Genomic DNA, 57,671 nt, shown 5'->3' with positions numbered 1-57,671 from the left:
TGAAGTCGCTGGCCTTAGTGTTTAAGTAATCTGGATTGATTTTTTCACTCCACATTATAACCTCTTCAAAGTCATTGTTCTTGTTTAATGATTCAAGCACTTTCAAAACCGCTAAGGTATATGGACATGGATATTTACTGTTTTGAGTTTGATTTTCCTGTTGTTTGACTTCAGTAATCAAATCTGCAGCATCAAGCATCTCCTCATTGTATTCATTATTTTTAATGTATTTGTTGTATAAAATCCAACTAAAAGTAGTTTTATCAAACTGATTGAAACTTTCAGGTGTTTTTTGCCAAAATTCCCTGTAAATGTCTTCAGCTTCATCAATTTTTTTTGAATCTTTGAGCCAATTTCAATTTTTCTTTAGTAACCGTATCCATAATTAACACGACTTAAATAGTATATATTTTGTTATTAACTTAATACTATTTATATGTCGTTTTCAAGTTCTTTTATAACTCTTGCAGGAACACCGACTGCTAATGAATCATCTGGTATGTCTCTTGTTACAACGGCTCCCGCACCGATTACAACATTGTTTCCTATTCTGACTCCTGGAAGAATTGTTACATTAGCTCCAATCCATACATCATCACCAATATGGATTTCACTGGCTTGTGCCAAGTGCTGGCGTCTACCTTTCGGAGTTAAAGGATGACCAACAGTTGTTATTGTTGTATTAGGTCCAATCATTACATTGTCTCCAATGTAAACTTCTTTTACATCTAAAATGGTTAAATTAAAGTTTCCTGTAAAATTGTCTCCAATGAAAATGTTTTTTCCATTATCGCAGTTAAATGTTTTTGCAATCCAAACATTATCACCTACGGATCCTAACATTTCACATAAAAAGTCATATTGTGCCTGTTTATCCTCATCACTGATTGAATTGTAGATTCTGCAGTTTTTAATTGCATTTTGCTTTAGACTATCTACTTCTTCATCATCATAACAGTATTCAAGGCCAGCTTTTAATTTTTCAATTTCTTCATAGATAATTATTTATTGAGTTTAGTTAAAAAATATGGTGATATTATTAATTAAATGATTTTTTATCTTCTTGTTCTTTGTTTCTTTTTAACTACCTCAAACTTAAATATTTTATAAAAATAATATATTATTATGACTTTTAGGAATAATGGTGCAAATATAAAACAGTTTCAATTGATTAAATTTGTAAATGAAAATTGTGATGATGATCATGTAATCTCAAAAATTTCAATTGTACTACGTAGAGATAAAATAGAAGCCCCTTATTATATGACTGCAAATATAAGATTGTCTTCTTGTATTGATAATGAAGATGGTGGGATTATTCATGCAATGGATGTATTAAATCATAATAGAATGTATAATTTAACTGAAAATGCATATAATGAAATTAAATTATTAATTGATGATGCATCTCATAATACTCTTGAATCTAATCAAGTAAAAATCTTTCATGATGATAAAAAGTTAAAAATAGTTTTAATGTCTAAAAATGATGAGGAGTATCAATGTCTTTTTAATAACTATCATGAACTTTTTGATAAAATAGATAATCTTGTTGATTAGAAAATATTATTTCAATTAAAATAATAGTATTTTCCAAAAATTTAATTAAGTATCTTGTTTAAATCTTATATTAGAAAAGTTATGGGATATTAGTATGTTTAATATCTTTTTTTGGTCGATAAAATGATTCTTAAGGTAAAAAATATTTCAAATATTGGTGGTGAGGTTAAGGCACCTCCATCTAAAAGTTATTCTCACAGAGCAGTTATTCTTGCTAGTTTAGCTAAAGGAACATCTAAACTTTATGATATGTTGTATTCTGAGGATACTTTGGCATCTATTAGAGTATGTAAAGCATTAGGTGCACAAATAAATGAAAAAGATGATTATTTGGAAGTCGTAGGAACCAATGGTAAGCTCCATAATTCCAATGATGGTCCAATTGATCTTGCAAATTCAGGAACTACACTTAGATTGATGACATCTGTAGCAGCATTAAGTGATAATGAGGTTATTTTAACTGGTGATGAATCTCTTCAGACAAGACCAATGGGTCTTTTGATGGATGCTTTAAAACCCTTAGGAGTCGAAACAGAATCATTGAATGATAATGAAAAAGCACCAATATTGATTAAGCCAGGATATATGGGTGGTGAAACTAATATTATGGGTAATGTTAGTTCACAGTTCATTTCATCAATTTTAATCTCTGCACCATTGTCTAAATGTGGTGTTACTTTATATGTATTGCCTGAATTCAAATCAAAACCCTATGTCTATATGACATGGGATATTATGAGAAAATTTGGCGCCAAATCAATTAAAGCTTATTACTTAAAACATGATGATTGTACTCAGGATGTTCAAAGCTGCAGAATTGATGAGTTCAAAATCCCTAAACAGGAATATATTGCTTTTGATTATACTGTTGAAGGAGATTATTCATCTGCATCATATTTGCTTGCATTAATTGCTATTAACGGCGGTAGTGCTAGAATAAAAAACTTGTTTAGAACTTCAAAGCAGGGAGATAAGTTTATTTTAGACATTCTTCAGGATATGGGTGCAACTATTATTCGTGGTGAGGATTATGTTGAAATCACTTCTGATGGTAATCTAAAAGCAATTGATGTTGACCTTTCAAATGCTCCTGATTTATTGATTACTGTTGCCGTACTTGCTGCAATGGCTGAAGGAACAACTAATATTACTGGTGTTGCTCATGCAAGAGTAAAAGAAACTGATAGGATTGATACTACCTGTCGTGAACTTGAAAAGCTTGGATGTAAATTGGTTGAGCATGAAGATGGTATGAGTATTACAGGTGGTGTAACTTCTGGTGTAGTGGATTCACACGGAGATCACAGACTTGCAATGGCATTTTCACTTATTGGTCTTAAACATGATATTCAAATTACAAATGGAGCCGTATTTGACGTGTCATTCCCTAATTTCATTGAAACAATGGCAGAACTTGGATTTGAACTGGAGTTGGTTGAATGAGTAAAGAAGAAAGAGTAATCAAATTGGTTGAATATTTGGATGATACTTTTGAAATAAGGACTTTCCAGGACCATGACCCATATCGGGTATTGGTCAGAACCATTTTATCCCAAAGGACACGTGATGAAAATACTGATCAAGCAACCAACAATTTATTTTCAAAATATAAAGACATTTATGAAGTTGCAGAAGCTCCAATTGATGATGTAAAGGAATTAATAAGGCCTGCTGGTTTTTATAATGTAAAAGCTGCAAGAATTCAGGAAGTTTCACAGATTTTGATTGATCAATATGGTGGTGAAGTTCCAAATACTGTTGAAGAAATGCTAAAACTTCCAGGGGTGGGCAGAAAAACTGCAAATTGTGTAATGGTTTTTGCTTTTGAGCTTCCAGCAATTCCGGTAGATACTCATGTTCACAGAATTTCCAACAGGTTAGGTTTGGTTGATACTAAAGATCCTGAAGAAACTGAAGTTGAGCTTACAAAAATAGCTCCTAAGGATTTATGGATTAAATTAAATGATTTGATGGTTCAGTTTGGTCAAAATATTTGTAAACCGATGTCTCCTCAGTGTGAAATTTGTCCTTGCACTGATATTTGTGATTATTTTGAGGAAAATATATTATGATTGTTAAATTTTTATTACATTTTTCTTGATTTTTACAATTATTTTTAGTCACGCCAAAATTTTTCCAAAACATTTATATAATAAAACATTGTTATATAACAATAGTTATTATAACTATAGTTATATGACTTTTAAGATAACCCTTTTAATATACCATTTAAAACAAATAATTTATTAGGAGAATAAGAATATGGTAAATGTCCCAGAATTAAAAAGAGGAGTACTTGACAGTGTAGTTGATGCAATCGGAAACACCCCAATCATAAGATTGAACAACTTGACAAAAGATTTAGATGCAGAAGTCGATGTAAAAATGGAAGCATTCAACCCAACTGGTAGTGTAAAAGACCGTGTTGCTGTTGCAATGATTGAAGATGCGGAAGAAAAAGGATTACTCAAAGAAGGATCAACAATTATTGAACCAACTAGTGGAAATACTGGTATTGGAATTGGTTTTGCTGCAGCTGCAAAAGGTTACAAAGTAATCTTGACTATGCCTGATACTATGTCTATTGAAAGAAGAAAACTTTTAGCTATCTATGGTGCTGAAATTGTATTAACTCCAGGTTCTGAAGGAATGGGTGGGGCTATTGCAAAAGCTAAAGAATTAAATGAAGCTGATCCAAACTCAATCATTTTAGGTCAATTTGACAATGAAGCTAATGTTAAAATTCATTACGAAACTTCAGGTCAGGAAATTTTAAGAGACACTGATGGAAATGTCGATATTGTTGTTGCTGGAGTAGGTACTGGTGGAACTGTTACTGGTATTGGAAAAGCATTAAAAGAAGTAATTCCTGATGTTAAAATCGTTGCAGTAGAACCTGAAGAATCACAAACATTGGCTAAAGGTGTAAAAGGACCACACAAAATCCAAGGTATTGGTGCTGGATTTGTTCCATCTATTTATGACTCTGATGTCATTGATGAAATTTTCCCAGTTCCTAGTGAAGAAGCAGGAAAAACTTTAGTTGCACTTGCTAAAGAAGAAGGTATCTTTGCAGGTATTTCTTCTGGTGCTGCTACTTGGGCTGCTTTACAATTAGCTAAAAGGGAAGAAAACAAAGGTAAAAGAATAATTGCTATCTTACCGGATAATGGTGAAAGATATCTCTCTGTTGAATGGTTATTTGAATAAGACAACATTTATATACTATATGTTATATAATTTATATCATATGTTATATTTTTTTATATGATATATTAGATTATGTTGAGGTTTATTGAATGTTTGATAATTTGAAGGATGAAATTAAAGCTATTAAGGAAAAAGATCCTGCTGCTAGGTCAACATTAGAAATTTTCTTGTGTTATCCTGGCTTCTATGGATTATTGATGCATAGAATCAGTCATTGGCTTTGGACTCATTCTTTCAAACTTCTTGCTCGTATGAATTCCAATTTGGCCAGATTTATTACAGGTATTGAAATTCACCCCGGTGCAACATTCGGTAAACGTGTATTTATAGATCATGGTATGGGTGTTGTTGTTGGGGAAACTGCAATTATTGGTGATGATGTATTAATTTATCAAGGTGTAATTCTTGGAGGAACTAGTACTGAAAAAACTAAAAGACATCCTACAATCGAAAAAGGAGTTATTATAGGGGCTGGTGCTAAAGTAATGGGTAATATCACTGTTGGTGAATATTCCAAGATTGGTACTGGTGCAGTTGTCTTGAAAGATGTTCCTTCAGAATCAACTTGTGTTGGTGTTCCTGGACGTATTGTAAAACATAAAGGTGTACCTCATAAGAAAGTTGATTTGGATCACAACAAACTTCCTGACCCTGTTGCAGATGCAATTAAGACTATTAATAAGCATCTTCAAGAAAATGATAAGCACATTCAACTTTTATTTGATAAAAATGAAATTTGTTCGGCTGATGATATTAGAGATGAACAGGAAGCTCTCGAAGATTTATTTAAGAGATAGGAGGAATTAAATAATGAAACCGCCTTGTGAAATTGTAGTTTGGTATGTAATACCAGCTATTAGGTCAGAATTAGCAAAAGAACTTTTAAACTTGGGTATGAGACAAAAAGATGTTTCAGAACTTATGGATATTACCCAACCGGCTGTATCACAATATATTACTGACAAAAGAGGTAGTGGAATCAAGCTTGAAGACAGTGTAAGAAAAATGATTCAAGATTTTGCACGTCAATTATCTGAAGGTGAAGCTACTAAAGCTGATTTAATTTCAAGAACATGTCAAATATGTCATCATGTTAAAGTGGAAGATGTATTGGAACAGCTTAATATTGATAAATCTCACTTGGGTGAAGATTGTCAAGCCTGTTTAGGTTCTGAAGTAAATTAAGAAAATCTAGGAAAAATAGTAAAGTATTTATACCGTCAATTACTAATACTTTATTATCCTATTAATTTTAATGGCAAGTTTACCGAGTGGCTTAGGTGTGTGGCTGCAGACCATAATACGGGGGTTCAAATCCCTCACTTGCCTTTTTTAAATACTATTTTTTGAGGTTATTTTTTATGGACGTCTATTCAACATTAACCCGTAGTAAAGAGAATTTTGTAACTATTAATAAAAATAGAGTTAACTTATTTGTATGTGGTCCAACTGTTTATGATGATGCACATATTGGACATGGAAGGACATACATCTCTTTTGATACAATAAAAAGATATTTAGAGTACAGTGGTTATGCTGTATTTTATATTCAAAACATTACTGATATTGATGATAAAATCATTAACAGATCAAAAGAAAGTGGAATTCCTGCAAGCGAGTTAGCTCGTAAGTTTGAAAAAAGATACATTGAAGACATGCATAAGTTAAATGTCAAAGGCGTTAACTTATTTGCAAGAGCAACTGATCATGTTGATGAAATATTGGATCAAATTCAAAGATTAATTGATAAAGGATTTGCTTATGAAACTGAAGATGGGGTTTACTTTGAAATTGATAAATTCCATGAATTTGGAAAGCTTTCCAACAGAAATGTCGAAGAATTAGAATCACACAGGGATATTGCAGAAACCACTAAAAAGAATCCACAAGATTTTGCACTTTGGAAAAAACGTATTGGCGTAGTTGATGAACCGACCTGGCCATCTCCATGGGGAGAAGGAAGACCGGGATGGCATATTGAAGATACTGCAATTACTGAATACTACTTTGGACCACAGTATGATGCTCACGGTGGAGGTTTAGATTTAATTTTCCCACACCACGAAGCTGAGATTACTCAAATGGAAGCGGTTTCAGGTAAAGCTCCAATGGTAAAATTCTGGTTACACACTGGATTCTTGAATGTAAATGGAGAAAAAATGTCAAAATCATTAAACAACTTCATTACTATTCGTGAATTACTCAAAGATTATGAACCAGATACCTTCAGATTCTTTGTACTTTCAACTCATTACAGAAGTCCAATTGACTTTTCTAAGGATTCACTTCATCAATCTGAAAGAAGTTTGGATAGAATTAGAAAATATTATGAACTTTTAGATGTTGAAGTTGATGAAGGCAAATATGAATGTGATGCTTTAACTTCCCACAAAGAAGAATTCTTTAATAGTATGGATGATGACTTCAATACTCCAAAAGCTATTGCAGCTATATTTGGTTTAATTAATGATACTAAAAATGATTTATCTGATTATTCTGATGGAGATAAGAAAGCTATTAAAGCATTTTTAGATGATGCATCTCATATTTTTGGTGTTAGCTTTGAGGTTGAAGAAGTTAATGCAGGATCTGATGACTTGCTTAATTTAATTTCAGAAGTTAGGTCTGAATTAAGAGCTAATAAACAATATGATTTATCAGATAAAATTAGAGATGACCTTCAAGCATTAGGTTATGATATTAACGATTAAGAGAATTAATTTCTCTTACTTTTTTATATTTTTTTCAATTTTAGGTTTAATATATTGATTTGATTATTTTTAGTATAAAATTTATGTATTATATTTGATTATTTTTCAATTCTTTCTTTAAAAGTTTATTTTTATTCAATATAACCTATGGTATTGTTGTTGTATTTTTTAATTTTTAGAGAGTAATCTTTATATACTAATAATATCTTAATTTATATTATATAACAATAGTTATATTATTTCTAAATTTAAAAATTTAGGTTAACAAAAACTTTATATATTGGTGAATAACTGTGTTATATATAAAGATATGTTTCATGATTATTTTTTGACATTTTAAAATTTAGGTATGCCAAAAACTTTATATATTAATGAATAACATATGTTATATTATAACATGAGTTATAGTTATTTTTTTGGTATCTTAAAATTTAGGTATGCCAAAAACTTTATATATAAAAAATAACTATTGTTATATAGTGAATATAACGTGCGAAATATTTACAAAATTATTAAAATTAAATTAATTAAGGTGATTATTAATGACTAATAAAGATTATGGTTTAGCAACATTAGGTGTACGTGCAGGTCAACAACCAGATCCTGCTACTGGAGCTCAAGCAGTTCCTATTTATCAGACTACTTCATACGTATTTAAAGATGCAGGTGAAGCTGCTAGGAGATTCGCCCTTCAAGAGTTTGGTCAAATTTATTCCAGACTTACCAATCCTACCAGTGATGTATTTGAAGCAAGAATTGCAGCTATCGAAGGCGGTAATTCAGGTATTTCAACTGCAAGTGGTCTTGCAGCAATTTCATATGCAATTTTAAATGTAACCAGCCCTGGAGACAACATTGTTTCTGCGGATAACCTTTACGGTGGAACTTACCAATTATTCAATTACACATTCAAAGATTTAGCACGTGAAGTTAAATTCGTAAACTCTCAAGATTTACAAGCTTTCGAAGATGCTATTGATGAAAAAACCAAAGCAATCTATGTTGAATCCATAGGTAACCCAAAATTAGATGTACCTGACTTTGAAGCATTAGCAGAAATCGCACACTCTCATGACATTCCATTAATCGTGGACAACACTGTTGGTGTAGGTTTAGTAAGACCATTATTACACGGAGCTGATGTAATTGCAGCATCTGCAACCAAATATGTCGGTGGTCACGGAACTGCTGTTGGAGGATACATTGTAGACTCAGGTAAATTCAACTGGGGTAATGGTAAATTTGATAACTTCACAAAACCAGATCCAAGTTACCATGGATTAGTATTTTGGGATGCATTCGGAGATGTTCCAGAACTTGGAAACCTCGCTTTCACTGTAAGAATCAGAGCAAGATTATTAAGAGATTTAGGAGCAACCCAAGCACCTGTACACAGTTTCATATTCTTACAAGGACTTGAAAGCTTAGATGTACGTGTAAAAAGACATTCTGAAAATGCTCTTAAAGTAGCTAAATTCTTAGAATCACATCCTAAAGTTAATTGGGTAAACTATCCGGGATTAGAATCACACCCTACCTATGAAACTAACAAAAAATACTTAAAAGATCACTTTGCAGGTATCTTGGGATTTGGTGTTGAAGGTGGAGAAGAAGCAGGTAAAAAAGTTATTGAGAACTTAGAATTATTCTCAATCCTTGCAAACATTGGTGATGCAAAAAGTCTCGCAATTCACCCTGCAAGTACTACTCACCAACAATTAACTCCAGAAGAACAAGCAGCTACTGGAGTAACACCTGATTTCATCAGACTCTCTATTGGATTAGAAGATGCTGATGATTTAATCGCAGATTTAACTCAAGCTTTAGATAAAATATAAGTTTGGTTACTATTAACTCACATCAAGTTTATATAACTTGATGTATATTATATTTTAACATAAAATTTTTTAATATTGATACAATTGGGAGATAATGTATGTATTTAGATAACTCAGCTACTACACAAGTTAGCCAAGAAGTTTTTGAAGAAATGAAACCATATTTTGTTGATGTGTATGGAAATCCATCTACTCTTTACAAAATTGGTCGTGAATCCAAAAAAGCATTAGATTTAGCTCGTCAAAGAGTTGCTGATGCAATTAATGCAAAACCTGAAGAAATTTATTTCACCAGTGGTGGATCAGAGTCAGATAATTTAGCAATTAAAGGTATTGCTTTCAAATTAGCAAAAAAAGGTAAACATATAATCACAACTGAAATCGAACACCCTGCTGTTAAAAGAACTACTCAATTCTTAGAATCTTTAGATTTTAAAGTAACTTACTTACCAGTTTATGAAAATGGTATTATCAAAATTGAAGATTTGAAAGAAGCAATTACTGATGAAACAATTTTAATTAGTATTATGCACGGTAACAATGAACTTGGAACTATCCAACCAATTGAAGAAATTGGTAAAATCGCACGTGAAAAAGGAATTAAATTCCACACTGATGCGGTTCAAACTTTTGGTAAGATTGAAGTGGATGTTGAGAAATTAAATGTTGATTTACTTGCTTTATCTTCCCACAAAATTAATGGTCCAAAAGGTGTTGGAGCATTATATATTAGAAAAGGTACTCGTGTAGAACCTTTAATCCATGGTGGAGGTCAAGAAAAAGGAATCCGTTCAGGTACTGAAAATGTTCCTGGAATCGTCGGATTCGGAAAAGCATGCGAACTTGCAGCAACACAACTTGATGAACACTATGAAAAATTAATCTCAATCAGAAATGAAATTTCTGAAAAAATATTAAATACAATTCCTGAAGCTTACTTAAATGGTGATGCAGAAAAAAGATTACCTAACTTACTTAATTTCAGATTCAAAGCTATCGAAGGTGAATCTTTAATTTTATTACTTGATGCAAAAGGTTATCAAGCTTCAACTGGATCAGCATGTTCTTCTAATACATTAGAAGCATCCCCAGTTTTAACCGCATTAGGATTAGATCCTGTAGATGTTCATGGATCCCTTAGAATATCACTCGCTCCTGAAAGTGATAATTTTGATGTTGATGAATTTGTTAATACTGTTGCAGAAGCAGTTGCAAGATTAAGAGAAATGTCCCCACTTTGGAATCAAGAAATTGATTACGATGGTGTAATGTGTAAAAAAGGAAATAAAGATAGTTGTAAAAGGTGTTAAGTATGGATTATTCAGAAAAAGTAATGGATCATTTTGCAAATCCAAGAAACTGTAGGAAAATGGAAGATGCAAACGGAGTTGGAACAGTTGGAAACCCAACCTGTGGAGATTTAATGACAATTTATATCAAAGTTGAAGATAATGTTATTCAAGACATTTCATTCCAAACCTTCGGATGTGGTGCAGCAATTGCAACCAGTAGTATGATTACTGAAATTGCAGTTGGAAAAACTTTAGAAGAAGCATTAAAAATCTCAAGAAATGATGTTGCAGAAGAATTAGATGGTCTTCCACCAGTTAAAATGCACTGTTCAAACCTTGCTGCTGATGGTCTTCAAGCTGCTATTGCAAATTATTATGAAAACAATCCGCAATAAGCATAGTTATTTATATTATAATATAAAATATATTAAATAATCTATTTATTGGAGATGTTTATATATGGCAAATTTTGTAAAATGTGACAAATGCGGAAGTATCTTAGGAATGTTTGTTAAAGGTGAAGGAGAAGTTTGCAGCCCAGATATTCTCAAAATCCCTGTACAAACTGAAGGAGAAAAATCTCCTAAACACAAACCTGTAGTAGAAATTGATGGTGACAACTTAACTGTAAAAGTTGGAGAAGCTGCTCATCCTATGGATGATGATCATTACATCCAATTTGTCGCTGTTGAAGCAGGTTCAGAATTATATGCAAAATGCTTTAAACCTGGTGAAGCTGCAGAAGCAACTTTCACTGTTGGTGCAGACAAAGCTGCTGATGCAGTAGCATACGCATTCTGTAATTTACACGGACTTTGGTCCAGTGAATAAGTTTAAAAATAATTTTTAAACTTTCTTTTTTTATTTTTTTATAATAGTTTATTTTTTTTAAAAACTATGCTTTTTATGAAAAATTTTAATAATATCTTTTCATATATTTAATATCGTGTCTAGTTATAGTAAATTAATAATTTTTATTTCAGTTTTACTATTCATTTCTGCAGCTATTTTTTATATTGATAGTTCAATGGATAGTATCAATAAATCCATGCCAGATATCAGTGATGCTATTGTCAATGGAGATAATGATTATAATGAAGCTGTACTGTTAGTTAATGGTAAAAGCTTTAATGATGCAATGGATAAGGCTAATTCTGCAGGAGATAACTATAATAATAGTTTAAATAAACTAAAAAATATTCAAAATAAATTCTCTTCAGATATAAATGATATTCAGGAAGATTATATTGATATTGTTATTCGAGAATTGGAATTAAAAATAGATGCTGTTAATAATTTAAAAGAAGCTATTGATTGCTTTAAAGTTTATTCAAATTATACTGGTACAAATTATGCTTCACAAGCTAATGATTTGATGTATGAAGCTACACAATATCAAAATGAAAGTAATGCAATAGTTAATAATAATTCAGACTTATTCAAACAACAAAATTTTGTTATATAACAAGGGGTTTTTATAATGAAGACAAAATGTCCAAAATGTAAAGGAAGAGGTTCAGTAGTAGTGGACTATAAAGAATGTGATGCCTGTGGTGGAACAGGTTATGAAGATGATGCTTTTAATGTGGGTAAACACTTTAAAGGAGTAAACAGCAATGCAAAAGCAAAATTTGACTTAGGTGGCGATGAAGACGTCCCATGTGAAGTATGTAATGGAAAAGGTCAAGTGGAAGTTTTCGAAGAATGTCCTCATTGTCATGGAACAGGTCAAATTAATGTGTGCAGAGACTGTGGTAAGTCAATTAGCGATCAGCATGATTTATGTGCTAGCTGTGAAGAAAAAAGAAAATTGGAAAAAGCTAAGCATGATAAATTTGAAGCTCGCAGAAGTGCAACCCGTGATGTTTATGTCTTAGATTCATTATGCCAAATGAGGGATATGGATAAAGACAAGTTATATAAAGGAAGGATTACCAGAGTCGAAAAATATGGTGCCTTTGTAACTTTAAATAATAATGTTTGGGGATTAATGAGAGGAGACAACTTTGGATATAATGTTGGTGATGATGTAATTGTATATGTCACAGCAATCAAATCAAGAGAAAGAAAAATAGATTTGGCTCCTGCTCATGTGGAATCTTATAACCTTAAAAAATTAACTAAAACATTCCCTAGAACTTTGATTGGTGATCTTGAAGTTAGAAAAGGTAGAATGGTTAGAATTGATGGTGAAGTTCAACAAATTCAACAAACTTCTGGTCCTACAATTTTCATAGTCAGTGATGAGACTGCAACTATTGAAATTGCTGCTTTTGATAAGGCTGGTGAAAGATCATATCCTGAAATTGAACTTGGTGATGCAGTACAGGTTGTAGGTGAAGTCAACGAACATGGTGGTAAAAAACAAATTGAGTCATCTTCAATGGTAAAACTTAATGAAGAAAACACTGCCAAGTTACATAAATTAATTGATGATGCATTAAACAAGAAAGCCGAACCACAACATGTTGATTTCTTAGTCGAAAGTGATATTTTAAACAGACTTAAACCGAAGATGAGAGAAGCAGCACAAAAAATTAGAAGAGCTATTCTTGATGGTAGAACAATTTTACTCAGACATCATAATGATGCAGATGGTATATGTTCTGGTGTTGCAATGGAAAAAGCTATTATTCCATTAATCGAAAAATTAAATCCAAGCAATGATGCTCAATATTACTATTTCAAAAGGTCTCCAAGTAAGGCTCCTTTCTATGAGCTTGAAGATGTAGTTAAAGATTTGTCCTTTGCATTGGAAGACCAAGAAAGACATGGTCAGAAATTGCCTTTAATTGTTCTTTTAGATAACGGATCAACAGAAGAGGATATTGTTGCATTGATGCAAGCTAAAATTTATGATATTGAAGTTGTTGTAATAGACCACCACTCTCCAGGTGAATTGCTCACTAAAGATGAAAGAGATGGTGAAATTTATGGAGCTACTGTTGCAGTTGATGAATATGTTGACTGTCATGTAAATCCATATCTAGTTGGTGGAGATTCACAATTAACTGCAGGTGCCCTTGCAACAGAAGTTGCACATTTAATTAATCCGAATGTAACTGAAACAATTAAACATTTACCTGCTATTGCAGCATTAGGAGATAAGGCAGAATGTGGTGAAGTTGTCCAGTACTTGGAACTTGCAAGTCAAAAAGGATTTGAAAAGGAACATTTGGCTAAAATCGCTGAATGTGTCGACTTTGAAGCATACTTCTTAAGATTCATGAACGGTAGAGGAATAATGGACACTATTTTGGCTGTTGACAATATTGATAAGCATGAAAAAATGATTAATGCATTGTATAAAGAATATCAAAAAAGAGTTGATACTCAACTTAAAGCAGCACTTCCAAATATCAAAAGAACCCAACTTGAAAATGGAATCTACTTTAACCTTATTGATGTTGAAAAATATGCACATAAATTTACATTCCCTGCTCCAGGTAAAACATGTGGTTTTGTCCATGATAGTGTAAAACAGGAGTTAGGTGAAGACAAACCTATTGTGACTTTAGGCCACGGTCCTGATTTCGGAGTATTCAGAGCTACTGATGCAGTCAACGAACAGTATGGTTTCAATGTAAATGAAATTGTATCCAAAATGATAGAGTTAGTGCCTCAAGCAGGTATTGATGGTGGAGGTCACGAATGCGCTGGATCCATCAAATACATTGAAGGATTAGGCGAAGAAGTATTATCTAAAGTAGTTAAGGAAATTCAATCATTGTCTAAAAACTAAGATATAACATGACTTTAGAAAATTACTGTAAAAAATGCGGTCATAGGATTCTTCCAAATGATCCGTATTGTCCGGAATGCGGATGTAAAACATTTAACACAGAAAAAGAAGAATCTCATGTTTTTACACCCCCAATACATAATATTGGGTTTTTTAATTTTTCCATTGATTTTTCACCATATATTTTAAGCAAACGTGATGATTTTAAATATGAAATTTGCCACTGCGGATACATAAATGATGTAAGCAACGAATTTTGTTATATGTGTGGAACAAAAAGAGCACAAGGCAAATTAGCTAAAATTTTAAAGAACAAATCCAAACCAAAATTCAATTTGGAGAATGTTCTATGCGACTGCGGTGCAATCAATTCCAAGGAAAATATATTCTGTGAAATGTGTGGAAAGCAGTTGAACAAAAATATTGTATATGAAAATAGCAATTACAGTAATTTTAATTTGGAATTTAATGATTCTATTTTTTGTTTTTGTGGTGAAGAAAATGAAAGCAATGCTCAATTTTGCAGAAATTGTGGTTTACCTTTGAAAAATTATGGTAATCTACCCGATATGGCAGTATTGTGTGTCTGTTCTACTTTAAATGATATTAATGATTCTTTTTGTATTGAATGTGGAGCAAACATAAAAAAGGAAAATTCACAAATTGTTTGTGTTTGCGGGCATAAAAATCCCATTTCCGCTAAATTTTGCCAAGATTGCCAAAGACCATTGAACCCAAAGAGATTAATCATTTCAAAAATTATTTGCTCTTGTGGTGAGGTAAATGATTGGGATACTGAATTTTGTCCAAATTGTGGTAAAAATATCAAAAAGATGTTTTTAATGAAAAATTCTCTTAGAAACACAGTAAAAAGCCTTAAAAATAGATTTAGGTAGTGATTATTTTGAAAAATTGTGATGTTTGTGGAACCTTGAATTTTAAAGAAAATAATTACTGCACTCATTGTGGTAATAAATTTATTTTGGAACATGTTTGTCCTTATTGTGGTTCAGTTAATGAAAATTATACAGTTTATTGCGTTAATTGCAACAGGCAGATAAATCCAATTGAAATTGATGATTTTGACGTGTTATTCACTGAATATAATGAAAATTTACTATTAAATGCTCAAATAACTGATGAAGAGTATAATGAATTATTAAGAGATATATTTTTAAGAGCGGATTTCACTGAAATTCATGGTAGTACTATTAAAGATAAAATTTTAAATCTGGCAAGCATATTTGCTCCTTGTAAAACTAAAGCAAGAGGCTATGAAAGAGGATTCATATTTTTAGGTAATTATATTTTCTATGATGATAGGTTGGATGAATCTGTTCAGATTGCAACAATAATTCATGAATTAGCTCATTATCTTTTGTTTTCAATTATTGAAGAATTGCTGTGCTGTATACTTAATGTTAAAACATCTTCAACATTACAAAGCTTCATCTGGTATTTTTTAACACTTCCCGAATTCAAAATCATGAATGAATACTGTGCACATACTGTTGAAGGTAGATTTATCCCATATGGGTATCAGAATTATGGATCTTTTAAGCTATTAATTGAAAATACTCCTTTTGATGACGATTCAATAAGAACTATGGAAAAATTTGGTAATTCATTTGCAAACGAATTAATAGTATATCTCGAAAAGTACATTGATGATGATTTAAGACAGGAAATAAAATTACAATATAAGTTGGATTTGAAAAATCCAAATTATGATTCAATTGTAAATGAAACGGTTGATTGTTTCCCGTTGAATATTAAAAATAGTTTGTTAATAAAAATTTTGCATGATGTTTTAAAAGAATCTTCAAATCCTGAAGTTATTGAAGAGTTAAAAAATATTAAAGAGGGGATTGATTTTAATTAATCTTTATTTTCCTTATCCTCTTTCACTTTAATACTTTCTAAAACATCTTTTCCAGTATCGGTCAATCTGTATAATCTTCCCTTACGGGCTTCCTCGTTTATACATTCGACGATTTCTTTACTTTTTAATTCACTCAGAACCTTTGAAATATGATTAGTCCTAATTCCACTATCTTTCGCAATGTTGGTTGGTATTTTAACGTCATTACCAATGGATTTTAATGTTTTTTCTCTATACTTAGAAATTTGAACGTATGAAGTTAATTTCAAAAGTTCATCATTTTCATTTCCCATGTTGAATATTATGTGATTCGTACTATAAAATGTTTTATAACATATTACACACTAATTAAATTATTATACATATTCCAATCAATTTATTAGTGTATAATATTAAAATATTATATTAAATTATCTTTAGTGTATGATTTATATGAAATGTAAAGAATGTGGGTTTGAAAATAGAAAAGGTGCTAAATTTTGTACAAGTTGCGGTAGTTCACTTGAAGAAGTACCTCCTAAATCTGGAGGTAACTCTAAAGGTATAATAATTGCTTTAATTGTTATTATTGTGCTATTAGTTTGTGCTATTGGATTTTTTGCATTAAATAATAATTCTAATAGTCAAAGTAATGATGTTCCGCAGCAAAGCAATGAATCTCAGGAAATTGGGTCTGCAAGTAGTCAGGTTTCAAGTAGCGATGATGATGCTAAAACTCAAGAGGTATCTTCCCAAACAACTGAATCTAAGTCATGGGAGTCCATAGGTAGTTATTCGGGGTCTGGGTCTGGATCTAAAACAATTACTGTTCCTGAGGGTAAAATTAAAGTAAAACTTTCTGCATATCCTATTAAGAATTATGCAACCAATCATTTAACAGTTTCCGGTTCTAATGGTGAGTCTGGTGGTGTGGATTGGGGTTCAAAAAGTGCTGTTGAAACTAGATCTGATTCATTCACTTATACTTCCGATACCTCCGAGACATTTACTATTGATTATTATGAAACTGTAAGTTGGGAAGTTGAATTCTTAAGATATCAATAAAAAGTGATTTAATTTCACTTTTTTCTTTTTTTTAATAAATTATTTAATTGATAAAAATATAAATTATAATATGTTTTTTGATTTAAATATTAAGGGAAGCAGCCTGGAAAACAATATTAAATTGGCTAATGAAGCTTCTTTTTATGGTTGGAATCATATTAATTTTTCATATAATACAAATGACTTTTTAAATGCTGTTGATTTTAAGAATGATTTGGAAAATTCATTGGATGGAATTATCGAATTTAATTATACATTGGAAATAAAATCATCAAACATTAATGATATTCAGAAGTCTGTTAACAAATTCAGGAAGAAAGCTTCCTGCATTTCTGTTGTTGGTGGTGATTTAAAAGTCAACAGGTCAACATTGGAAAATATAAAAGTGGATGTTTTATCAAGACCCTATCTTAGGAGATATGATAGTGGTTTAAATCATGTACTTGCAAAAGAAGCTGTAAAAAACAATGTAGCTATTGAATTATGTTTTAAGGATGTTTTGAAAAGTTATTTGTCACATAGATCAAAAGTTATTTCTAATTTTAAAGATATCTATACTTTATATAGGAAATTTGATTTTCCTTTGGTGTTGTCTTCAAGAGCGGAATCGGTATTTGATATCAGAACCACTCATGATTTTGTTGCTTTTTTCAAGCAGACTGGTTTGACAGATGCAGAAATTAATAAGTCTTTTGAAACTTCATCTAATATCCTAGAATATAATAAAAATAGGGAAGATCTAATTTTAAAAGGTGTTAGGAGGGTTAGAGATGAAGCTTAAAGTATTGCCACCTACACTAAGAAAAAATAATAGGTATCTTACAGTTGATGTTAAAATCAATTCAAAGATTACAAAAGATGAATTGGTTACAATTATTTGGGATGCATGTGTTCGTTTTCAAGGAGAACTTAATACATCTAATTTTAATTTATGGGTTATGAGGTTCTTTGAAATTGAAAAATGTGATGGTTATTATAGATATAAATCAATTATAAGATGTCAAAGAGATTATGTTGATGAGGTAAGGTCATCTTTTGCTCTTACTAATAAATATAATGGGAATAGGATTGCCATTACAACTATTGGATTATCTGGCACTATCAAAGGGTCTGAAAAATACATTTAGTTACTTTTTGTTATTTTAAAATAGAAAACTATATAAATAATTTATTAATATAAATATCAATTGGATTTATGGAAAAAAGAATAAAAATATTTTAATTTTCTACAAAGTGGGAATTTAAAATGAAAATTTGCCTTTTCATGGAGATTTGGTTTTATTTTTTTATGTAGTTGAACTTAAAATTTATAAAATATTTATTAAAATGTGAGGTATTAAAATGCAACCTTTACAAAATGCCGGATATGATAGAGCAATTACTGTATTTAGCCCAGATGGAAGACTTTTCCAAGTAGAATATGCAAGAGAAGCTGTTAAAAGAGGAACTACATCTATTGGTGTAAAAAGTTCTGAAGGTATTGTTTTAGCTGTTGATAAAAGGACTACTTCTAAATTAGTTGAAGCATCATCCATTGAAAAAATATTCAAAATTGATGAACACATTGGTGCAGCTACATCAGGACTTGTTGCTGATGCAAGAGCTTTAATTGAAAGAGCAAGAGTTGAAGCACAAATAAATAAAATAACTTATAGTGAACCTATTCGTGTAACTAGCTTATCTAAAAAATTATGTGATATGTTACAATTATACACTCAAAACGGTGGAGTAAGACCTTTCGGTTCTGCTTTAATCATTGGTGGTGTATATGATGGTAAATGCAAATTATTCGAAACTGACCCAAGTGGAGCATTAATTGAATATAAAGCTACTGCTATTGGTTCAGGAAGATCTGCAGCTATGGAAATCTTTGAAGAAAAATACGAAGATGACTTAACATTAGAGGGTGCTATTGAATTGGCATTAACTGCTATCAATGAAGCAACTGATCATGATACTACTTCAAATAATGTTGAAATAGCTGTTATTAAAGTCGATGATGAAAAATACGTTAAACTTTCTCAAGATGAAGTACAAAAATACATTGATGAAATTCTTGTTGAAGAAGAGGAAGAAGAAGACGTAGAAGATGAAGTAGAAGAATCTGATGATTCTGATGAAGAGGAAGAATAATTCCTCTTTAATTAATATTAGTTAGGGGATACTTTAATGGTAAATGTTGATGAAGCTATTATCGCTAAATATGAATACTGTGGTGAACACTTTGAGATATTAGTTGACCCTGATTTAGCAGCTGATTTTAGAAATCCTGATGGCCCTGATGTTGCCATTGAAGACCTTTTAGCTGTTGAAGAAATTTTTAAAGACTCTAAAAAAGGAGATAAGGCTTCTGATGAAGCTATGAATAAAATATTTGAAACTACTGATCCTATCGAAGTTTCTAAAATTATACTTGAAAAAGGGACCGTACAATTAACTGCTGACCAAAAAAGGAAAATGCAAGAAGATAAGAGAAAATTGGTTATTAATAAGATAGCTAAAGAAGCAGTTAATCCTCAAAATGGTTTACCTCATCCTGTTCAAAGAATTGAAAATGCATGTGATGAGGCCAGAGTTAAATTTGATCCTTTCACTTCTGTTGACCAGCAAGTACAAACAGCACTAAAAGCAATCAAACCACTCATTCCAATTAGATTTGAAAGAGTTAAAGTCGCTGTTAGATTACCTGGAGCATCTGCTGGAAGTGCTTATTCTGTTATTCATGGTTTTGGTGAAATTATTAATGAAGAATGGCAGCAAGATGGTTCATGGATTGGTATTATTGATATGCCTGGTGGTCTTCAGGATAAGTTTTCTGCAAAAATGGCTGAGATTTCAGGTGGAGAAGCAGAAACCAGAACTATTAAATAATTTATGTTTATGGGATTATTATGATATATGTGGAAAATAAAGATTTAGTTATTCCTGGTCAGGTATTAGCTGACGATGAATACTATTCTGGAAGAGGTACCTTTAAAGAGAATGGTAAAGTTTGTTCTTCTTTAATGGGACTTGTTTCTTTGAGGAATAAAAAACTTAGAGTTATTCCTCTTAAAAGTAAATATGTTCCTAAAAAAGGAGATGTTGTAATAGGTAAGATTAGTGATGTTAGATTCTCAATGTGGAATGTTGACATTAACTCCCCTTATTCTGGAATTTTACCTGCTTTTGAAGTGTTTGGTCGTGAAAAAAAAGAACTCAATAAAGTTTATGATATTGGGGATGTTCTATTTTTAAGAGTTGTCGATGTTGATGAAATCAAAAAGGCAAAACTCGGTTTAAAAGGAAGGGGAATGGGTAAATTCAAAGGAGGAATTATCGTAGATATTGCTCCAACTAAAGTTCCTAGATTAATTGGTAAAAAAGGTTCTATGATCAACATGATTAAAGATAAAACCAATTGTAAAATTGTTGTTGGTCAAAACGGTCTTGTCTGGGTAAAAGGAGATAAAGACATGGAGCAACTTACCAAAAATATAATTCATTTAATTGAAGCTGAAGCTCATACTTCTGGTTTGACTAATAAAATTAAAAACAAATTATATTTAGCTATTGATGGGGAATTACCTCCTGAAGAAGTTGAAGAAGTTGAAGAGGAACAAGAATTTGTTTTAGAAAAACCTAAACTTCAAAATTTTAAAGAAGAATTAGAACAGGAAGAACGTGCAGAACGCGAAGCAGAAGAAAAGAAAGAAAAAGGAGATAAACCTAATATTGCTGAGGTTATCGAAGAATTAAAAAGAAAAAATAAAAGTAAAAAAGAGGGATTGTCCTATGGGGATAACTCAAATAACTCTTTTATATTAAATAATAAATAATTCTTCAAAGAGAGGTTGATATAATGTCAGAATTTATTAGAAAGGACGGTAGGAAATATAATGAATTACGTCCTATTAAAATTGAAGCAGGTGTACTTGAACGTGCAGATGGTTCAGCTTACTTGGAATTTGGTGGAAATAAAATTTTAGTAGCTGTTTATGGTCCTAGAGAATCCTATATTAGAAGATTACTTAAACCGAATACTGGAGTAATCAGATGCAGATACAATATGGCTCCGTTCTCAGTAGATGATAGAAAAAGACCAGGACCTGATAGAAGATCATCTGAAATATCTAAAATTACAGTTGATGCATTGAGACCAGCTTTAATGTTAGAAAATTATCCTCGTTCAATGATTGATATTTATATAGAAGTAATAGAAGCAGAGGGTGGAACTCGTTGTGCTGGAATTACAGCAGCTTCTGTTGCTCTTGTTGATGCAGGAATCCCTATGAAAGATATTGTTGTAGGTTGTGCTGCTGGTAAAGTTGATGATCAAGTAGTGCTCGATTTATCTGAATATGAAGATAAAGAAGGTCAAGCTGATGTCCCAATTGCTATAATGCCAAGAACTGGGGAAATTACTTTATTACAAAGTGATGGTGACTTAACTGAAGAAGAATTCCAAACTGCTATTGAATTAGCTATGGAAGGTTGTCTTAAAGTAAGTGAACTTCAAAAAGAAGCTTTAATGAAAAAGTATTCTACAGAAGAATAGTGAGGGGATAATATGGATATAGTACCAGAAATTACAAGACAAAGTATTGCTGACCTTATCAAAAACGATAAAAGAGAAGATGGTAGGGATTTAACTGAATATAGGGATATTACTATTGAAACAAATGTTGTCTCTAAAGCTGAAGGTTCCGCTCGTGTTAGACTTGGTGGAACTCAAGTTATTGTTGGTATTAAACCACAACTTGGAACTCCATTCCCAGATACTCCGGATTTAGGAGTTTTAATGACTAATTGTGAAATGTTACCAATGGCGGATCCTAGTTTTGAACCAGGACCACCTAGTGAAGATTCTATTGAACTTGCACGTGTAGTTGACAGAGGTATTCGTGAAAGTCAATTAATCGATTTAGACAAATTATGTGTTGAAGAAGGAAAACACGTTTGGATGTTATTTGTGGACTTACACATTATTGATAACTGTGGAAATCTCTTTGATGCATGTGAATTAGCAGTTATGGCTGCTTTAAAATCTACTAAATTGCCTGTTGCAAGTATTGTTGATGATGAAGTAGTTCTTAGTGAAGATGAAACTTTCGAGTTACCTATTAACAATGAATTAGCATTATGTACTTTTGTAAAAATAGCTGATAAGATGGTAATCGACCCAACCTTGGATGAACAAAGAGTTGCTAGTGCTCGTTTGAATGTTGGTGTTACTAAAGATGGTCACATTTGCTCAATGCAAAAAGGTGGCGAAGAACCTTTAACTAAGGATGAAATTTTCTATTGTGTAAATACTGCAATAGGAAAAGTTAAAGAATTAGTAGAATATCTTTAAATGTCCTCTGGACGATTAAGATTTCTAAATTCTTTTTTTTCTATTTTTTTATTATCAATTAAAACAAATTTTGTATCTATTTTTTCTATTAATCCCTTGATATGCAATATATCTTCATTTAATAATTCTTCAATTTCGTAAATGATGTCTTTTTTATATATTGAATGAAGAGGTTCTGATGTTTTTAATTTGTTGTCTTCATCATGATAAGGGACAATAGCTTGATAATCAGGATCTATCTGTGAAAAAATAGTTTTGATATAATTTTCTGAAACATATGGACTATCGCAGGGTAAGATTAAAGCATATTCACTTTTAATCTCTCCAAGTCCAGTCATAATTCCAGGCATAGGTCCTTTATTTTTAATTTTGTCTTCTAAAAATGTGATGGTGTAATCATAGTCTTCAGGATTGATAAATTTGTTATATTTGTCAACCCTACTTTGGTCATTTAAAACAATTATTGCTTCATCAATATGGTTGTTTAAAGTAGAAAGTATGTGTTTTATCATAGGTTTGTCTTGAATAATCATAGAACCTTTGTCTTGACCCATTCTTCTACTTTGTCCTCCACATAAAATGATGCAAGATTTAATATTTTCATTATTTTCAATTGTATTACTCATATTAAATCTCTCCATTATTTATTCTACGTATACGCTTGCATCTTCGTCAAATGGATTGGTACGGATTACTAATGCAATCATGTATGGGTGATGTTTATTGAGGTATCTTAAATAGTAAACCCATTCACGAACCAAAATAGTATAAACTCTATTCATGTCTCCATTCAAATGTCCGAAGTCCGCATCAGTCACTAAACTTAAATCTTTTCTATGTGCTAATTCTTCATCTAAGTGAAGAATTGCATTGGTTAAGCTAGTGAATTCTTCTTTATCTAGTAAATTAGGATTATTTAATAAGTTAATGATAAATTCTCTTTTATCAGCAAGTAAATTTCCTAATTCATTTAAGAATTCTTCTCTGTTTTCTGGTGCAACATCTGCTGAGAAATCAACAGGGGAAGTTTCAAGTTCTTCAAGTTTCTTTTCGTAGTCTTCATCGCTCCAACTTTTAATGGATTTTAAACTTGCAGTACTTGCTTTATATTTGTTAGCTGCACTTAATTGGCTGATTAAATCATTACCGATTTCAGAAAAGAAAGTACTCATAAGCATATCTAATTTTTCAAGTATAACTTCTTTTTCTTTTCTTTCAATGATTTCTTCAAGTATGAATGCTACAACAAGGATATCAACTGGGATAAAACCTAAGTGTGTCCACACATATGAAATAATATGTTCTCCATCTCCGAGTACGAGGTAATTTGATCCATAAATAATGATTATTAAAATAACCATTAAGATGGAAAATTTAATTTTCCATTTTTTATGTTCGTCCATTTTATAATCTCCTATAATTTTAATAATGATTTTTTATCTTTTTTTAGCAGTAATAATGGCTATTGGGTTTTCACTAATCATTAAAACTCCACGATCAAGGACTCTACCATTGGAAACGTTGACTTCCATTATTTTTGGATTATATCCTAAATCTTTGAGTTTATTGATTGCTTCAACTTTTGTGTCAACTAAAATAGCTGTAATTATTATTCTGCCTTTTGAATTTAAGTTTTCATGAACGATATCTAAGATATTTTCAAGTTGTCTACCACTGCCCCCAACAATAGCAATATCAATATCTTTAATATCTTTTAAGGCTTTTGAGCCATCATCATTAATTAATGTGACATTGTCTCCAAGACTAAACTTTTTAAGATTTTTTGATGTCACTTCAATCGCTTCAGGGTTTGTATCAATGGATATTACCTCTTTTGCTCTTTGTGAGAATTCGCAGGTAATTCCGCCGGTTCCACATCCGCAGTCAACAACTTTGTCTTGGGAAGTTACTCCTGATTTATATAATATTATAGCTCTGATAGCTTCTTTTGTAGGTCCTGGTACATCACAGGATTTGATAAAATCCTTATCTTCTAACATCTATTCCCACCTTTTAAATAAGTTATTTTCAATTTTTAATGAGTCTAAAATTTTTCCAACAATAAAATTAATTTGGTCATCAATTGTTTGAGGATTTGAGTAAAATCCCGGCATTGCAGGTAAAATAGTAGCTCCTTCTTGTGATAATGTTAGCATATTCTGTATGTGAATGCTTCTAAGTGGAGTTTCACGAGGAACAATAATAGTTGGCCTTTTTTCTTTCAAACTAACATCTGCCACTCTAGTTATTGTATTTGCACCATATCCGTTAGCTATTGAGGATAATGTCTTCATTGTACATGGAACTATAACTAAACCATCGGTTTTAAATGATCCACTATTTATAGAAGCGGTTAAGTCATGGAAATCATAATAGTTGTCTGCTAGATTTATTACATCTTCTGAGGAGTAGTCTGTTTCTGATTCAATAACAACTTTAGCCAAGTCACTCATTACTAAGGCACTTTCAATATTTAATTCTTTTAAAGCTTCGAGGAGTTTTATTCCATATATTACTCCACTTGCTCCTGTAATTCCAACAATTATCATAATTTTTCCTCTATATTAATTTAATTTGATCATAATGAATTCCATGGAACTTTTCTCTGTCAATTTCAGGTAATTCCAAGTAATTTTCTAATTTGAATTTTGTGAATTTGGATTTTTCCTCATTGTCTACATAAACACTAATGTCTGGTATGTTGAATCTTGCTTTACTCAATGCACCAATAATGTTTGAAATTTTGGTCAATGGGTATAATCTGCCATCTACATTGACTTGTGTTTTCATTTCGTCAAAACGAGGATATTCTGCAATATTTATGAATACATAATCTTTGTCAAGACCATAATCTTCAGCAATTTCCTCTTCAGCTTTTCTTAGGGTTTGTGGTTTGATTTTATACATTTTTTCAGGTGATTTGAAATTATCTAACCTGATTGTTTTAACCCTTTTCATTATGCGTCTTGTATCTAATCTGTTCATGATGTCATTTGCAAATTTATTGTCGCAATGTCTGAATAAGCTAATCATATCAGCATCATCATATTTGTAAATGTCATTTTCATTTATTATTTTTTCATCAATGATTCTTTTCATTGCTCTTCTAAACATTGAGTTAACTATTCTGGTAGTATGGTGTTGATAAACGCTTGGATACATGAAATATCTGGATACGAGAGCTCCTTCAGCTGCTTGAACTCCTTTGATATCTAATGTTAATCCATTTTCAAGTTTTAAATTTGATATGATTCTTTCATAATCTATAATACCATATGCAACACCGGTGTTATGTGAATCTCTTAAAAGATAATCCATTCTATCAACATCAAGTTCTCCGGAAACAATTGGACCTAGATATCCTTTACCATTGACGATATCTACTATTTCATTTACGTCAAATTTTTCTTCAAGTAAGTCTTTCATTGATGTTTTTGTAACAACAAATTTGGTTAATTCTTCATGAGGAACTGATAGAACTCCTTCTGATACATGTGAAAATGGACCATGGCCTATGTCATGTAATAGTGCAGAGGTTCTTATTAGTTCTATTTCGTCTTTTTTTAATTCAAGTTCTTCTGCGAGTTTTGATCCTAAATTCATTGTTCCAATTGAATGTTCAAATCGGGTATGGGTTGCGCCTGGATAAATTAAACTGATTAATCCTAACTGTTTAATTCTCCTCAAACGTTGGAATTGTGGCATGTCCATAATTTTTACTTCAAAATCGTTTAGGTTAATATCCCCATAGACACTATCTCTGATAAATTTTTTCTTTTCACTCATTTTATCAGTCCTCATTATCTTCGTATGTTTCAATCAAGTCTTGATTTGCATCATTCAATTTGGTTATATTTGTATAATCTGTTGTATTTTTTGTAATGTTTGTAGTGTTATTTGTTACAACTTTCGGTTTGATAGTTGGAACTTTATGAATGTAGTTTGGTTCAAATGAATCATCTTTAACTGGAATTAATTTGTATGAATCAGGTGAATCACTTATTGTTATACTCGCAAATATAGAACTAATACCGAATGCAATGAGTGCAATAAGTAAAAATACTATTAATTTTGCTTTAACTGAGTCTTTCATAATAACACTTTTTTCAATTTTAGTTAGTATTCTGTTTATACTAGTGTTATTTTTTTAAAAAGCTTATATTTAATATTTTCTTAAAATATTAATTTTTAAACTTATATTCCACTTAATTTTGGATTTTTGATTATTATTTCTAATTTTCATTGATTGTTCTGGCATTTTTTTCTATTGTTCTTTTTTGTACTTTGGTGTCTCATATGGTAAAAGTTTATATATGATGGGGTATAATAGTTGTATGTCGGAATAATGCTTCCGACACATCACTTCCGACAATGTTTATTGGAAAAACATGTTGGACAAAATTTATAATTTAATATAATTTAAGAGTTTGATAATATGGATGTTATGTTTAGTGGAGGTGACACTGCTTGGATCCTTGTTTGTACATTACTCGTACTTATCATGAGTATTCCCGCAGTGGCATTCTTTTATGGAGGATTAAGTAAAAGGAAAAATGTTTTAAACACAATTTTCTTAACCTTTATTGCATTTTCAATAATCAGTGTAATTTGGGTTATTTTCGGTTATCAATTTGCATTTGGTGCAGATATTAATGGATTAATAGGTTCACCAACTAATTTCTTCTTACAAGGAATTGGAATGGATGATTTAAGTGGATCAATTCCAACATTATTATTCGTCATGTTCCAATGTGCATTTGCAGGATTAACATGTGCAATTATGTCTGGAGCTTTAGTTGGAAGAATGAAAACAAAAGCTTGGGTAATTTTCACTATCTTATGGGTCTGTCTTGTTTATGTCCCTATCGCTCACTGGGTATGGGGTGGCGGATGGTTAATGCAAATGGGTGCTCTTGACTTTGCAGGAGGTACTGTTGTTCACATTAACTCAGGTATTTCAGCATTAGCTGTCGCATTAGTATTAGGTAGAAGAAAAAATATTTCAGTTCCTCACAACTTAGGATATGCTGTTTTAGGTGCAGCATTACTCTGGTTTGGATGGATGGGATTCAACGGAGGATCTGGTTTAGCAGCTAACGGACTTGCAGCAAACGCAATTATTGTATCAAATGTTGCAGCATCAATGGGTCTTATTGTTTGGACTATGATTGATACCAAAATTGTTGGAAAACCAACCGTATTAGGTGCAATCTCCGGTGCAGTTGCAGGACTTGTAGGTATTACTCCTGCAGCAGGATTTGTTGATGTATATGGTGCATTAGTTATTGGTGCTGTTGCATCAGTAGTATCATACTTCGCAGTCTATTACTTAAAACCAAAACTCGGTTACGACGATGCATTAGATGTATGGGGAATACACGGTATGTCTGGTGTATGGGGAGCAATTGCAACTGGTATCTTTGCAGTCCCAACAGTAAATGAAGCAGCTGGATTAATTGCAGGAAATGCAAACCAAGTTATAATCCAAGTAATAAGTGTTGTAGCTACTATTGTTTATGCATTTGTAATAAGTTACATCCTTGCTAAAGTATTAGATAAAGCACTTGGCGGAATCAGAGTTGAAGAAAGTGAAGAAGTGATTGGATTAGACACTAGTCTTCACCAAGAATCTGCATATAACTTTAACTAAGGTGGTTTAAATGAAACGTATTATTGCAATTATAAGACCTGAAAAATTTGAAGATGTTAAAAGAGAATTAGTCGAAGCAGGTTGTGACGGGATGACTGTTTCTGAAGTAAAAGGAAGAGGAAGCCAAAAAGGTATCAGAGAATCATACAGGGGTTCAAATTTTTGTATTGACCTAATTCCAAAAACACGTGTTGAAATTGTCGTCAACGATGACAAATTGGATTTATTCATCGATAGGATCATTAAAGGGGCTTATACAGGAAACATTGGGGATGGAAAAATTTTCATCCAACCTATTGAAAATGTAATAAGAATCAGAACACATGAAGAGGGGGATAGCGCAGTGTAGTCTCCCAATAAATTGAACTAAAAAATCTTTTATCTCCTTCCAAGGAAATAAATTAAGGGAATAATTTTTATAAATTATTCCTTTTTTTTATAAAATTAATAATCAATAACCACACCATTGATATCAGAAATGTCGACCCAGGTTGTTATCCCTTTGATTTCATATAAAACACCATTAATGTATTCGTATGAAATATTTTTATTGTCACTAATTAAATGAACTTCATTTCCCTCAATTTGGTCGACTCTTTTGATAATTCCACCATATTCATCAGATTCAGCAACAACAATGTCACCAACTTCAATGTCATGAGTCTTATTTAATAAAACTGTCTGTCCATCTTGCAACGTTGGCATCATGGATGTTCCATTAATATGAACAATAATTGGAATTTGATTAGGCTCCAAACTTGAATCAATATTTACCTCAGGATCTTCAAGCCCATAATTTCTGCAAATGCTGGTAACTCCATTTTTCAAAGTATCTACATTCGATTCTGTGTCATTCATTGCATTCAGCGTATAATTGCAGATGGCTTTGTTTAAGCTATTAGAATCAATATCATCAAAAGTTTTCGTTTCAACACTTACATTTTCACCATCTATGTAAATGTTTACTGTATTGTCATTGAGTAAAATTGTTCCAAGAGCAATTGTAATTAAAATAAGTAATATTAAAGCTAAAATAAATTTTTTAGCCATTAAAATCATTCATCCATTATGTTTAAATCCATATTGAGTAATGCCTTCATTGTTTCAATATCGATTTGACCAGGTGCTGTAACATCAGTTCCAGCAGCAAAAGTAATTGGTGAGTCAAATTTTGAAGCCATGACTCTTGTGTAACTTCCCAAATCACCCATGGAAATGGCAATTGTGTCTTCACAATGGGAAAGAACAGCCAATATAGTTAAAGTATCCTCAAGATTCTGTGGCATGAAAGCAACTTTAGCAATGTCACCTAATTCCTGTTCTTTTTCAACAATATATGTTACTTCACTTAATTTTGGTGTTTTTTCAAAATCATGATAAGAAATAATTGTTGTAGCACTGGTCTCATGAATTTTCTTAATGTATTCTTCGTTACTTTGAAGCTCAATATCAACATAATCAACTAAATCACAGCATTCATATAATATATTGAATCTTTCTTCCTCTGTTCCCTTAAAAGATCCACCTTCTGTGCTGATTCTATTAGTAGCAATCATTGGAAAATTAATTTCTTCAATTGTCTGTTTTATTTCATTAATATCTGGATTTTCAAGAGCATCAATTCTAAATTCCAATACATCCGCTCCTTTCCTAATACAATCATTAGCCACTTTAATTACGTTTTTACAATCCTTTTGAAAAATAGGAATTGCGATTTTTGTTTGAGAATACATTAATATAATGTTAGTTTTTTTCTATTAATTAAATTTTAGTATATTATATTGAAGATTAATTTTCCCGTATGTGATTTGATGAAAATTATATCTGAGTATTTTCATGAATTAAATAAAAATATTTATAAACTCATAATATTATAAACAAATATATTTATAATGATTAAACATGATTATTTGTGGATGGCGATTAGATGGGATATGAGGTTAATTTTGATAAAGAAAGTTCTTCTATTTTCATTTCAAAATATGCTGATTGTGAGTGGTTACTCCAAGTAGTATAACTTATGATGTTGTAGAATATAATGGATTTTTAAAAGAAACATCAGTTAACCTAGATATTCTAATACCTGTAAATGATTTTCAGGATTATGCATTTATTTATTCAAATGTTTTCATTAATGAATTTGGGATAAATACTAACAACAGCATTGTCGGAACAAGTTATGCTGATAGTTACAAATATCTAAAAGATATTCTATTTCCTATTTTTAAAGAAGTCTATCAAACAAAAGGGACTAGAGTTCTTCATATCTATTTTGAAAATGAAGAAGGATATGTGAAATATTTGTCCTTTGAAATTATTTATGAAAATGATAATCTGTTGGTATTTATTAACAATACTACAGATCAGTTACTTTTATCCCAACAGAAAAATTATTGATGCTGATGATATTGGGGAATCTTACGTTTATATTAAAGATATTTGTGGTAACTATTTCTGGACTTCTAAGATTTATGAATTATTGGAAAAAGAAAGAAATGCAACTGATTCTAAAAAAGATATTCTCCATAATCTAGTTGTTCCTGAAGATAAAATATTATATGAATTTTTAGTGGAAAGTGCTGCTGTCGATGAAGATAATATTATTCATATTAAAACTGAAAAAGGTACAAATAAAACTTTAAAAATTGATTCAGAACATTTACGCACTAGTGGTCCTATTTCACAAACAATAGTTTATATCAATGATATTACTGAAGTTAATAAACCTGACGATTTTCTGTCAAATAAACTATTAACCCAACTCGATGCAAAATTGGGTGCTGGCACATTAATCAGAAATACAAAAGGTGAATTTATAATAAGTAATGCATTTTATGATATTTTACACATTCCAAAAAAGGACATCACTGAGCTATTAAAAGATTTTAGAGGATATATTGTAAATAGGGATGATAGATTAATTGTTCAGAAATTTGAATTAATTGAAATGGACAATGTTGAAAAAGTAATAGAGTATAAATCTCCATTTTATCATAAAATCCAATATCTATTCATATATTTGGAAAATTATGATGACAATTTGAATAATATATCATTTATGGGTATTAAAGATGTAACTGGCGAATTGGAAAGAGAAAAAGAGTTGGAAGTTTCTCTCAATGGTCAAAAAGTTTTGCTTAAAGAGGTTCATCATAGAGTTAAAAATAACTTGCAGATTATATTAAGTCTGCTTAATCTTGAATTGAGATTCAATGATGGAGATTATGAATGGATCTTAAAGAAAACTAGAAACAGAATCTCCTCCATGGCTACAATCCATCATCAAGTTTTCAATTCTTCTGACTTTGCCTATGTAGATTCCTTGGAATATACTACTTTGACATTGGATTATTCAAAGCATATGAATCTAATATCAAATTAAATCTGGATGTTGAATCATGTAAAGTTCATATGGATAAAGCAATTCCAATCGGGTTAATTTTAAATGAACTTGCATTAAATTCACTTAATTTTGCTTTTGATGAGAATGAATGCGGTAATTTTCATGTCAAATTCAGATTAATGGATGGTATGTATGAAGTTGACGTATGGGATGATGGAGTGGGTCTACCTGATGAAATTGATATTAATAATCCAACTACATTAGGTTTTACAATTATTAAAAATCTCATTAATCAATTAGATGGTGAATATAATGCTTTGGATTTGCCTAAAGGTTTTGGAATTAACATGAAATTTAAAGATTGCATTTAATTAAAATTCACTCATTAAAATTATCATGCTAATTTCATTATTTATTTTAAAATATTATTCATTTAATCAACTTATTTTTATTAAAAAATTGAATAATGTCTATATGCTGAATTGTAAATTACTAATACTTAAATAAATTAAATAACAAATAATATATCAATAAAATTTAAAATTTTATTTATTTCAAAAATCAATTATTCAAGGTGTTAATTTGAAAATTACTGCTATAGGTGCAGATATATCAAAGAATGATGTATCCTGTAGTTCTATGCTAGTAGAAACTATTGAAAAAAACCTTTATAAAGTCAAGGAATTAGGTGCAAGGGATGTTGCTTTAACCAATGTCACTGGTGATGATGTTGTTGTAAGTGCATTCGTTGAAGATGATTTACTTGAAACTGTTAATGAAGGTCTTGTTAATGTTTTAAGAGAAAGTGCAGAAAATTTAGGAGATTTGTCTGGAATTTCATCAACTCCAGAAGGTGCTGGTGAAGGAATTTCATATGCTGAAGCAAGCATTAGAAAAGACAGGTATCCTGATGCAATCGTTTTAGGTTTTGATACTTATGGTGGAGAACCATTTGTTGCAGATGTTGCTAATTCTGCTATTGATGCTGCAAAAGGCATGAAAAATTTAACTGATGTTTCAGATTATATTGAACCTAAAATAAGAGAAATACCTGGTGTAGGTTATGTTTCACCAGAAACTGATGATCCTGTCGTTGTTGCAACTGTTGAAAATATAGAATCAGTTGGAGTAATAGCTAGTGCAATGATTGGAGCTGCACTTGGAAATAAAAATGTTTATTTAGTTAAAAGAGGAACAACTTGTAATGTATTACCTGGTAGCGTAATATTTTCCGCTACTGCATTTATGAATGGAAATATGATTGATTTAGCTGTTCCATTTGAAAATAAAACTAGGATATTAAGATAGGAGTTAATAGTTATGATTTTATTAAATAAAGATACAAAATGTTTAGTTCAAGGAATAACTGGTAAACAAGGTTCATTCCATACAGAACAAATGTTAAACTACAATACTAATATTGTTGCAGGAATTACCCCTGGAAAAGGCGGTCAAATGTTTTTAGACCAAGTTCCAATTTTCAATTCAATCGAAGAGGCAAAAGAAGAAACTGATATTAATGCTTCAATTATTTTTGTTCCTGCAAAATTCGCAAAAGATGCTGCATTCGAAGCAATAAGACATTTAGATTTAGTTGTTATTATTTCAGAACATATTCCAGTTCATGACAGTATGAAAATAATGGCATATGCAAAACAAATGGGAACAACTATTATTGGACCTAATACTCCTGGAATTATCTCCCCTGGTGTTGGTAAATTAGGTATTATGCCTACTCACATTTTCAAAGAAGGAAATGTTGGTCTTATTTCAAGAAGTGGTACCTTAACTTACGAAATCGCTAATGAACTTACCAATGAGGGTATTGGTCAAAGTACTGCAGTTGGTATTGGTGGAGATCCAGTAACTGGTGATAACTACGTTGATATATTAACAAGATTTGAAGATGATAAAGACACTGATGCTGTTGTTTTAATTGGTGAGATTGGTGGAACTGCAGAAGAAAGGGCTGGAAAATTCATTGCTGAAGAAATGACAAAACCTGTTGTATCTTACATTGCAGGAAGAACTGCACCACCTGGTAAAAGAATGGGACACGCTGGAGCTATTATTCAAGGAAGTTCCGGTACTGTTGCAAGTAAAACCAAAGCTTTAAATGAAGCTGGAGTTGAAGTAGCAGCAAAACCATCAGAAATTGTAGATTTACTTAAAAAGGTTATGTAATGTCAAATCAGAAAATTATTGATAAGTTATTGAATGGTGAAATGAAACTTTATCAAGTTGATAAAGAAGTTTCAGCAAAAGAAGCAACAGATATTAGAAGGGAATTTTTAGAACAAAAATATTCCATCAAATTAGATAATATCTCAAATTATACTCTTGATATGGAAAGAGCATCTGCCCGTAACATTGAAAACTCTATTGGAGTATTGCAACTTCCTATGGGTATAGCAGGACCATTAAAAATCAATGGTGAATACTGCAAACGTGAAGTATTTGTGCCTCTCGCTACATCTGAAGGAGCACTTGTAGCTTCAATTAATAGGGGTGCATCAACTATTACTGCATCCGGTGGAGCTAATGCAAGAGTAACTTCTGATATTATGACTCGTGCACCTGCTATCAAATGTGAAGGTGTAAGTGATGCATTGAAAATCAAACAGTGGTTTATTGATAATTTCGATGAGTTAAAAGTTATTGCAGAAAGTACAACCTCTCATGGTAAATTAATTAAAATTGATCCTATTTTAATAGTTGGAAGCTATGTATATCCAAGATTTGTATTCTCAACCGGAGACAGTATGGGAATGAATATGGTAACAATAGCTTCTGAAAAAATCTTAGACAAATTAGCACAAGATACCAGTGCACTTCATATTGCATTAAGCGGTAATGTTTGTGTTGATAAAAAACCTGCTGCTATTAACATTGTTGAAGGAAGAGGAAAAAGTGTTATAGCAGATATATTAGTTCCAAAGGATATTGTTTCAAAAAAACTTAAAACTACTGCAGATGCAATTGTTGAAGTAAACACTGCCAAAAACTTAATAGGTTCAGCAGCAGCTGGAAGTATGGCATTTAATGCTCATTATGCAAATATGGTTGCAGCTATATTTTTAGCAACAGGTCAAGACCCTGCTCATGTTGCAGAAGGTTCTTTAGGTATTACAACTGCAGAAAACAGAAATGGGGATTTATATTTCTCAGTTAATCTGCCTGATTTGCCAGTAGCTACTGTTGGTGGTGGAACAAGCCTTGAAGTTGCTCATGAAGGATTGGAAATTCTTGGTGTTGCGGGTTCAGGTAAAGCACGTGAATTTGCAGAGATTGTAGCATGTACTGTACTTGCAGGAGAATTATCTCTTGTCGGTGCACTGGCTGCAGGACACCTTGCAAGAGCTCATCAGGAACTTGGAAGAGGATAATATGGATGATTTTCTTGATGGATTATATGGTGTAACCACAACATTACTAAAAAACAAAAAACCAATGCTTAAAAGTAAATATAAAGCAACTTATTGGTGGCATTTCAAATCTGGAACTTGGAAAAATCTTAGTAAAACTAGAACAGTAACATATTATGATGTTAAAAATGTTGATAAAATAAAAGCAAAAATTACAATTAAGTAAAATGTGATTTGTTCATTTAATATTTATTATTTGGAGACTATTATGAATAAACAAAAAAGTATAATTGTTGTATTATCTGTGATTATCGTAATCCTCATCATTTGTGTTGCAATGTTTGCACTTCCCACATTTAAAGAAGAATCCAAATTAGCAATTGTAGATAAAACAATTGATGAAGGGGGTAAGTTAGTTGTTGTATTAACAGATACTCATGGTATTGGATTGCCCGATGCAACAATCAATATAAAACTCACTGATGAAGATGGAATTACAATTGAGGAGGATGTTACAACTAATGATAAAGGAAAAGCTAAATTAAAAGTTGAAGAAAAAGGAAAATACTCTGTTGAATGCACATTTGATGGTGAAGGCAAATATGCTGCTAGTTCTCTTTCAGATAATATTAAAGTTAAAAAGGTATCAACCAAAACTGTTAGTGAAAAGAAAACTAGTAATTTTGATTCAGTATCAGGTTTAAGCGAAGATGGATATTCATATTATCCGGAGTATGGGCCGGCAGTCGATTCATTGGGCACTACCCGTGAAGATGCAATAGCAAATAACTGGCATTATATTCCTCAAACAATTGATGGACAAAATGCAGGATTGTATGTTCCTTATGATTCAAATGCCGGATGTTATCATACTTAATGAGTGGTCGTTAAAATGGAAAACAAAAACATAATCATAATTTTAATAGCAATAATAGTGGTTTTAGCGGTTGTTGCGGGTGTAATGTTTATGCAACCTGCTGCTAAAGAGCCGACTAAAGTTAAAATAACAAGTGATAAGTCACAATATGAAGGTGGCAAAGTAACAATACAATTAACAGATTTGAATAAAACTGCAATTTCAAAAGAAAAAGTAAACATCACAATTACAAATAAAAAAGGTAAAGTTGTAATCAATGAAACAATTAAAACTAATTCCAAGGGTAAAGCTAAATTGGATTTGGATTTAAAGAAAGGTAACTATACTGTAAATGTGACTTATGGTGGAAATGAAAATTATACTGGAAATAACACAACACAAAAGTTAACTATTAAAGAGGAAATTAAACAGACAGTTAGTATACAATCCAGTTCCTCTTCGACAGAATACAATGGCAGAGATTTAAGTGGAGGATCTGGTGAAAGCGTTGTAGTTGAAAGTGTTGATGAGGATAGTGGTGTTATAGAAGGTTATAAAGGTGGTAGAAAAGGCGTTTGGACCCCAAGCGGTAATTTTATTGAAGAGGGTGGAGGTTATTAAACAAATTTTTAATTTAAAATTAAGTATATCTGAGGTATTCTTATGGAAAACAAAAATATAATCATAATACTGATTGTGATAATTGTTATTCTTGCTGCAGCTGTAGGTGTGATGTTTTCTCAGCAAATAGCAAAAGAAAAGTCAAATTTAAAAATTGCCGATAAAAAAATCAATGTCGGCGATTCATTGGTGGTTGTGTTGACTGACAGTCACGGAAATCCAATCGAAAATGAAACTATAAGCATTAAACTCACTGATAATGACGGAATAACAATTGATGAGAAAATAACAACCAACTCCAAAGGAAAAGCAAAATTCAAGATGGAAGAAAAGGGCAACTATTCTGCTGAATGTAAATTTGAGGGAAATGATAAATATGCACAGGTCTCCATTGCTGACAATATCACCGTTAAAAAGGCAACTACTGAATTAGTTAGTAATGATCAAACATCAACCACAACTCATGCAAGCAAATATGCTCCTGATGGTGGAATATATCCGGAATATGGGCCTGAAGTTGATGCTCAAGGCATAACCAAGGAGTATGCAATTGCAAATGATATGCATTATCTTGAAATTACAGTAGACGGTGACAGGCCTGGAGAGTATGTGACAGTTGGAGGGTACACAGCCCGTGATTCAAATACCGGAACATACCATACATGAGGTGATATGATGGAAAACAAAAACATAATTATAATACTAATTGTAATAATTGTTATTCTTGCAGCTGCAATAGGATTTGCCATGTTTAATCCGATGCATGCAAAGGAACCTACAAAAATTAAAATTACAAGTGATAAGGAACAATACGAAGGTGGAGAATTGTCAATAACATTAACAGATTTGAATAAGACTCCACTATCAAAAGAAGTAGTTAACATTACAATAACCAACAGCAAAGGTAAAGTTGTTGTTGATGATGTTGTAAAAACTAATTCCAAGGGTAAGGCAAAATTGGATCTTGATTTGAAAAAAGGCAAATATAATGTTACTGTTACTTATGGTGGAAATGAAAACTACACTGGCAACAACACAACACAGAAATTAACAATTAAAGAAGAAGTTGTCAAAGCCGAACCTGCCAGTTCAAGTACAACTTCAAATACTCAAGTTGTAATGGGTGAAGATGGATATTATGCTCTTATTGATGGAAATGGTAATTTTATAAAAAATTTAGGTCCAAGTAAGAAATATTATCCAAATGTTCCGAATGCTGTGGATTATCCTAATGCGGGACATTGGTATGTTGATAAATCTAAATAAAGTGTCCAATAAAAAAACATTTCAAATTTAAAAGTATTCTGCTTCGGCAGTTACTTAATTTTTTTATTTTATAGGTGATAAAAATGGAAAACAATAAAATTGTAATAATTGGATTGCTTGTGGTCATTATAATTCTTTTAGCTGGCATTCTTGTTTTAATGCCAAGTATGAATAAACAAGATGATGCTGATATAACTAATGACACAATCTCTGATGAAAAGAATTCTGTTACACCAGACACTATAACGGTAGAATTACCCGAATATGACAAGACCTATACGGAAACCGTTGGGGAATACACTGTAGAAGCAGAAAAGTGGATGGGTGGTTCAGTAGGTGGATTTGAGGTGCACCTATATAAAAACGGTGAATCAGTTTACAAAGACTCTTATATGTCCCGTGCCTATTTCTACATGGATGGTGAGTGGAAATGGAGTGAATGGGGCAATGGTGAAGATGGTTATGATGGGTATCACAGATATCCGGTAAGCCAAGGTGTTGAAATCCAAGAAGTTGAAGTTAAATTTTAGGTGGTGCAACTGCACCTTCAATTTATTTTAATTTATCATGACCTAGACCATTTCACACTTCAATGATTCCATATAGGTTTAAATTAACTATTCTTTTATTTAACTATTAACGCCTTCGCCCACTACTAAAAACGAATCTTCACGTATATATCAAACAACCTGTTTACATTAATTTTTATTTTATACAAATGCTGCAGAAGACCTTAAATAGCTGATTGGGCATATATTGTATCACACCAAGGATAAATTGCGGGATCGTCTTCGTGTCGTGGGATGATTCCTTCTTTTTATACTTTATCATTGTAATTATTAATTGTAGACATATCAATTCACTTGAGGAGTAAACGACAAGCTCTTCATCTCTTTTTTACAGATAATTTCATTGTTAAAAAATATTTTGAATATCAATTACAAATCCTATGTTGCCATTAGCTATGATTTAATCCGTTTGATGACTGATTATTTTGATAGGTTATTGTGTAAAGTAATCTTTGCTCAATCATTATCATGATATTTTGGGAGCATTATTTCCGGAAGAGGTTATTCTTTGCTTTGTAGATGTCAAGCAACATTTTATATCATATTGGCGATATATAGTATTGTAAGAGTTGATTTTGTTATGGATAAAGAAACGTTTGAATTCATTCAAAGGTCTTCGTACAGACAGAGGGTTTTAAAAGCTTTAGATGAGGATGTGCTGATGCCAACCGAAATTGCCGAGCGCAGCAACATCAAAACTAATCACGTGAGCAAGGTATTGTCAGAACTGAAAAGTAAAGATTTGATTGAGATAATCAATCCTGAAATGCGTAAAGGGAGACTTTATAGATTAACAAATAATGGTAAATAGATAACAGATTGTTTGAAATAAATAAAGTAATACTAAAACTACTTTGTATTACTCAAAAATTTCATACAACCTATTTTTTTCAATGATGCGATATTTTACTCCAACACGATCCATTATTTCTTCTACACCTGCAATTTTACCTTCATTTATTAATTGAAGATTTATATTTTCATATCTTTTTCTAATTTCTGCAGGAGTAAATGTCATGTTATTATTCGTCTTTTTCTCAGTCCTACTATCTGTTAAACTTGTTGAGTGTTCGTAAGTTTTTTCCCTAGTTATAGTATTATCAATATCTTCTGTTAAATTTATTGAGTGTTTATAAGGTTTCTTCTGAGTTATAGTATTGTCAACATTTTCTATTAAATCTGTGGGTCGTTCTTTAGCATTTCCTTGATTTAATTCAATAGTTCCATTTGTTTCTTTAATCGTTTTATCGAAAAGTAAATCTTGAATTGCAATTTCAAATTTTTCTTTGACATTTGCTCGTAGAGATTTAAAACCTAAATATGTTGAAGCAGATTTGATTAAATCAACTTCAGAAGAGGAATATTGCAGTTTTAATGTGTAAATAATTGATTTTTCAATTTCTTTTGGATGAATGCGATCAATTTTAGGAGAATCTCTCCTTCTAACTTTCATTCCATCAAAATCGAAATTATTTGGCATATAAAACTCATAGTCTCGTTCAATTAAATTACTTCTGATTGCATTTAGTAAATATCCATCGATTTCGGTTTTAAAACTTTTAGTTGCTTTTCTATTCATTTCAACTTTCATAAAGTCATAAATATCCTCTTTATGGATAGGGCCTTCAGTTTCTACCAATCCAACAACATTTGTTAAAGGATAAGGACTATACGCATAATAGTTTTCATATTCCTCAAAATACTTGTCTAATTCTTCTTGTTTTTTGTCTTCTTGTGTTTTAACAACAACATTTGGTTTGTAATTGCTTTCAAACTTTTCAGCAATCATTTTGTTATCTTTATTTTTCATTGCATCTTCTACTGCATTTAGCAATCTTTCTTTTGCAGTTTGATTGACATGATACCAATCGGTAGACCATATCCTATGGAATTTCCATCCTAGACCTTCAAGAACTTCTTGTCTTAGCCTGTCCCTGTCTCTTGCTAATGGTGATGAATGGTAGGTTGCACCATCACATTCAATTCCTAGGATATATCTGTTTGAGTCATCTTTATCAACAATGGCCAGGTCTATTTTGTATCCTGCACATCCGACTTGCTTTTCAACAGTGTATCCTTCATCAGTTAAGAAGTTGTATACTGCTTCTTCAAATGGTGAGTCGAAATCATCTCCTGTATGGTAGTTTTCTGGGAATTCTCCATTTTCAGCATAGTATAGGAAAGTTTTGAGTGCTTCTACACCTCTTGGTGTTTTTTCAGTTGTGTGCATTAATGAAGATTTGAAGTTACAAAATACAACGCATTGTTTTTTAGCTCTTGTAATCAATACATTTAGTCTTCTTTCACCACCTTCTTTATTTAAAGGTCCAAAGCTTAATGATAGTCTATTATTTTGGTCGATACCATAACCCACACTTATTAATATGATGTCTCTTTCGTCTCCTTGTATGTTTTCAAGGTTTTTAACAAAGAAACCGTCTTCACCATCTTCATTGAAGAAGTGTTCTAAGTCAGGATGGTCTTTTAGTTTCTTTTCTAATATGTCCATTATGGTATTTCTTTGTTTTAGGTTGAATGTTCCGATACCTAAACTTCTGGAGTTTCCCCATTTTCTAAAGCAATCAAATGCATATTCTACAACATTTTCTGCTTCTTTAATGTTGTTTGTTCCGCCGCCTCTGTCATAGACTGTTGTTGGATCATATACAAATTTAAGTCCAAGGTCTTCTGATTCTTTTGTAGGTGAAGGGAAAACATATAACTCATTGTTATAGAATTCTTGATTGGAAACAGATATTAATGACTCATGGCGACTTCTGTAGTGCCATTTAAGCATTTTTGTTTCAAATGTGTTTTTACATAAGTGTAAAATACTTTCAATGTTTTCTGTTAAGCTTTCTTCATCATCGTCTTCATCAATGTCTAATTCTTTTTCAAAGAATGTTGTTGGAGGCAATTGCTTTGTGTCTCCCATAACGATATATCTGTTACCTCTTAGCATAGCACCTATTGAATCTTCAATTTTTACTTGACTTGCTTCGTCAAAAATAACATAATCAAAGTAAGATTCATATATTTTAGGATCTAAGTATTGTGCAATTGACAGTGGAGACATCATAAAGCAAGGTTTTATATACGAGATGATGTCGCTTGTTTCTGTTAAAATTCTTCTGATTGGTTTGATTTTTCTTTTTTTACCCATTTCTCTTTTTAATATGCCTAAACTAGATGTTGGTCCTGCAGCAATTGACATGTTCGGTCTGTTCCTACCTAAAACTTCACGAACCCTATATTTATTGGATTCAATTATGTTTTTATCTAATTTCTTGAATTTGGATAATTTTTCCTCATGTAATCTGGAATTAAATTCATCCAATACAGAATCATTGGTGAATATATCTTTTAAAGCAATATTGGAGAAATTGTAGTAAAATAAACTAGTTACCATATTTGATTTTATCTTATCTGCTTTGATGTATTCGATTAATTGTTTTGCGTATTTATCAGCATATTCATTACAATACTTAGTAAATAACCTATAGTCATTTAAGTTTTCAATATGTTCCAATAGCATATCAGTATTGCTTTTCATTTCAGGGACATCTGCAACATCCATGCTAGTTACAGCAAGTTCATTTTTAAAATGTAATTTACTGTTAATGTCATTATATTGCTTTTGGATTTTAGTTTTAACATCAGAAAGTTCATTTAAATATGAATCTAATATGTCAAATTGATTGGATTCAATGAATTCTATTGTTGTGTCATTAAAATAGTTGGAATCATATTGTTTTTTGAATTCTTGAATATTGTTTAATTGTTCTTTGAGTTTTCGGACATTAGACTTATGAGATTTCCAATCATCATTGAAGTAGTATGCACCAATATCGTCCATACTTTCAATTTCTTGCAGTAGTGCTTTTAGTTCAATGAGGTTGTTGACTTTCTCTTTAATTGTGTTATTTTGTACTGAAATCTGATATGAAGATAAATTGGATTTGATTCTGTCTAATTCAGAAACCCATGACAATAGCTTTTCAGATTCTACAACAATTTTATCATCATTGTTAGTTTCTGATTTGGAATATGCTGATATCTTGTTTCTTAGTTTAGTTAAATCATTATTGGCAGTGATAACTTTTTCAAAATCACTTTCAATTTGATCATCACTTACATCTGTGGTGTAATAACTTTTAAAGTTGTTTTTGATTCTTTTGTAATTGCCGTCAATTAATCGTTTGAAGAAAGAGTTCCTTTTAGTTTTGAATTCATTGAATTCTGCTTCAAGATTTGGATTTGTAAGGGCTTGTTCTAAATTGGATTCCTCAATGATGTTTTTGTTTGATTTGAAATCATCACTTATTGTTTTGAAATCTTCTTTATCTACGATTTCCATGTTGATGTTTAAGCCATCAATATTCCCTAATAATGTGTCAATTTCATTTTTCATTTCATCTAAATCTAAATCCATTACATCCAAATCAGTATTGCCAATTTTATCTTGGAATGTGGCTATGTCATTAATTAGTTTTTCTAAATCGTCACTATCTCTTAGCAATTTTAAATTTGGTCGAAGTATTTTCGAGTTGGATATTAAAGGTTCGATATTTAGATTATTTATTTTATCAACACCAATTAATTCATGAATGTTTGTATCCAATTCATCAAATTGGGTTAATATATTGGATAATTCTTCTAACTTTTCAGCTAATTCTTTGACCTCTGGTGAACTTAAATTATCAGGTGAAGTATTTCTCCATACATTATCTGAAACAGGTGATATCAAATCATAATATTTGACGATTTCATCCAATTTTCTAACTATCTCTCCTCTTTTTTCTTTATCTAACTGTGAAACATCGTCAATATCTAATTTCAGTATCTCTTGGTCATTATTAATTAATTCTTGACTGCGATATTCATATATTCCAATTAACTGAAATGGAGTCAACTCAGTATCCTCATATATGGTATGCAATTTGTCAACATATTCGTCTAAATCATCTTTTATTTCATCTAAATGTCTGAAATCACTTTCATCTGAAAGTTCTACAGCATCAATCTTCAAGGTACGTTCTATTTCATTTAAGAACTCTTTTTTGTTGGAATTTTTACCATGAAGTTCTAAGCATCCTTCACCTAAGCCAACACTATCTAATCTTGTTTTTACAACATCTAATGCTGCTTTCTTTTCACTTACAAATAATACTGTTTGTCCTCTTGCCATTAATTCTGCAATCAAATTAACAATAGTTTGAGATTTACCAGTTCCAGGAGGCCCCTCTACAACAAGATTTTTACCTTTTTTTGCCTCTTCCAAAACGGCAAGCTGAGACGAATCAGCATCCACAACATTATATATTTCAGTTGAACTCATCGAATTTAAATCCAATTCATTATCTGAATCAAAATTATGTTCATCAACATAAAATAAACTTTTAATCGGATGATTCTCTATTCCTGCCCAATTGTCTAAATTCAAGTCTTTAAACATTACAAACTTTTTAAAATTAAAACTAGATAAAAAAATATCTTTAGATATTTTCCAACCAGGTTTATTGGCTATAATGGACTCTATCTCTTTAAAATAAGTTATCAAATCTTGTTCTGATTCAAATTCCTCAAAATCAGGTATTTCAACACCTTGCTCTTGAAGCTTGTATATCAATGATAAATTAGACCTTACCTCATCCCCATTCCAATTAACAGTAAATGGTTTTGAAATGGAAGTTCTTTCAATAGTCATTGGAACTAAAACCAATGGAGCTTTATGAATACCCTCTTCATAGTCAATTTCTTTCCATTCCAAGAAACCTAATGCCAAATAGAAATCATTGTAACCTTGTTCTTCAAGAACTGTTTTATTGTCACGGTAAAGATGGGTTAATTTTTTTTGTAATTCGTTTTCATCATATTTTGTTTGGAGAAATTTATCTACATGAGTATCTTTTAATTCAGCATTGGAATCCCAAGTATTATCTAACAATGCATCTTCATCAAGCGTCTCGTTAGATAGGAATTTCATCTTTTGTTCGTTAACAACAAGAATATTGTACAAAGAAGCAATGTCTTCATCAACGATTTCAATATTCTTTTTCCTAGGTCTAAAATTCAACAAGTTATTTCTCAAACTCATATCCAAAAGACTATCTCTTAAACCTTCAATCGTGTTTTGTAAATCCAAACTTGCGTAACTCATTTTCAAACTTCTCCTGGTCAAATTCAATGACAATTTCTATTCCTTCGCCGTTGTCATCTTCTTTTTCATATAAAAATGCTTCGATATCAATAATGATTTCTTCAATTTTATCTAAATTTATATCGTAAACTGTATATTTGACTGTTTTATGGCCAGTAAATTCAGGTTCAAACAGTCCACTATCAAAATAAAAACTAGTACTATCCATATGAATGGTAGAGAATTCTTCATCGTTAAATGTGTAATTTAAACAAATTTCTGAATTAGATTTATCATATTTTTTAAAATTATCAGAATTAGCATTGACATCACAAATAATTGTAAGATTATGCTTATCAGTATTACCTACTTCTTCAATATTCAAATCAAAATTAGACAAACTAATATTAATTTCATCTTCATCATACAGATTATATACTTCAATCAGACCCAATAATCTTTCCTTTTCATAATCTAAATCCATCAAAACCGCACCATTCATGTTTGTTCACCTGTTTCTTCATACACAAAATCCAACAAATCATTTTTCAATCTTTCTTTGAGTTCTGGATTGTTGTTAATCTTGTTGTAAAAAGTATCATTGCTTTCATAAATTGTTACAAGTTCATCTTCAAAGATATTGCCGAATATAGCTGCAACATTTTCGCGTGGATTACTTTTTACTTTAGTTATGAAACCCTCATCAGACATTATGTGATTAGCGATTTGTGTTACGAATAAACTGTCTTCATCTGTAAAGTCAGTAGCAAATGCTTCGTTTAATGCTTCCAATATCTGTGACAATCTTGTTTTTTCTTTATCATTAAACACACTTGGAATTCCGCCACTAATTCCAGTTAATTCTCCTTCACCATCATTAAGAATTATAGATCCGCCTTCGTCACGAGTATCAATCTTATAGGAATCCATGTCAACATCATCAAGTAATCCTCGAATTATGTCAGGCACCTGACCTGGCAGTAATCTGTTTAAGAATTTGATGTAAATGTAAAGTTTCTCCAAGCTTAAATCACTAAATGGCAATAACTGAGCCATAAAAGAATACAAACTTTGATATCGCCTAAGTAATTTTTTGAATAAGAGTTTGTCTTTGTCATCAGATATTCTTTTAAATCTTTTGACAGGTTCTTCCAAAAGGTTATGTAACTTGGATTGATGAACACCTTTTTGATATGCTTTTACAAACTCTTCAACTTCTTCTTCGTCAAATATCATTCCTTTGTAAATTTCTTCCATTAAATCATAAAGGATATGATAGTCTGTTTCTTTTTCAAGTGATGTTTGACCATAATATGGCTCAAATGATTCACGAATTGTGTCAGTATCATTAACGAAGTCCAAAATTAATGTATCGTCTTTGTGTGGTGCAATTCTATTTGCACGACTCAATGTTTGAACTGCTGCAACGCCTCTAAGCATCTTATTAATATACATTGTATGTAATAACGGTTGGTCAAAACCAGTTTGGAACTTGTTAGCAACAATGAGAATCTTGTATTCGTCACTTTTGAACGCTTCTTTTACAGATTTATTAGTATCGTTAATGTTGGCTTCAGTGTACTCTATTGTGTCCTGTTTGATTGTTCCTGTGAATGCTGCCAATGTTTTTATCGGCAAGTTTCTGGCTTTAATTTGTCTGTCAAATTCCAATTTATATAAAACCGCTTCTTTCCTACTGCCAGTAACAAGCATAGCTTTTGCTTTACCTTTGATTTTATGGATAGTTGAGTTCATAAAGTGATCCAACATTATTTCAGTTTTTTCTTTAATTGCATGAGGATGCAACTCAACAAATCTTCGCAGTACCCTTTTTGCTTTATCCTCATCGAATTCTGGATCATCTTCAACAGTTTTCACTAATTTGAAATAAGTAGGATACGTTAAGTAATTTTCCAACACGTCAAGGATGAAACCTTCTTTAATTGCTTGTTTCATGCTGTATAAATGATGAGGTCTAAAATCACCAAATTCAGCATCTTTTTCACCAAACATTTCCAAAGTTCTAGCTTTTGGAGTAGCAGTGAATGCAAAGAAAGATAGGTTAGGAGTGTTTCTTCTTTTTTCCATTTCATCTAAGAGTGCTTCATCGTATTCATCTTCAGCTTCATCTAAAGTATCTTTGTCTGCTTCAGCATTAGTTAAACCTTCACGTAAATGCTTTGCATGAGAACCTGATTGAGAAGAATGAGCTTCATCAACAATAATTGCATAATTGCGGTCTTCAACATCTTCAATCTTATCCAAAATATATGAAAACTTATGTAATGTAGTAACCACAATATTAGTTCCAGATTTAATAGCTTCAGCTAACTGCTTGGAGTCTTTGTCAATCTTTTCAACAACACCTTGCTTTCTTTCAATAGCTTTAACTTGGTCTTGTAATTGAGCATCAATAACTTTACGATCGGATATTACAATAACCATATCATAAATCCTTTTGTTGTTGTCATCGAATTTGTTTAGTAATCCATGTGCTAACCATGCAATTGTTTTGGTTTTACCTGATCCCGCACTATGCTGGATGAGATAGTTGTGGCCAGGTTCTGGCTTATCTAACAGCATGTTGACACAATCTAATTGATGGAAACGAGGAAAGATTACAGTTTCGTCTTCTTCAAATATAAAATTATTAATCAAACGTGATAATTGGTTCTTTTGAAGTATTTCCGTATATAAGTAAGAAGTATTATAATCATCTTTTACTTCAGGGTTTTCAATTCCTTTGTTAAATGGTAAAAATCTTGTTTTAGCGCCATTAAGTTTAGTGGTCATCTTTATTTCTTCATTGCTCATAGCAAAATGCACTAAACAATTCTTGAATAAGGGTTCACGAGGGTCACGAGTAAACTTATACTGGTTAACAGCATTGTCAACACTTTGGGTAAAAGTATTTTTCAATTCAATAGTTGATATGGGGATACCATTAATAAATATAACCAAATCCAAACGATTACCTTTATCCTTGTTTTGATATTCCAACTCATCAACAACAGAAAAAATATTTTTATTGAATTTGGCTTTCAATTCAGGGTTAAGAGTGCTGTTAGGTCTTGGATAAAACAAATCAAATTTAGCAATATCACGGAATCCTTCTCTCAAAACAGCAATAGTTCCTTTCTTCTTAATCTGTCTAACCAAAGACATGATAAATCTCACTTCAGCATTAGACTTATTATGCTTCGCAAACTTCTTCCATGCCTTAGGTTGAGTGGCATGAATAAAATTCAAAACCAATTCAACATCCAAACAAGAAGTAACATCATAATCATTAGTTGTTCTTTTCACATAACCTGTGCCAGTAAGATAAGCAATAATATCATTTTGGAAGCCTTTTTCAGAAGTGTCTGAACTCATATTTCCTCACCTCGAACATCAATTTTGCCAGTAACTACATGATGAATTAAAGAAGTTTTATACTCTTCAAGAAGATTAATGTTATCTTGAATTTTAGATGTGGTTTCATTAATTTTTGTAATTCTATTTTGCAAATACTTTGCAATTTCAATTTGAATTTCATATGGAGGTCTAATCACTAAACATTCTTTTATATCATTTAAGTAAACTCCTTTTTGTGCACTTTGTTTAGCTTTAACAAGTAATTGTGATTGGAATATTTGTGATTTAATAAAATAATTATAATAATAGGGATTGTCATAAGTAAGTCTTATGAATGACACACTTCTTTGAAATGCTAAGGGGAATTCTTTATCATAAACACATGATCTTCCTATTGTTCCAACTATTGTCATTAATAAATCATCTTTTTTAGGGAATCCATTAGAAACAATAGATAGAAAATTATCTTTACTTATGCAACTTTCAGTTTTCGATATGTTGATTTTGTCATTAAAGATATTCTTAGCACTTAGCAAAGGTTCTCCATCATCTACACGTTCAAAAGACCCATGAGTTCCATCTTTAATAAGATTAAAAAGTCTTTTGAATAAAACAACATCCCAGTTTTCAGGAATTTCACCAATCCATTCAACACCAGAATCTTTCATAGGCACATCAGAATCTAAACCTTTAGTAACTACTTGATTAATTAAAGCAACTCTTTTTTCCTCAAGTAATTCGATAAGTTCTTCATTTTTAGCAATAGTTGCATCAATTTTAGCAGTTTTTTTGTCTAAGTAGTTAGCTATTTGTTGTTTTAATCCATTATCAATGTCAAATATTTCAAAATTGCCAATATCTTCATTACTTATGTTCTCTTGTGCAGAACCATCTGCAATTAAATTTATTTGTTTTTTAATCAAATCAGAACTTAAAATATATTTATAGTAATTAGATGAATCAGAACTTAATTTTCCAACTCTTTGATTTAATAGTATTTTTTCGTTAGTTTTTGGCACCTGTCCAATTTTTCCAATTGTTGCTCCAGTTAGTGCTATTAGTATGTCTCCAGATTCCACCAAAAATTCTTTCATCATGGTGGCATATTCTAAGGGTAACCTTTTACAATTGTTAAAATCTATTGTACCATTAGTTATATCTCCTATTCTAACTAAAGGAATACCCTCTTCGGTAAAATCATCACTTTTAAATGCATATCCTCCACTTAAATTGAAACAATGTTTAGCTTTAATAGTGTCCCATGTAGAAGGTATTTTATCAATCCAGAACATTTTTGATTCTTTATATTCATCATAAGTTTTGTAACTCATAATATCAATCCTTGAGCAAATCTTGTATTTCTTTAGTTACTTTGTTAATATCTGATTCTATTTCTTCCAATGGTCTTGGAGGTTCATATACATAGAAATATTGTGTGAAATTAATTTCATAACCAATTTTGTTCTTTTTATCATCATACCATGCATCAGAGTAATATTTTTTTACTTCTTCTTCAAAGTAATCATCAATATTTTGAACCAATGGAATCTTTTCTGTATCACGAAGGTTACTGTCTGCCTTTGGTTTACCTTTTTTATCAGTTACATATTTTGCTGTGTCATCATGTTCTGATAGTTTTTCGATTACATTTTTGATGAATGCTGGTTTAAAATTAAATTGATTTAATGCCTGTTTAACCTTAGCTTCGAAAGTATCCCAGTCTGCATATAATTCATCTCCTATTGTGAGTAATGCTTCTTTAATTGCTTCTTGTTGTTTTTTACCTTCTTCTTCCTCAGCCATTTTTGTTTCAAGGTCTTTACTTTTGCTTTCAGCTAATTTTTTAAATTGAGCATAAGAATATAAGTTTTCAAGTCTTTCTGGAGTTGCTTGGTAGTTTAGTTGCATTGGTCTTTCAACAGTTATTTTTGTGTATCCGAAGTCTTCATTGTCAAAGATTTTGACTTTATCATTTTCATTAAATTCTTTATATATGTTTACAATGTTAATAATAGATTTTTCTGGTATTAAGTGTCTTTTACTACCTAAAGATTTTCTCATTCCAACAAATTCTTCACGTGCATCTATTAATTGTACTTTTCCTTCCCTTTGTAATGTTTTTTCATTTGTCAATACCCATACATATGTTCCAATTCCTGTGTTGAAAAATAGTTGGTCAGGTAATGCGATGAGTGCCTCGAGATAATCATTTTCAAATATCCATTTTCTTATGTTACTTTCGCCTGATCCTGCATCCCCTGTAAACAATGGTGACCCATTTGTAATTACTGCTATTCTTGATTTTCCATTATCCTTCATTTTTGATATCATGTGTTGGATAAAGAGTAGTTGTCCATCAGATTTACGTGGCAGTCCTGCCCTAAATCTTCCATCAAATCCTAGTTCTGCTTCAGCATCAACCACTTCTTTATCTTGTTCCCAGTCACGACCATATGGTGGATTTGAAATCATATAATCAAATTTATTATCTTTTAATTGGTCATTGGATAGGGTGCTTGATGGTCCTTTGATGTTTTCTGCATCTTCTCCTTTCATTAACATATCTGCTTTACATATAGCGTATATTTCATCGTTGATTTCTTGGCCGTACAGTACCACATCCATGTCTGGATTAGTTTTGGTGATGAATTCTTTGCAGCTGGTGAGCATCCCTCCAGTTCCACAAGCTGGATCGTATACCAGTTTGATGGTTCCTGTGCTTTCTTCTTCTCCTACAAATAACAACTCTGTCATTAGTTTAACTACATCTCTTGGTGTGAAGTGCTCTCCTGCTTCTTCATTGGATGTTTCAGAGAACTTACGTATGAGTTCTTCAAATATTGTTCCCATATCGTGGTTGGATATATTTTTAGGTGATAAATCAAGGCTTGTTTCGTTAAATTTTTTAATCAATAAGTATAGTAGGTTTGCTTTGGATAGTTTTGCTATTTGTTTTTCAATGTCAAAGTTGTCCAGAATGTCTTTAACATTTTTACTGAAACTATTGATGTAGAATTTTAGATTTTCTTCTATGTTGTCTGGATCTTGTAATAATATTTCAAAGTTGAACTTGGAATAGTTGTAGAATCCGAGTTTACGACCATTTTCATCAACTGCTTTTGCATTTAGAAGGGGTGCGATGAATTCTGTTTTGTTTTTGTTAGCTTCGTATGTATCAACTACATCTTTTTTGGAATACTCTAATACACTATCAAATCGTTTAAGCACGGTAAACGGTAAGATTACCTTTTGGTATTCGTTTCTTTTGTATGCTCCTCTTAGGGTTGAGTCTGAAATGCTCCATATGAACACTAATGTTTGTCATATTTTATCACCTTTTAATATGATATTTATTTTTGTGTTTAACAGGTTATAATTTTTATGATAATACAATATTGCTTTGCTATTGTAAAATTGTCGATAACTGGCGAAAGCTCATCTGGGTCATATTCAATTGCAACTGGGTCGCTAAAATTAGGTAGTTATGGATGAAAGTTGGTAGAAATGAGTGTTTTTGCAGGATCTAGTATATACTGGGTGAGCTGAATAGTGGATAGTTGTCGAATAGTGATTGTATTGTTGATGAAGATTTGATAAAAAGGTAAAAATAAGGATAATAATTTATAAAAACAATATACTATTCACAAAAGATTGGCATTTGTGGTGTATGATATTATGTAAATTTTAATCATAAATTTTTAGCAAAAAAACTTACCTATTTTTGTACAATCTTTTAACTTTTTGTATATTAATCATACATGTTTTGCTATGACTAGTATTTGGAATCTAATTTCTCAAATACTTTTTTAATATTTACTTTTGTTTCAAAACAGCCTGTTTTTTCAAGTAGTGCTCCTTGAGGGCAAAAATCTGATAATAACATCATCATCTGGTTTAAATCCTCATGACAAGCTACACCGAGAACTGCCTTGAACTTATTTTCCATAACTATTTTTTTAACAAAACTTGATCCAGGTACAATATATAACTTGTATCCCATTGGTTCTGCTTTTTTCTTGATGACACCTATGGAACATAATCCACATTCAGTACAGTTTAATCCTTCTTTTTGGAGTGTTGCAGGGCAATCTCTATGTCTTAAACAGTGAGGTAAAAAGATTAATGTTTTTTCAGCAGGAACTGATTTGAATTTTTCTTTATTTAATTCATCTCTAACTCTAATTGCAATATCATCAATAAGATATTCATCTAGTTTAAGGAAATTTGCTATTGATTTAAATGGAAAATATAGGGAGTCAACAACAAACAATATGAATCTTGGAAATTTGATTTTATTTTTTCTAGCAAGTAAAACTCCTAAAATTATAATCACTAAGAACAATATTATGATTAGTATAGCTAGAAAAACTACTGCTTGACCTATAATTGTATAAAATGAATCAATAATCATGTTTTAACCTAAAATTTTTCAATTGTGAAATTATCAAACTCTTTATTTAATTTAATTCCAGTTTGTGTTTTTATTATTTTAAGTCCAGATAAACTGTCACAAGAACATAATACATTCTGTTCAGGATGGGTTCCAGGAATAATATTGCAATTTAGGTTAACTTCATCTCCAATTGATATGACAGTTTCTAAACGTTTGGTGGATGGATGATCTTTATTCAAGATTACAAGTGGGGAAGATTCTTCACGGCTTAGGTATGCCTGTGAACGAATTGCTCTTTTGTCTTTTTTAAAGTTTGATACGGCAATAATATCATTTGATTCTAAAAATTGCACTATTTCTTCGTTATCTTGTGTTGCAATGAATAGCATTTTATTTTCATATGCTACTTTGATTATACCTACGATTCCGGTTTCTCCTTCAAGAAATAGTATTTCATCATTTTTAAAATCAATATTCATATTATCACTAAAAAATAAAAAAAGAGAGTAAAATAAATTTACTCTGCAAGTTCAACGTTGTCGCTTTGGCAAGATGGACAAACTACTTTTCTTCCAAGTCCTTTAAAGGAATTTCCACAGTTTTTACAATGGTATTTTTTTGTTTTTAATTTTTTTAAATCAATATCGGCCATTGGCCCTCCACTTGAACACATTAAAAATCACCTTTAATATTACTATATATAATATTATATATTATATTAATGCTTTATTATTCTCTGAAGATCTTTGATTTTTTCAAGAACTTTTTCATCAAGTGTTAGGTCATATTGCAGTTCATAGAAATATAATGCGCTGTTCAGGTCTTGTTTTTTATCATATCTATCTGATAGAGCATTTAATCTTTCTAAAATAAATGGATTTGGGCCAATTTGTATTTTTTTACTTTCAATTAGATTTATGCATTCTTCTAAGCTTAATTCAGCTTTTATTCCTTTTGATTGTATGTGTTGGAGTTTGGTATATGCAAGAGGATTTAATTCATATTTCATGCTGTAATTATATAATGCAGCTGCAATTTCAAAATTCATCTCTTCCATATAGAACTGACCTAAATTTCTGTAGCATCTGGCAATATCCTGTGGATAGTATGCATATTCCAATGCTTGTGTTGTATATATGAAAAACTTATTAAAACGGGGTGCTTTAATTTTATAGATGTCTGACAACTCCAGAAGTATTCTTGAAGATACTGGATTAAGTTTCAATGCTTTTTTAAGATATTTTTCAGCATTTTCCAAATCTTTTGTCTCTAAAAGCAAGAATCCATATACATAATACAAGTCAAGTAAAGGTTGGTTCTGAGATATATGTCTTATCTCTTTTTCAGCACCAATATATTTATTGAATATGTCTTCTTCTAGTTGATTGGTGAAGTAATGATATTCATTTACTGCATCATCTTCAAATGGTGGTCTGAAGGTTTTCATGAATTCGTCAAGTTTCTCCAAAGCATCAGCATATTTTCCATTTTCAATCATTGGAAATATTTCTTCTAGGATATCAATTATTGGTGTGTCATTTTCTGAAATTTCAATATATTGCCTTTTCTCTTCATCAGTTAAGCAGTCCCACATCATACGGGAAATCTCTTTGGTAATTTCCACATTGTAAGGGTGATCTTTATATTTCTCCATTTGTGATGCCAGGTATTTTCTGTTTAAATCCTTATTTTCACCCAAATTTAATTTAATTTCTTTTATTATTTCTTCATACATTAAAACACCTTAAGTAAGTTTAATAAGTAATGTTTTTATATAACTTCTAATCCATATTATATATGTATAAAAACTTAGTTTTATATTATTTTATTAGAAAATTTTAAAGGTGATTAAAAAATGGCAAATCAACCAATTTTCATCCTTCCTGAAGGGACTGAAAGATATTCAAAAAGAGATGCTTTAAGAATGAATATCACTGCTGCTAAAGTATTAGCAGGTATTGTAAGAACTACTTTAGGTCCTAAAGGTATGGATAAAATGTTAGTTAATTCAATGGGTGATGTAACTGTAACTAATGATGGTGCAACTATCATGAGTGAAATGGATATTGCACAACCTGCAGCTAGAATGCTCGTAGAAACCGCTAAAAAACAAGAAGAAATTGTTGGTGACGGTACTACATCAGTTGTTGTTATTGCTGGTGAATTATTAGCTAAAGCTGAAGAATTATTAGATGATGGAATTGCAACTTCTGTTGTTGTAAAAGGATTCAGAAATGCAACAGAAAAAGCAGTTGAACTTTTACAAGGTATTGCTGTAGATGCTGATGATAAAGAAACTCTTAAAAAAGTAGCTGTAACTGCAATGAGTGGTAAAGGATCAGATTACGCAAAAGAACACTTAGCTGACCTTGTTGTTGAAGCAGCATTAAGAATCGAAGAAGACGGAAAATCCGACATTGATAACATTAACATTCAAAGAGTCTCCGGAGATGCTGTTGAAGATTCATTCTTAGCTGAAGGTATTGTAATTGATAAAGCACCTGTTTCTAAAGCTATGCCTAAAGATATTGAAGATGCAAAAATCGCTATCATGAAATATCCTATTGAATTAAAAGATATCAACACTGATGCTAAAATTGACATTACCAGTCCTGAACAATTTGAATTGTTCTTAAACCAAGAAGAAGAAATGATTAAAGACATGGTAAACAAAGTTGTTGATTCTGGTGCTAACGTATTATTCTGTCAAAAAGGTATTGATGACATGGCTGAACACTACTTGAAAAAAGCAGGAGTCATGACTTTCAAAAGAGTTAAAAAATCTGACATGGAAAGAATCGCAAAAGCTACTGGTGCTCAATTAGTAACTGATATTGAAGATTTATCTGAAGACAAATTAGGTTCTGCAGGCCATGTATATCTCGATAAAATATTTGACCATGAATTAACTTTCATCGAAGAATGTGAAAATCCAAAAGCTTCTTCCATTGTTCTCAGAGGTAGTACCCGTTACGTAACCGAACAAATCTCAAGAGCTATTGATGATGCTTTAGGAGTAGTTGCTGCTACTATCGAAGAAGGTAAAGTTCTCATCGGTGGAGGAGCTTGTGAAATCGATTTAGTAAAACAATTAAGAGACTATGGTGAAACCGTAAGTGGAAGAGAACAATTAGCTATTTTAAAATATGCAGAAGCATTAGAAGTTATTCCTAGAACTTTAATTGAAAATGCTGGTTTAGACACCATCAACTTAATTGCTGATTTAAAAGCTGCTCACGAAGACTCTAACTTAATCGGTATCAATGTATTCACTGGTGAAGTTGTAGATATGAAAGAAGCTGGAGTTATTGAACCTTTAAGAGTAAAAATCCAAGCTTTACAATCTGCAGGTGCTGCTAGTGAAATGATTTTACGTATCGACGATATGATTGCAGCAAGAAATGCACTTAACTCTACTGGACCTGATGAGTCTGGTAATGATGCTAGTGGTATGCCTCCTATGCCTGGTATGGGTGGAGGAATGCCTCCAATGATGTAAAATTAATTTTGATTTTACATTTTTTATTTTATTTTTTTCATGAAAATTTTCAAATAATTTTATGCTTGTTTTATAGGTAATTTTAGTTAATTTGTGCTTTATTTTATTTTTTTAACACTCTAATCGTTTTTTCTTTATTCTACTTTATTTTTTGATATTATTCATTTAACTTGTTGTTTTTTGTTCTAACTTGAATTAAATCAATGATTTTATATTAGATAAGTTTTAATAATGTGTTATTTCATATGATAAGCTCTAACATTGATGTTTATAAATTTATATTGTTTTTTTTTCTTGAAATTTTCTATCCTATTGTATAGTTATTCTATTAATTAATTTAAGTCTATTTTCACTTAATATTTTATTTTTACAATATTTTAATCTTATTTTTAAAAATTAAACGCATTTAAATGGAATTTGGAAATAAAAAGATTTATATAAAGTATTTGTATATAAAGTGGGATATATAAATCTCATGGATGTTGAAAAAATTGATATGGAGGTAAAATATTTTGAACAAAAAAATATTACTCACTTTTCTTTTTGTGTTTACAGTAATTTTGTCTGTCAGTGCAATTTCGGCTAGTGATGTAAATGTTACAGATTCATACACGTCAAGTGTAGTAGATGATGCATCAAATGTCGCAGTTCCAACAGAGAATGTTAACGATTCATCAGTACTTTCTGAATCTAATGTTGATGATGTATCATCTCAGTCTTCTGGATTTGAAAACTCAAATACTTTATCAACTAACTCGGACAGTAACTCTTTAAGTAATGCTAGTGAAGTTAATAATACTACTGTTGAGCCTCAACCTATTGAGGTATCCAAAACCATTACTTCAAAAGATGTTACTAAATATTATAAAGGAAGTGCAAGCTATTCAGCGACATTTTTAGATAACTATGGTAATCCATTATCCGGTACTAATGTTAAAATAACTGTTAATGGTGTTACTTACACTAAAAAAACTAATGCTAATGGTGTTGCTTCTTTAGCAATTAATCTTAAACCTGGAACATACAAAGTTGTTTCAGAAAATCCTGTTACTGGATATAAGTTAACCAATACATTCAAAATTTTATCTACTATTAAATCAAGCGATATTACTAAAGTTTATGCAGATAGTAGAAAGTTTTATGCAACCTTTTTGAAAAGTAATGGTAAGGTGTTAGCTAATACCTACATTAAGTTTAAGATTAATGGAAAAACATTTTCTAAGAAAACTAATGCTAATGGTGTTGCAAGTCTTTCAATGAAATCACTTAAAGCAGGAACATATAAGATTGTTTCTTATAATAAGGATGGTTTGACTAAAACCAACACAGTTAAAGTAATTACTAAAACTAGTTCCAAACTTGTTACTAGTGAATATAATTTCCTTAAAAGTGATAGTAAGACTATTAAAGTTACTTTGCTTAATGGTTTAGGATATGCTCCAGAGGCAGGTAAAATAATTAAGTTCACTGTTAATGGTAAGACATATTCTGCTAAAACCAACAGTAAAGGTGTAGCTTCACTTAAATTACCTTACTTGAAAGAAGGTGTTTATACAGTAAAATACAGCTTTGCTGGAAATACAGTTTATTCCAAGTCCAGTGCTTCTAATAAATTGTATATTTTCCCAAGTAAAACTGCAACTTTCACTGTTAAAAGTACAACTACATTTGGTAAAGGTGCAAATACTCCGTTTAAAGTTGCTTTAACTTCAGGTACTGTTCCTTTAGTGAAAAAAACAGTCGTACTTACTGTAAACGGTAAATCTTATACTAAAACTACTGATAGTAATGGGGTTGTTTCATTAAATATTGGATTGGATGTTGGAAACTATACTATGACATATAAATTCAATGGTATTTCTAAAGTAAATGCAAAAACTGGATCTTCTTCTATTACAGTAAAAGAAAGAACTTCTACTAAACTTACTTGGAAAAGTGGAACATCATTCTATCAAGGTACTCAAACCTACAAAGTTTTGTTACAAGATGCAAACGGTAA

General features: G+C 31.2%; 59 protein-coding genes, 1 tRNA gene and 1 pseudogene (1 of these 61 running past the window's edge). 41 read left to right on the top strand and 20 right to left on the bottom strand.

All coding sequences use genetic code 11. The annotated features are described in order from the left end of the window. The 3 genes and pseudogenes from MR875_09635 to MR875_09625 all read right to left on the bottom strand — a co-directional run. A protein-coding gene (locus tag MR875_09635; protein ID MCI6995097.1) for a hypothetical protein crosses the window boundary here: on the bottom strand, window positions 1-199 show its 5' portion. Its footprint begins 134 nt before the window's first position; the window shows 199 of its 333 coding nt (coding positions 1-199); the start codon lies at window positions 197-199; its stop codon lies off the left edge, out of view. Window positions 200-432: 233 nt separating this feature from the next. Beyond that, window positions 433-843, bottom strand: coding sequence for a sugar O-acetyltransferase (locus tag MR875_09630; GenBank protein MCI6995096.1), 411 nt, complete (start codon window positions 841-843; stop codon window positions 433-435). A 42-nt stretch (window positions 844-885) separates the two neighbouring features. Further along, window positions 886-987, bottom strand: a pseudogene (locus MR875_09625) (sugar O-acetyltransferase). Window positions 988-1,125: 138 nt separating this feature from the next. On the opposite strand from MR875_09625, the gene MR875_09620 reads away from it, so the two are divergent. From MR875_09620 to MR875_09545, 16 genes are all read left to right on the top strand, one after another. Then, window positions 1,126-1,560: a hypothetical protein gene (locus tag MR875_09620; GenBank protein MCI6995095.1), complete on the top strand. Its 435-nt coding sequence runs from the start codon at window positions 1,126-1,128 to the stop codon at window positions 1,558-1,560. 123 nt (window positions 1,561-1,683) lie between these two features. Beyond that, window positions 1,684-3,003 (top strand): 3-phosphoshikimate 1-carboxyvinyltransferase, encoded by a 1,320-nt coding sequence (gene aroA, locus MR875_09615; protein MCI6995094.1) that lies wholly within the window; start codon window positions 1,684-1,686, stop codon window positions 3,001-3,003. After that, window positions 3,000-3,632: an endonuclease III gene (nth, locus tag MR875_09610; GenBank protein ID MCI6995093.1), complete on the top strand. Its 633-nt coding sequence runs from the start codon at window positions 3,000-3,002 to the stop codon at window positions 3,630-3,632. Before aroA ends, nth begins: the two co-directional genes overlap by 4 nt. 190 nt (window positions 3,633-3,822) lie before the next feature. Continuing rightward, complete coding sequence (gene cysK / locus MR875_09605; GenBank protein MCI6995092.1) at window positions 3,823-4,770, top strand: cysteine synthase A; 948 nt, start codon at window positions 3,823-3,825, stop codon at window positions 4,768-4,770. 89 nt (window positions 4,771-4,859) lie between these two features. Beyond that, a complete protein-coding gene (cysE, locus tag MR875_09600) occupies window positions 4,860-5,567 on the top strand; it encodes a serine O-acetyltransferase (protein ID MCI6995091.1) in 708 nt (235 codons plus the stop codon). Window positions 5,568-5,580: 13 nt separating this feature from the next. Next, entirely contained in the window at window positions 5,581-5,955 is a 375-nt protein-coding gene (locus MR875_09595; protein MCI6995090.1) for a transcriptional regulator, read from the top strand. Window positions 5,956-6,027: 72 nt separating this feature from the next. Further along, a tRNA-Cys gene (locus MR875_09590) sits at window positions 6,028-6,099 on the top strand. A gap of 32 nt (window positions 6,100-6,131) precedes the next feature. After that, window positions 6,132-7,481, top strand: coding sequence for a cysteine--tRNA ligase (gene cysS, locus MR875_09585; protein ID MCI6995089.1), 1,350 nt, complete (start codon window positions 6,132-6,134; stop codon window positions 7,479-7,481). Between the two features lie 542 nt (window positions 7,482-8,023). After that, a complete protein-coding gene (locus MR875_09580) occupies window positions 8,024-9,319 on the top strand; it encodes an O-acetylhomoserine aminocarboxypropyltransferase/cysteine synthase (protein ID MCI6995088.1) in 1,296 nt (431 codons plus the stop codon). Between the two features lie 98 nt (window positions 9,320-9,417). Next, window positions 9,418-10,629: a cysteine desulfurase NifS gene (nifS, locus tag MR875_09575; GenBank protein ID MCI6995087.1), complete on the top strand. Its 1,212-nt coding sequence runs from the start codon at window positions 9,418-9,420 to the stop codon at window positions 10,627-10,629. A 2-nt stretch (window positions 10,630-10,631) separates the two neighbouring features. Beyond that, entirely contained in the window at window positions 10,632-11,006 is a 375-nt protein-coding gene (nifU, locus tag MR875_09570; GenBank protein MCI6995086.1) for a Fe-S cluster assembly scaffold protein NifU, read from the top strand. Between the two features lie 64 nt (window positions 11,007-11,070). Continuing rightward, window positions 11,071-11,442 carry a desulfoferrodoxin gene (locus tag MR875_09565; GenBank protein MCI6995085.1) on the top strand — a complete coding sequence of 124 codons (372 nt, stop codon included), beginning with the start codon at window positions 11,071-11,073 and terminating at the stop codon, window positions 11,440-11,442. Window positions 11,443-11,557: 115 nt separating this feature from the next. Then, on the top strand, window positions 11,558-12,076 hold the full coding sequence (locus MR875_09560; GenBank protein MCI6995084.1) for a hypothetical protein: 519 nt from the start codon (window positions 11,558-11,560) through the stop codon (window positions 12,074-12,076). 15 nt (window positions 12,077-12,091) lie between these two features. After that, complete coding sequence (locus tag MR875_09555; GenBank protein MCI6995083.1) at window positions 12,092-14,353, top strand: DHH family phosphoesterase; 2,262 nt, start codon at window positions 12,092-12,094, stop codon at window positions 14,351-14,353. Between the two features lie 8 nt (window positions 14,354-14,361). Then, a complete protein-coding gene (locus tag MR875_09550; protein ID MCI6995082.1) occupies window positions 14,362-15,249 on the top strand; it encodes a zinc ribbon domain-containing protein in 888 nt (295 codons plus the stop codon). An 8-nt stretch (window positions 15,250-15,257) separates the two neighbouring features. Next, on the top strand, window positions 15,258-16,235 hold the full coding sequence (locus MR875_09545; protein ID MCI6995081.1) for a zinc ribbon domain-containing protein: 978 nt from the start codon (window positions 15,258-15,260) through the stop codon (window positions 16,233-16,235). Here MR875_09545 and MR875_09540 read toward each other — a convergent pair. Then, the gene (locus tag MR875_09540) at window positions 16,232-16,528 is read right to left on the bottom strand and encodes a transcriptional regulator (protein MCI6995080.1); all 297 of its coding nucleotides are present in this window, start codon (window positions 16,526-16,528) and stop codon (window positions 16,232-16,234) included. The two genes, MR875_09545 and MR875_09540, sit on opposite strands and share 4 nt — an antisense overlap. A 139-nt stretch (window positions 16,529-16,667) precedes the next feature. Between MR875_09540 and MR875_09535 the strand changes: the two genes are divergently transcribed. From MR875_09535 to rrp42, 8 genes are all read left to right on the top strand, one after another. Continuing rightward, complete coding sequence (locus MR875_09535) at window positions 16,668-17,279, top strand: zinc ribbon domain-containing protein (protein MCI6995079.1); 612 nt, start codon at window positions 16,668-16,670, stop codon at window positions 17,277-17,279. A 70-nt stretch (window positions 17,280-17,349) separates the two neighbouring features. Then, window positions 17,350-18,060: a ribonuclease P gene (locus MR875_09530; protein MCI6995078.1), complete on the top strand. Its 711-nt coding sequence runs from the start codon at window positions 17,350-17,352 to the stop codon at window positions 18,058-18,060. Then, entirely contained in the window at window positions 18,050-18,406 is a 357-nt protein-coding gene (locus MR875_09525) for a ribonuclease P (protein MCI6995077.1), read from the top strand. The genes MR875_09530 and MR875_09525 overlap by 11 nt, the downstream gene beginning before the upstream one ends. 214 nt (window positions 18,407-18,620) lie before the next feature. Continuing rightward, window positions 18,621-19,412, top strand: coding sequence for an archaeal proteasome endopeptidase complex subunit alpha (gene psmA, locus MR875_09520; GenBank protein MCI6995076.1), 792 nt, complete (start codon window positions 18,621-18,623; stop codon window positions 19,410-19,412). A gap of 36 nt (window positions 19,413-19,448) precedes the next feature. Further along, entirely contained in the window at window positions 19,449-20,150 is a 702-nt protein-coding gene (locus tag MR875_09515; GenBank protein MCI6995075.1) for a ribosome assembly factor SBDS, read from the top strand. Between the two features lie 20 nt (window positions 20,151-20,170). Then, complete coding sequence (rrp4, locus tag MR875_09510) at window positions 20,171-21,097, top strand: exosome complex RNA-binding protein Rrp4 (protein MCI6995074.1); 927 nt, start codon at window positions 20,171-20,173, stop codon at window positions 21,095-21,097. Window positions 21,098-21,117: 20 nt separating this feature from the next. After that, the gene (rrp41, locus tag MR875_09505) at window positions 21,118-21,816 is read left to right on the top strand and encodes an exosome complex exonuclease Rrp41 (protein MCI6995073.1); all 699 of its coding nucleotides are present in this window, start codon (window positions 21,118-21,120) and stop codon (window positions 21,814-21,816) included. Between the two features lie 12 nt (window positions 21,817-21,828). After that, on the top strand, window positions 21,829-22,614 hold the full coding sequence (rrp42, locus tag MR875_09500) for an exosome complex protein Rrp42 (GenBank protein MCI6995072.1): 786 nt from the start codon (window positions 21,829-21,831) through the stop codon (window positions 22,612-22,614). Here rrp42 and MR875_09495 read toward each other — a convergent pair. Genes MR875_09495 through MR875_09470 form a run of 6 tightly spaced genes read right to left on the bottom strand, consistent with a single transcriptional unit; the run spans window position 22,611 to window position 26,707 of the window. Next, window positions 22,611-23,240, bottom strand: coding sequence for a molybdenum cofactor guanylyltransferase (locus MR875_09495; GenBank protein ID MCI6995071.1), 630 nt, complete (start codon window positions 23,238-23,240; stop codon window positions 22,611-22,613). The two genes, rrp42 and MR875_09495, sit on opposite strands and share 4 nt — an antisense overlap. 18 nt (window positions 23,241-23,258) lie before the next feature. After that, window positions 23,259-24,017: a hypothetical protein gene (locus MR875_09490; GenBank protein ID MCI6995070.1), complete on the bottom strand. Its 759-nt coding sequence runs from the start codon at window positions 24,015-24,017 to the stop codon at window positions 23,259-23,261. A gap of 33 nt (window positions 24,018-24,050) precedes the next feature. After that, window positions 24,051-24,614, bottom strand: a complete 564-nt coding sequence (gene cbiT, locus MR875_09485; protein MCI6995069.1) for a precorrin-6Y C5,15-methyltransferase (decarboxylating) subunit CbiT — start codon at window positions 24,612-24,614, stop codon at window positions 24,051-24,053. Then, window positions 24,615-25,163, bottom strand: coding sequence for a UbiX family flavin prenyltransferase (locus tag MR875_09480; GenBank protein MCI6995068.1), 549 nt, complete (start codon window positions 25,161-25,163; stop codon window positions 24,615-24,617). Between the two features lie 10 nt (window positions 25,164-25,173). Further along, a complete protein-coding gene (locus MR875_09475) occupies window positions 25,174-26,400 on the bottom strand; it encodes an HD domain-containing protein (protein ID MCI6995067.1) in 1,227 nt (408 codons plus the stop codon). Window positions 26,401-26,404: 4 nt separating this feature from the next. Then, window positions 26,405-26,707, bottom strand: coding sequence for a hypothetical protein (locus MR875_09470; GenBank protein ID MCI6995066.1), 303 nt, complete (start codon window positions 26,705-26,707; stop codon window positions 26,405-26,407). A gap of 342 nt (window positions 26,708-27,049) precedes the next feature. On the opposite strand from MR875_09470, the gene MR875_09465 reads away from it, so the two are divergent. Next, a complete protein-coding gene (locus MR875_09465) occupies window positions 27,050-28,264 on the top strand; it encodes an ammonium transporter (GenBank protein ID MCI6995065.1) in 1,215 nt (404 codons plus the stop codon). Window positions 28,265-28,274: 10 nt separating this feature from the next. Further along, window positions 28,275-28,613, top strand: coding sequence for a P-II family nitrogen regulator (locus MR875_09460; protein MCI6995064.1), 339 nt, complete (start codon window positions 28,275-28,277; stop codon window positions 28,611-28,613). A gap of 95 nt (window positions 28,614-28,708) precedes the next feature. Here MR875_09460 and MR875_09455 read toward each other — a convergent pair whose 3' ends face one another. Beyond that, window positions 28,709-29,314, bottom strand: a complete 606-nt coding sequence (locus MR875_09455) for a S24/S26 family peptidase (protein MCI6995063.1) — start codon at window positions 29,312-29,314, stop codon at window positions 28,709-28,711. Window positions 29,315-29,319: 5 nt separating this feature from the next. Further along, the gene (gene aroD / locus MR875_09450) at window positions 29,320-29,997 is read right to left on the bottom strand and encodes a type I 3-dehydroquinate dehydratase (protein ID MCI6995062.1); all 678 of its coding nucleotides are present in this window, start codon (window positions 29,995-29,997) and stop codon (window positions 29,320-29,322) included. Between the two features lie 262 nt (window positions 29,998-30,259). Between aroD and MR875_09445 the strand changes: the two genes are divergently transcribed. From MR875_09445 to MR875_09385, 13 genes are all read left to right on the top strand, one after another. Next, entirely contained in the window at window positions 30,260-30,661 is a 402-nt protein-coding gene (locus MR875_09445; protein ID MCI6995061.1) for a hypothetical protein, read from the top strand. Further along, on the top strand, window positions 30,591-31,646 hold the full coding sequence (locus MR875_09440; GenBank protein MCI6995060.1) for a sensor histidine kinase: 1,056 nt from the start codon (window positions 30,591-30,593) through the stop codon (window positions 31,644-31,646). The genes MR875_09445 and MR875_09440 overlap by 71 nt, the downstream gene beginning before the upstream one ends. Before the next feature lie 29 nt (window positions 31,647-31,675). Then, the gene (locus tag MR875_09435) at window positions 31,676-31,978 is read left to right on the top strand and encodes a hypothetical protein (protein MCI6995059.1); all 303 of its coding nucleotides are present in this window, start codon (window positions 31,676-31,678) and stop codon (window positions 31,976-31,978) included. A gap of 211 nt (window positions 31,979-32,189) precedes the next feature. Further along, the gene (locus MR875_09430; protein ID MCI6995058.1) at window positions 32,190-32,915 is read left to right on the top strand and encodes a hypothetical protein; all 726 of its coding nucleotides are present in this window, start codon (window positions 32,190-32,192) and stop codon (window positions 32,913-32,915) included. A gap of 12 nt (window positions 32,916-32,927) precedes the next feature. Next, the gene (sucD, locus tag MR875_09425) at window positions 32,928-33,791 is read left to right on the top strand and encodes a succinate--CoA ligase subunit alpha (protein ID MCI6995057.1); all 864 of its coding nucleotides are present in this window, start codon (window positions 32,928-32,930) and stop codon (window positions 33,789-33,791) included. After that, a complete protein-coding gene (gene hmgA, locus MR875_09420) occupies window positions 33,791-34,993 on the top strand; it encodes a hydroxymethylglutaryl-CoA reductase (NADPH) (protein ID MCI6995056.1) in 1,203 nt (400 codons plus the stop codon). The genes sucD and hmgA overlap by 1 nt, the downstream gene beginning before the upstream one ends. 1 nt (window position 34,994) lies before the next feature. Beyond that, window positions 34,995-35,198: a hypothetical protein gene (locus MR875_09415; GenBank protein ID MCI6995055.1), complete on the top strand. Its 204-nt coding sequence runs from the start codon at window positions 34,995-34,997 to the stop codon at window positions 35,196-35,198. Between the two features lie 42 nt (window positions 35,199-35,240). Further along, window positions 35,241-35,849: a hypothetical protein gene (locus tag MR875_09410; protein ID MCI6995054.1), complete on the top strand. Its 609-nt coding sequence runs from the start codon at window positions 35,241-35,243 to the stop codon at window positions 35,847-35,849. 15 nt (window positions 35,850-35,864) lie between these two features. Beyond that, on the top strand, window positions 35,865-36,449 hold the full coding sequence (locus MR875_09405) for a hypothetical protein (protein MCI6995053.1): 585 nt from the start codon (window positions 35,865-35,867) through the stop codon (window positions 36,447-36,449). Between the two features lie 42 nt (window positions 36,450-36,491). Further along, window positions 36,492-37,115 (top strand): Ig-like domain-containing protein, encoded by a 624-nt coding sequence (locus MR875_09400; protein MCI6995052.1) that lies wholly within the window; start codon window positions 36,492-36,494, stop codon window positions 37,113-37,115. 9 nt (window positions 37,116-37,124) lie between these two features. Beyond that, window positions 37,125-37,715, top strand: a complete 591-nt coding sequence (locus MR875_09395) for a hypothetical protein (protein ID MCI6995051.1) — start codon at window positions 37,125-37,127, stop codon at window positions 37,713-37,715. Between the two features lie 158 nt (window positions 37,716-37,873). After that, window positions 37,874-38,245: a hypothetical protein gene (locus tag MR875_09390; protein MCI6995050.1), complete on the top strand. Its 372-nt coding sequence runs from the start codon at window positions 37,874-37,876 to the stop codon at window positions 38,243-38,245. Between the two features lie 619 nt (window positions 38,246-38,864). Next, a complete protein-coding gene (locus MR875_09385; protein MCI6995049.1) occupies window positions 38,865-39,095 on the top strand; it encodes a transcriptional regulator in 231 nt (76 codons plus the stop codon). A gap of 48 nt (window positions 39,096-39,143) precedes the next feature. Here MR875_09385 and MR875_09380 read toward each other — a convergent pair whose 3' ends face one another. The 8 genes from MR875_09380 to MR875_09345 all read right to left on the bottom strand — a co-directional run bounded on the left by MR875_09380 (window position 39,144) and on the right by MR875_09345 (window position 53,908). Beyond that, window positions 39,144-44,444, bottom strand: coding sequence for a DUF4011 domain-containing protein (locus tag MR875_09380; GenBank protein MCI6995048.1), 5,301 nt, complete (start codon window positions 44,442-44,444; stop codon window positions 39,144-39,146). Beyond that, the gene (locus MR875_09375) at window positions 44,407-44,925 is read right to left on the bottom strand and encodes a hypothetical protein (GenBank protein ID MCI6995047.1); all 519 of its coding nucleotides are present in this window, start codon (window positions 44,923-44,925) and stop codon (window positions 44,407-44,409) included. Before MR875_09375 ends, MR875_09380 begins: the two co-directional genes overlap by 38 nt. After that, the gene (locus MR875_09370) at window positions 44,922-47,798 is read right to left on the bottom strand and encodes a type I restriction endonuclease (GenBank protein MCI6995046.1); all 2,877 of its coding nucleotides are present in this window, start codon (window positions 47,796-47,798) and stop codon (window positions 44,922-44,924) included. Before MR875_09370 ends, MR875_09375 begins: the two co-directional genes overlap by 4 nt. Next, the gene (locus MR875_09365) at window positions 47,795-49,111 is read right to left on the bottom strand and encodes a restriction endonuclease subunit S (GenBank protein MCI6995045.1); all 1,317 of its coding nucleotides are present in this window, start codon (window positions 49,109-49,111) and stop codon (window positions 47,795-47,797) included. The genes MR875_09370 and MR875_09365 overlap by 4 nt, the downstream gene beginning before the upstream one ends. 4 nt (window positions 49,112-49,115) lie before the next feature. Next, a complete protein-coding gene (locus tag MR875_09360; protein ID MCI6995044.1) occupies window positions 49,116-51,092 on the bottom strand; it encodes a type I restriction-modification system subunit M in 1,977 nt (658 codons plus the stop codon). Window positions 51,093-51,552: 460 nt separating this feature from the next. Continuing rightward, the gene (locus tag MR875_09355) at window positions 51,553-52,191 is read right to left on the bottom strand and encodes a DUF116 domain-containing protein (GenBank protein ID MCI6995043.1); all 639 of its coding nucleotides are present in this window, start codon (window positions 52,189-52,191) and stop codon (window positions 51,553-51,555) included. An 8-nt stretch (window positions 52,192-52,199) separates the two neighbouring features. Then, window positions 52,200-52,652 carry a hypothetical protein gene (locus MR875_09350; GenBank protein ID MCI6995042.1) on the bottom strand — a complete coding sequence of 151 codons (453 nt, stop codon included), beginning with the start codon at window positions 52,650-52,652 and terminating at the stop codon, window positions 52,200-52,202. 239 nt (window positions 52,653-52,891) lie between these two features. Beyond that, entirely contained in the window at window positions 52,892-53,908 is a 1,017-nt protein-coding gene (locus MR875_09345; protein MCI6995041.1) for a tetratricopeptide repeat protein, read from the bottom strand. A 120-nt stretch (window positions 53,909-54,028) separates the two neighbouring features. On the opposite strand from MR875_09345, the gene MR875_09340 reads away from it, so the two are divergent. Together MR875_09340 and MR875_09335 are read left to right on the top strand one after the other, a co-directional pair. Beyond that, window positions 54,029-55,672 (top strand): thermosome subunit, encoded by a 1,644-nt coding sequence (locus tag MR875_09340; protein MCI6995040.1) that lies wholly within the window; start codon window positions 54,029-54,031, stop codon window positions 55,670-55,672. Between the two features lie 512 nt (window positions 55,673-56,184). Further along, a partial coding sequence (locus MR875_09335; GenBank protein ID MCI6995039.1) for a hypothetical protein occupies window positions 56,185-57,671 on the top strand: 1,487 nt, incomplete at its 3' end.

The organism is Methanobrevibacter sp. (assembly GCA_022775905.1).
GTDB lineage: Archaea > Methanobacteriota > Methanobacteria > Methanobacteriales > Methanobacteriaceae > Methanocatella.
The sequence above is the reverse complement of the archived record's forward strand: the minus strand, read 5'-3'. Positions and strand labels throughout refer to the sequence as shown.

Coding starts and splice junctions, on each gene's coding strand:
- MR875_09630 (MCI6995096.1), bottom strand. CDS start 843: ATGTTAGGATCCGTAGGTGATAATGTTTGGATTGCAAAAACATTTAAC.
- MR875_09620 (MCI6995095.1), top strand. CDS start 1,126: ATGACTTTTAGGAATAATGGTGCAAATATAAAACAGTTTCAATTGATT.
- aroA (MCI6995094.1), top strand. CDS start 1,684: ATGATTCTTAAGGTAAAAAATATTTCAAATATTGGTGGTGAGGTTAAG.
- nth (MCI6995093.1), top strand. CDS start 3,000: ATGAGTAAAGAAGAAAGAGTAATCAAATTGGTTGAATATTTGGATGAT.
- cysK (MCI6995092.1), top strand. CDS start 3,823: ATGGTAAATGTCCCAGAATTAAAAAGAGGAGTACTTGACAGTGTAGTT.
- cysE (MCI6995091.1), top strand. CDS start 4,860: ATGTTTGATAATTTGAAGGATGAAATTAAAGCTATTAAGGAAAAAGAT.
- MR875_09595 (MCI6995090.1), top strand. CDS start 5,581: ATGAAACCGCCTTGTGAAATTGTAGTTTGGTATGTAATACCAGCTATT.
- cysS (MCI6995089.1), top strand. CDS start 6,132: ATGGACGTCTATTCAACATTAACCCGTAGTAAAGAGAATTTTGTAACT.
- MR875_09580 (MCI6995088.1), top strand. CDS start 8,024: ATGACTAATAAAGATTATGGTTTAGCAACATTAGGTGTACGTGCAGGT.
- nifS (MCI6995087.1), top strand. CDS start 9,418: ATGTATTTAGATAACTCAGCTACTACACAAGTTAGCCAAGAAGTTTTT.
- nifU (MCI6995086.1), top strand. CDS start 10,632: ATGGATTATTCAGAAAAAGTAATGGATCATTTTGCAAATCCAAGAAAC.
- MR875_09565 (MCI6995085.1), top strand. CDS start 11,071: ATGGCAAATTTTGTAAAATGTGACAAATGCGGAAGTATCTTAGGAATG.
- MR875_09555 (MCI6995083.1), top strand. CDS start 12,092: ATGAAGACAAAATGTCCAAAATGTAAAGGAAGAGGTTCAGTAGTAGTG.
- MR875_09550 (MCI6995082.1), top strand. CDS start 14,362: ATGACTTTAGAAAATTACTGTAAAAAATGCGGTCATAGGATTCTTCCA.
- MR875_09540 (MCI6995080.1), bottom strand. CDS start 16,528: ATGGGAAATGAAAATGATGAACTTTTGAAATTAACTTCATACGTTCAA.
- MR875_09535 (MCI6995079.1), top strand. CDS start 16,668: ATGAAATGTAAAGAATGTGGGTTTGAAAATAGAAAAGGTGCTAAATTT.
- MR875_09530 (MCI6995078.1), top strand. CDS start 17,350: ATGTTTTTTGATTTAAATATTAAGGGAAGCAGCCTGGAAAACAATATT.
- MR875_09525 (MCI6995077.1), top strand. CDS start 18,050: ATGAAGCTTAAAGTATTGCCACCTACACTAAGAAAAAATAATAGGTAT.
- psmA (MCI6995076.1), top strand. CDS start 18,621: ATGCAACCTTTACAAAATGCCGGATATGATAGAGCAATTACTGTATTT.
- MR875_09515 (MCI6995075.1), top strand. CDS start 19,449: ATGGTAAATGTTGATGAAGCTATTATCGCTAAATATGAATACTGTGGT.
- rrp4 (MCI6995074.1), top strand. CDS start 20,171: ATGATATATGTGGAAAATAAAGATTTAGTTATTCCTGGTCAGGTATTA.
- rrp42 (MCI6995072.1), top strand. CDS start 21,829: ATGGATATAGTACCAGAAATTACAAGACAAAGTATTGCTGACCTTATC.
- MR875_09495 (MCI6995071.1), bottom strand. CDS start 23,240: ATGAGTAATACAATTGAAAATAATGAAAATATTAAATCTTGCATCATT.
- MR875_09490 (MCI6995070.1), bottom strand. CDS start 24,017: ATGGACGAACATAAAAAATGGAAAATTAAATTTTCCATCTTAATGGTT.
- cbiT (MCI6995069.1), bottom strand. CDS start 24,614: ATGTTAGAAGATAAGGATTTTATCAAATCCTGTGATGTACCAGGACCT.
- MR875_09480 (MCI6995068.1), bottom strand. CDS start 25,163: ATGATAATTGTTGGAATTACAGGAGCAAGTGGAGTAATATATGGAATA.
- MR875_09475 (MCI6995067.1), bottom strand. CDS start 26,400: ATGAGTGAAAAGAAAAAATTTATCAGAGATAGTGTCTATGGGGATATT.
- MR875_09470 (MCI6995066.1), bottom strand. CDS start 26,707: ATGAAAGACTCAGTTAAAGCAAAATTAATAGTATTTTTACTTATTGCA.
- MR875_09465 (MCI6995065.1), top strand. CDS start 27,050: ATGGATGTTATGTTTAGTGGAGGTGACACTGCTTGGATCCTTGTTTGT.
- MR875_09460 (MCI6995064.1), top strand. CDS start 28,275: ATGAAACGTATTATTGCAATTATAAGACCTGAAAAATTTGAAGATGTT.
- MR875_09455 (MCI6995063.1), bottom strand. CDS start 29,314: ATGGCTAAAAAATTTATTTTAGCTTTAATATTACTTATTTTAATTACA.
- aroD (MCI6995062.1), bottom strand. CDS start 29,997: ATGTATTCTCAAACAAAAATCGCAATTCCTATTTTTCAAAAGGATTGT.
- MR875_09440 (MCI6995060.1), top strand. CDS start 30,591: ATGATAATCTGTTGGTATTTATTAACAATACTACAGATCAGTTACTTT.
- MR875_09435 (MCI6995059.1), top strand. CDS start 31,676: ATGGATAAAGCAATTCCAATCGGGTTAATTTTAAATGAACTTGCATTA.
- sucD (MCI6995057.1), top strand. CDS start 32,928: ATGATTTTATTAAATAAAGATACAAAATGTTTAGTTCAAGGAATAACT.
- hmgA (MCI6995056.1), top strand. CDS start 33,791: ATGTCAAATCAGAAAATTATTGATAAGTTATTGAATGGTGAAATGAAA.
- MR875_09415 (MCI6995055.1), top strand. CDS start 34,995: ATGGATGATTTTCTTGATGGATTATATGGTGTAACCACAACATTACTA.
- MR875_09410 (MCI6995054.1), top strand. CDS start 35,241: ATGAATAAACAAAAAAGTATAATTGTTGTATTATCTGTGATTATCGTA.
- MR875_09405 (MCI6995053.1), top strand. CDS start 35,865: ATGGAAAACAAAAACATAATCATAATTTTAATAGCAATAATAGTGGTT.
- MR875_09400 (MCI6995052.1), top strand. CDS start 36,492: ATGGAAAACAAAAATATAATCATAATACTGATTGTGATAATTGTTATT.
- MR875_09395 (MCI6995051.1), top strand. CDS start 37,125: ATGGAAAACAAAAACATAATTATAATACTAATTGTAATAATTGTTATT.
- MR875_09390 (MCI6995050.1), top strand. CDS start 37,874: ATGCCAAGTATGAATAAACAAGATGATGCTGATATAACTAATGACACA.
- MR875_09385 (MCI6995049.1), top strand. CDS start 38,865: ATGGATAAAGAAACGTTTGAATTCATTCAAAGGTCTTCGTACAGACAG.
- MR875_09380 (MCI6995048.1), bottom strand. CDS start 44,444: ATGAGTTACGCAAGTTTGGATTTACAAAACACGATTGAAGGTTTAAGA.
- MR875_09375 (MCI6995047.1), bottom strand. CDS start 44,925: ATGAATGGTGCGGTTTTGATGGATTTAGATTATGAAAAGGAAAGATTA.
- MR875_09370 (MCI6995046.1), bottom strand. CDS start 47,798: ATGAGTTCAGACACTTCTGAAAAAGGCTTCCAAAATGATATTATTGCT.
- MR875_09365 (MCI6995045.1), bottom strand. CDS start 49,111: ATGAGTTACAAAACTTATGATGAATATAAAGAATCAAAAATGTTCTGG.
- MR875_09355 (MCI6995043.1), bottom strand. CDS start 52,191: ATGATTATTGATTCATTTTATACAATTATAGGTCAAGCAGTAGTTTTT.
- MR875_09350 (MCI6995042.1), bottom strand. CDS start 52,652: ATGAATATTGATTTTAAAAATGATGAAATACTATTTCTTGAAGGAGAA.
- MR875_09345 (MCI6995041.1), bottom strand. CDS start 53,908: ATGTATGAAGAAATAATAAAAGAAATTAAATTAAATTTGGGTGAAAAT.
- MR875_09340 (MCI6995040.1), top strand. CDS start 54,029: ATGGCAAATCAACCAATTTTCATCCTTCCTGAAGGGACTGAAAGATAT.